The sequence below is a fragment of the Cellulomonas humilata genome, from assembly GCF_030814415.1.
GTDB classification, from domain to species: domain Bacteria; phylum Actinomycetota; class Actinomycetes; order Actinomycetales; family Cellulomonadaceae; genus Cellulomonas; species Cellulomonas humilata_A.
This window is the reverse complement of record NZ_JAUSVB010000002.1, coordinates 855537-913207: the sequence shown is the minus strand read 5'-3', so window position 1 is coordinate 913207 and position 57671 is coordinate 855537. Positions and strand designations below refer to the sequence as shown.

The 57671-nt window shown below is 72.8% G+C and carries 50 protein-coding genes (2 of these 50 cut by a window edge); 30 read left to right on the top strand and 20 right to left on the bottom strand.

Annotation, left to right across the window (positions count from 1 at the left end):
- A protein-coding gene (gene galE, locus J2X26_RS10205; RefSeq protein ID WP_307491943.1) for a UDP-glucose 4-epimerase GalE crosses the window boundary here: on the bottom strand, positions 1–139 show its start. 833 nt of this gene lie to the left of the window's left edge; 139 of the gene's 972 nt are visible here — the first part of the coding sequence; its start codon is at positions 137–139; its stop codon lies beyond the left edge, outside the window.
- A 95-nt stretch (positions 140–234) separates the two neighbouring features.
- Between galE and J2X26_RS10200 the strand changes: the two genes are divergently transcribed.
- Positions 235–1323: a carboxylate-amine ligase gene (locus J2X26_RS10200; RefSeq protein WP_307491941.1), complete on the top strand. Its 1089-nt coding sequence runs from the start codon at positions 235–237 to the stop codon at positions 1321–1323.
- Here J2X26_RS10200 and J2X26_RS10195 read toward each other — a convergent pair.
- Positions 1320–2549 carry an NAD(P)/FAD-dependent oxidoreductase gene (locus J2X26_RS10195; protein ID WP_307491939.1) on the bottom strand — a complete coding sequence of 410 codons (1230 nt, stop codon included), beginning with the start codon at positions 2547–2549 and terminating at the stop codon, positions 1320–1322. The genes J2X26_RS10200 and J2X26_RS10195 overlap by 4 nt on opposite strands.
- 145 nt (positions 2550–2694) lie before the next feature.
- Between J2X26_RS10195 and glgX the strand changes: the two genes are divergently transcribed.
- From glgX to treZ, 3 genes are read left to right on the top strand one after another with little or no spacing between them, the layout of a single operon-like run.
- Positions 2695–4947: a glycogen debranching protein GlgX gene (gene glgX, locus J2X26_RS10190; protein WP_307491938.1), complete on the top strand. Its 2253-nt coding sequence runs from the start codon at positions 2695–2697 to the stop codon at positions 4945–4947.
- On the top strand, positions 4944–7454 hold the full coding sequence (gene treY, locus J2X26_RS10185) for a malto-oligosyltrehalose synthase (protein WP_307491937.1): 2511 nt from the start codon (positions 4944–4946) through the stop codon (positions 7452–7454). Before glgX ends, treY begins: the two co-directional genes overlap by 4 nt.
- Positions 7455–7458: 4 nt before the next feature.
- The gene (gene treZ, locus J2X26_RS10180; RefSeq protein ID WP_307491935.1) at positions 7459–9246 is read left to right on the top strand and encodes a malto-oligosyltrehalose trehalohydrolase; all 1788 of its coding nucleotides are present in this window, start codon (positions 7459–7461) and stop codon (positions 9244–9246) included.
- 26 nt (positions 9247–9272) lie between these two features.
- Here the strand turns inward: treZ and zapE are convergent, their stop codons facing one another.
- Entirely contained in the window at positions 9273–10295 is a 1023-nt protein-coding gene (gene zapE / locus J2X26_RS10175; RefSeq protein ID WP_307491934.1) for a cell division protein ZapE, read from the bottom strand.
- A gap of 350 nt (positions 10296–10645) precedes the next feature.
- Between zapE and J2X26_RS10170 the strand changes: the two genes are divergently transcribed.
- Genes J2X26_RS10170 through J2X26_RS10135 form a run of 8 tightly spaced genes read left to right on the top strand, consistent with a single transcriptional unit; the run spans position 10646 to position 17968 of the window.
- Positions 10646–12304 carry a nitrite/sulfite reductase gene (locus tag J2X26_RS10170; RefSeq protein WP_307491933.1) on the top strand — a complete coding sequence of 553 codons (1659 nt, stop codon included), beginning with the start codon at positions 10646–10648 and terminating at the stop codon, positions 12302–12304.
- Positions 12301–12456 carry a hypothetical protein gene (locus tag J2X26_RS10165; protein ID WP_307491931.1) on the top strand — a complete coding sequence of 52 codons (156 nt, stop codon included), beginning with the start codon at positions 12301–12303 and terminating at the stop codon, positions 12454–12456. Before J2X26_RS10170 ends, J2X26_RS10165 begins: the two co-directional genes overlap by 4 nt.
- Positions 12456–13148 carry a phosphoadenylyl-sulfate reductase gene (locus J2X26_RS10160; protein WP_307491930.1) on the top strand — a complete coding sequence of 231 codons (693 nt, stop codon included), beginning with the start codon at positions 12456–12458 and terminating at the stop codon, positions 13146–13148. The genes J2X26_RS10165 and J2X26_RS10160 overlap by 1 nt, the downstream gene beginning before the upstream one ends.
- Entirely contained in the window at positions 13145–14050 is a 906-nt protein-coding gene (gene cysD, locus J2X26_RS10155; protein WP_307491928.1) for a sulfate adenylyltransferase subunit CysD, read from the top strand. Before J2X26_RS10160 ends, cysD begins: the two co-directional genes overlap by 4 nt.
- Entirely contained in the window at positions 14050–15489 is a 1440-nt protein-coding gene (locus tag J2X26_RS10150) for a sulfate adenylyltransferase subunit 1 (RefSeq protein WP_307491927.1), read from the top strand. The genes cysD and J2X26_RS10150 overlap by 1 nt, the downstream gene beginning before the upstream one ends.
- Positions 15486–16682, top strand: a complete 1197-nt coding sequence (gene cobA / locus J2X26_RS10145; protein ID WP_307491926.1) for a uroporphyrinogen-III C-methyltransferase — start codon at positions 15486–15488, stop codon at positions 16680–16682. Before J2X26_RS10150 ends, cobA begins: the two co-directional genes overlap by 4 nt.
- Positions 16683–16691: 9 nt before the next feature.
- A complete protein-coding gene (locus tag J2X26_RS10140) occupies positions 16692–17486 on the top strand; it encodes a dihydrofolate reductase family protein (RefSeq protein ID WP_307491925.1) in 795 nt (264 codons plus the stop codon).
- The gene (locus J2X26_RS10135) at positions 17483–17968 is read left to right on the top strand and encodes a hypothetical protein (RefSeq protein ID WP_307491923.1); all 486 of its coding nucleotides are present in this window, start codon (positions 17483–17485) and stop codon (positions 17966–17968) included. The genes J2X26_RS10140 and J2X26_RS10135 overlap by 4 nt, the downstream gene beginning before the upstream one ends.
- Positions 17969–18024: 56 nt before the next feature.
- On the opposite strand, the gene J2X26_RS10130 is transcribed toward J2X26_RS10135, so the two are convergent.
- Genes J2X26_RS10130 through J2X26_RS10115 form a run of 4 tightly spaced genes read right to left on the bottom strand, consistent with a single transcriptional unit; the run spans position 18025 to position 21588 of the window.
- Positions 18025–19260, bottom strand: coding sequence for an ABC transporter permease (locus J2X26_RS10130; protein ID WP_307491922.1), 1236 nt, complete (start codon positions 19258–19260; stop codon positions 18025–18027).
- The gene (locus tag J2X26_RS10125) at positions 19257–19949 is read right to left on the bottom strand and encodes an ABC transporter ATP-binding protein (RefSeq protein ID WP_307491920.1); all 693 of its coding nucleotides are present in this window, start codon (positions 19947–19949) and stop codon (positions 19257–19259) included. The genes J2X26_RS10130 and J2X26_RS10125 overlap by 4 nt, the downstream gene beginning before the upstream one ends.
- Positions 19946–20983, bottom strand: coding sequence for a peptidoglycan-binding protein (locus J2X26_RS10120; RefSeq protein ID WP_307491918.1), 1038 nt, complete (start codon positions 20981–20983; stop codon positions 19946–19948). The genes J2X26_RS10125 and J2X26_RS10120 overlap by 4 nt, the downstream gene beginning before the upstream one ends.
- Positions 20980–21588, bottom strand: a complete 609-nt coding sequence (locus J2X26_RS10115) for a hypothetical protein (RefSeq protein WP_307491917.1) — start codon at positions 21586–21588, stop codon at positions 20980–20982. Before J2X26_RS10115 ends, J2X26_RS10120 begins: the two co-directional genes overlap by 4 nt.
- 167 nt (positions 21589–21755) lie before the next feature.
- Here J2X26_RS10115 and J2X26_RS10110 point away from each other — a divergent pair, with 167 nt between their 5' ends.
- A complete protein-coding gene (locus J2X26_RS10110; RefSeq protein ID WP_307491915.1) occupies positions 21756–22415 on the top strand; it encodes a response regulator transcription factor in 660 nt (219 codons plus the stop codon).
- 4 nt (positions 22416–22419) lie between these two features.
- On the top strand, positions 22420–23547 hold the full coding sequence (locus tag J2X26_RS10105) for a sensor histidine kinase (RefSeq protein WP_307491914.1): 1128 nt from the start codon (positions 22420–22422) through the stop codon (positions 23545–23547).
- Positions 23548–23574: 27 nt separating this feature from the next.
- Here J2X26_RS10105 and J2X26_RS10100 read toward each other — a convergent pair whose 3' ends face one another.
- Positions 23575–24834: a carboxylate--amine ligase gene (locus J2X26_RS10100; protein ID WP_307491913.1), complete on the bottom strand. Its 1260-nt coding sequence runs from the start codon at positions 24832–24834 to the stop codon at positions 23575–23577.
- On the bottom strand, positions 24831–26285 hold the full coding sequence (gene gndA / locus J2X26_RS10095) for an NADP-dependent phosphogluconate dehydrogenase (protein ID WP_307491911.1): 1455 nt from the start codon (positions 26283–26285) through the stop codon (positions 24831–24833). The genes J2X26_RS10100 and gndA overlap by 4 nt, the downstream gene beginning before the upstream one ends.
- Before the next feature lie 254 nt (positions 26286–26539).
- Here gndA and J2X26_RS10090 point away from each other — a divergent pair, with 254 nt between their 5' ends.
- From J2X26_RS10090 to J2X26_RS10060, 7 genes are all read left to right on the top strand, one after another.
- Positions 26540–28792 (top strand): carbon starvation CstA family protein, encoded by a 2253-nt coding sequence (locus tag J2X26_RS10090; RefSeq protein WP_307491910.1) that lies wholly within the window; start codon positions 26540–26542, stop codon positions 28790–28792.
- The gene (locus J2X26_RS10085) at positions 28789–28998 is read left to right on the top strand and encodes a YbdD/YjiX family protein (protein WP_307491909.1); all 210 of its coding nucleotides are present in this window, start codon (positions 28789–28791) and stop codon (positions 28996–28998) included. Before J2X26_RS10090 ends, J2X26_RS10085 begins: the two co-directional genes overlap by 4 nt.
- Before the next feature lie 98 nt (positions 28999–29096).
- Positions 29097–29681 (top strand): DUF3000 domain-containing protein, encoded by a 585-nt coding sequence (locus J2X26_RS10080; protein ID WP_307491907.1) that lies wholly within the window; start codon positions 29097–29099, stop codon positions 29679–29681.
- A gap of 71 nt (positions 29682–29752) precedes the next feature.
- On the top strand, positions 29753–30268 hold the full coding sequence (locus tag J2X26_RS10075; RefSeq protein ID WP_307491905.1) for a response regulator transcription factor: 516 nt from the start codon (positions 29753–29755) through the stop codon (positions 30266–30268).
- 91 nt (positions 30269–30359) lie between these two features.
- Positions 30360–31652 (top strand): HRDC domain-containing protein, encoded by a 1293-nt coding sequence (locus tag J2X26_RS10070; RefSeq protein ID WP_439897834.1) that lies wholly within the window; start codon positions 30360–30362, stop codon positions 31650–31652.
- A 121-nt stretch (positions 31653–31773) separates the two neighbouring features.
- Entirely contained in the window at positions 31774–33018 is a 1245-nt protein-coding gene (locus J2X26_RS10065; protein ID WP_307491904.1) for a thiolase family protein, read from the top strand.
- Positions 33015–35120, top strand: coding sequence for a 3-hydroxyacyl-CoA dehydrogenase NAD-binding domain-containing protein (locus tag J2X26_RS10060; RefSeq protein WP_307491902.1), 2106 nt, complete (start codon positions 33015–33017; stop codon positions 35118–35120). The genes J2X26_RS10065 and J2X26_RS10060 overlap by 4 nt, the downstream gene beginning before the upstream one ends.
- Here J2X26_RS10060 and pflA read toward each other — a convergent pair.
- The 3 genes from pflA to dxs form a co-directional block, all read right to left on the bottom strand.
- Positions 35117–35989 (bottom strand): pyruvate formate-lyase-activating protein, encoded by an 873-nt coding sequence (gene pflA, locus J2X26_RS10055; protein WP_307491901.1) that lies wholly within the window; start codon positions 35987–35989, stop codon positions 35117–35119. The two genes, J2X26_RS10060 and pflA, sit on opposite strands and share 4 nt — an antisense overlap.
- Positions 35986–38259 (bottom strand): formate C-acetyltransferase, encoded by a 2274-nt coding sequence (gene pflB / locus J2X26_RS10050; RefSeq protein WP_307491899.1) that lies wholly within the window; start codon positions 38257–38259, stop codon positions 35986–35988. Before pflB ends, pflA begins: the two co-directional genes overlap by 4 nt.
- 141 nt (positions 38260–38400) lie before the next feature.
- On the bottom strand, positions 38401–40284 hold the full coding sequence (dxs, locus tag J2X26_RS10045; protein WP_307491898.1) for a 1-deoxy-D-xylulose-5-phosphate synthase: 1884 nt from the start codon (positions 40282–40284) through the stop codon (positions 38401–38403).
- A gap of 178 nt (positions 40285–40462) precedes the next feature.
- Between dxs and J2X26_RS10040 the strand changes: the two genes are divergently transcribed.
- The 7 genes from J2X26_RS10040 (at position 40463) to J2X26_RS10010 (ending at position 46952) form a co-directional block, all read left to right on the top strand.
- Positions 40463–41917 (top strand): GuaB1 family IMP dehydrogenase-related protein, encoded by a 1455-nt coding sequence (locus J2X26_RS10040; RefSeq protein ID WP_307491896.1) that lies wholly within the window; start codon positions 40463–40465, stop codon positions 41915–41917.
- Between the two features lie 5 nt (positions 41918–41922).
- A complete protein-coding gene (locus J2X26_RS10035; RefSeq protein ID WP_307491894.1) occupies positions 41923–42615 on the top strand; it encodes a type 1 glutamine amidotransferase in 693 nt (230 codons plus the stop codon).
- Complete coding sequence (locus J2X26_RS10030) at positions 42612–43298, top strand: NUDIX hydrolase (RefSeq protein WP_307491893.1); 687 nt, start codon at positions 42612–42614, stop codon at positions 43296–43298. Before J2X26_RS10035 ends, J2X26_RS10030 begins: the two co-directional genes overlap by 4 nt.
- A gap of 1 nt (position 43299) precedes the next feature.
- Positions 43300–44169, top strand: a complete 870-nt coding sequence (locus J2X26_RS10025) for an aminoglycoside phosphotransferase family protein (RefSeq protein WP_307491892.1) — start codon at positions 43300–43302, stop codon at positions 44167–44169.
- Positions 44170–44189: 20 nt separating this feature from the next.
- Positions 44190–44624, top strand: coding sequence for a DUF1801 domain-containing protein (locus tag J2X26_RS10020; RefSeq protein ID WP_307491891.1), 435 nt, complete (start codon positions 44190–44192; stop codon positions 44622–44624).
- A 29-nt stretch (positions 44625–44653) separates the two neighbouring features.
- Entirely contained in the window at positions 44654–45556 is a 903-nt protein-coding gene (locus J2X26_RS10015; protein WP_307491890.1) for an arginase family protein, read from the top strand.
- 79 nt (positions 45557–45635) lie between these two features.
- Entirely contained in the window at positions 45636–46952 is a 1317-nt protein-coding gene (locus J2X26_RS10010) for a hypothetical protein (RefSeq protein WP_307491889.1), read from the top strand.
- Here J2X26_RS10010 and J2X26_RS10005 read toward each other — a convergent pair.
- The 8 genes from J2X26_RS10005 to J2X26_RS09970 form a co-directional block, all read right to left on the bottom strand.
- Entirely contained in the window at positions 46949–47614 is a 666-nt protein-coding gene (locus J2X26_RS10005) for a hypothetical protein (protein ID WP_307491888.1), read from the bottom strand. The genes J2X26_RS10010 and J2X26_RS10005 overlap by 4 nt on opposite strands.
- The gene (locus J2X26_RS10000) at positions 47611–48237 is read right to left on the bottom strand and encodes a hypothetical protein (RefSeq protein ID WP_307491886.1); all 627 of its coding nucleotides are present in this window, start codon (positions 48235–48237) and stop codon (positions 47611–47613) included. Before J2X26_RS10000 ends, J2X26_RS10005 begins: the two co-directional genes overlap by 4 nt.
- A complete protein-coding gene (locus J2X26_RS09995; protein ID WP_307491885.1) occupies positions 48234–48920 on the bottom strand; it encodes a hypothetical protein in 687 nt (228 codons plus the stop codon). Before J2X26_RS09995 ends, J2X26_RS10000 begins: the two co-directional genes overlap by 4 nt.
- Before the next feature lie 231 nt (positions 48921–49151).
- Complete coding sequence (locus J2X26_RS09990) at positions 49152–49871, bottom strand: HEAT repeat domain-containing protein (protein WP_307491884.1); 720 nt, start codon at positions 49869–49871, stop codon at positions 49152–49154.
- Between the two features lie 107 nt (positions 49872–49978).
- The gene (gene acnA, locus J2X26_RS09985; RefSeq protein ID WP_307491882.1) at positions 49979–52723 is read right to left on the bottom strand and encodes an aconitate hydratase AcnA; all 2745 of its coding nucleotides are present in this window, start codon (positions 52721–52723) and stop codon (positions 49979–49981) included.
- Between the two features lie 201 nt (positions 52724–52924).
- Positions 52925–53095, bottom strand: a complete 171-nt coding sequence (locus J2X26_RS09980) for a hypothetical protein (protein WP_055913928.1) — start codon at positions 53093–53095, stop codon at positions 52925–52927.
- 80 nt (positions 53096–53175) lie between these two features.
- Positions 53176–54444, bottom strand: coding sequence for a class I SAM-dependent RNA methyltransferase (locus tag J2X26_RS09975; protein WP_307491879.1), 1269 nt, complete (start codon positions 54442–54444; stop codon positions 53176–53178).
- A complete protein-coding gene (locus J2X26_RS09970) occupies positions 54434–56437 on the bottom strand; it encodes an APC family permease (protein WP_307491878.1) in 2004 nt (667 codons plus the stop codon). Before J2X26_RS09970 ends, J2X26_RS09975 begins: the two co-directional genes overlap by 11 nt.
- A 101-nt stretch (positions 56438–56538) precedes the next feature.
- Here J2X26_RS09970 and J2X26_RS09965 point away from each other — a divergent pair, with 101 nt between their 5' ends.
- Positions 56539–57189, top strand: coding sequence for a potassium channel family protein (locus tag J2X26_RS09965; protein WP_307492249.1), 651 nt, complete (start codon positions 56539–56541; stop codon positions 57187–57189).
- Positions 57186–57671 carry the 5' portion of a potassium channel family protein gene (locus J2X26_RS09960; protein WP_307491876.1) on the top strand. 189 nt of this gene lie beyond the right edge of the window, so the window shows 486 of its 675 coding nt (coding positions 1–486); its start codon is at positions 57186–57188; its stop codon lies beyond the right edge, outside the window. The genes J2X26_RS09965 and J2X26_RS09960 overlap by 4 nt, the downstream gene beginning before the upstream one ends.

The following is a 57671-nucleotide window of genomic DNA, read 5'->3' as shown; positions in this document are numbered from 1 at the left end:
CGAGGGGCGCTCCGCCCACGCGGTCGGCGAAGCCGGTGCTCAGGTCGTCGACGACGACCACCTCACGCCCGGCGGACTGCAGCAGGCGCACCACATGGGCCCCGATGTACCCGGCTCCCCCGGTCACGAGCACAGTCACACGCTGGACCCTAGCCGGTCGGCACACGCGCTCGCCCCTGGCGCTCGACCACCCGTCGCCGCGCGCGGCGATGCCCACGCCCCCACACTGATCCGATGCGGACCCTGGGTGTCGAGGAGGAGTTCCTGCTGGTCACCCCCGAGGGGAGACCGCAGCCGGTGGCGACGACAGTGCTCCGCCACGCGTCCGCCGTGGCGCCCTCACCCACCGACGAGCCGGGCGGCGACCTGGAGAAGGAGTTCAAGCAGGAGCAGATCGAGACGTCGACGCCCCCGCGTGCCGACCTCGCCGAGCTGGTGGCGGAGATCCGCGCCGGCCGCGCCCGGACCGACGCGGTCGCCCGCCAGGCCGGTGCGCGGATCGCCGCGCTGGCCACGGCGCCGCAGGCCGTCGAGTCCACGGTGCTGCCGGACCGGCGTGCGTACGCCATCCGGGCCGAGTTCGCGCAGACTGCCCGCGACCAGCTCACCTGCGGCTGCCACGTGCACGTCTCCATCGCCGACGAGGACGAGGGCGTGCGCATCCTCGACCACCTGAGGCCGTGGAACGCGGTGCTGCTCGCCCTGTCCGGCAACAGCCCGTCCTGGCAGGGCACTAGCACCGGGTACGCGTCCTACCGCTCGCAGGTGTGGGGTCGCTGGCCGACGGCGGGTCCGACCGCCCCCTTCGGCAACGCGTCCGGCTACCGCGCGGTCATCGACGACCTCCTGCGCACCGGGGCGATCCTCGACGAGGGGATGGTCTACTTCGACGCCCGCCTCTCGTCGCGGTACCCGACGGTCGAGGTCCGCGTCGCCGACGTGTGCCTGGACGCCGACGACGCCGCTCTGCAGGCTGCGCTCGTGCGCGGGATCGCGGAGACGGCGACGGGCGAGCCGGTGGCGGAGCCGCGCACCGAGCTGCTGCGGGCGGCGACCTGGCGGGCCGCCCGGTCCGGCCTCACGGGCGACCTGGTCAGTCCGCTGACCGGGACGCCGCTGCCTGCCGCAGACGTCATCGCCCAGCTGGTCGACCACGTGCGGCCGGCCCTGACCGAGGCCGGGGACCTGGAGTGGGTGGAGCGGCAGCTGGCCACGGTCCTGCGCCGCGGCAACGGCGCGATCCAGCAGCTCGGGTGGCGGGCCGAGGGCGCGGACGACGACGAGGTCGTGCGCCGCGCGGTGGACCGGACGCTCGCCCGCTAGAGCAGCTCCGCCAGGGGCACGTCCGGGTCGGCCAACCGGTCGTGGTCGATCACCGCACGCGACCGGATGAGCGCCTGCACGTCGTCCACGACGTCCCACACGTTGACGTTCATCGCGGCCAGCACCCGTCCCTCGCGCCGCCAGAACGCGATGAGCTCCCGGCCCTGGAGGTCGCCGCGCACGACCACCTCGTCGTACCCGTGGGACCCCACGTAGCCGACGTACTCCATACCCAGGTCGAACTGGTCGGTGAAGAAGTACGGGAGCTTGTCGTAGGGCTCGTCGGCGCCGACGACCGTCGCCGCCGCGGTCGCCGGCTGGTTCAGCGCGTTGGCCCAGTGCTCGACGCGCAGGTGGGTGCCCAGGAACGGGTGGTGCGCACGGGCGATGTCGCCGACGGCCAGCACGTGCGGGTTCGACGAGCGCAGGTGGGCGTCGACCACCACCCCGTCCTCCACGTGCAGCCCGGCGGCCTTCGCAAGGTCGACACGGGGAGCGGCCCCGATCCCGACGACGACCAGGTCGGCGTCGATCAGCGTGCCGTCGGCCAGCTCGACCGCGCCCACGTGCGTGCCGTCACCCGCGGCGACGATCTCGGAGATCTCGGTCCGCGTCCGCAGGTCGACCCCGTTCTCGCGGTGCAGGTCCGCGAACATCGCGGCGAGCTCCGGGCCGAGGACCGCCAGCAGCGGCAGCGGGTCGCGCACCAGGACGCTCACCTCGCAACCGGCCGCACGGGCGGCAGCGGTGACCTCGAGACCGATCCACCCGCCGCCGACGACCACGACGCGCGTGCCAGGCCTCAGCAGCGCGCGCAGGCGGTCGCTGTCGTCGAGGGTCCGCAGGTGGACGACACCGTCGAGGCCGGCGCCGGGCACGTCGAGCCGGCGCGGCTCCGAGCCGGTCGCGAGGACGAGGTGGTCCCAGCCCGTCCGGGTCCCGGAGCCGTCGACCACGTCACGTGCGCCCAGGTCGATCGACCGGACCGTCGTCCCCAGGCGGAGGTCGACGTCGTGGGCGCCGTACCAGTCCGCGGGGTGCACGAACGCGCCGTCGCGCTCGTCGCTGCCCTGGAGGTAGCCCTTCGACAGCGGTGGGCGCTCGTACGGGCGCTCGGTCTCGGTGCCGAGCAGGACGATCCCCCCGTCGTATCCCCGCTCCCGCAGCCCCTCGACGGTCTTCGCACCCGCCAGCCCGCCACCCACGACCACGACCTGACCGCTCACGTCACTCCCCTGCCTCGTCGGACCGCCGACGGCAAGCGCACCAGGTCGCGGGCCCGGGCGCAATGGGGTCGGTGTGGCGAAGTCCACCCAAGTCATGGGCTCGCACCCCGCGCCGGATGGGCGGTCGACTGGCACCCTGGGGGCCATGCAGATGTGGCCGGGACGCCCCTACCCCCTGGGCGCCACCTATGACGGGACCGGGACGAACTTCGCCCTGTTCTCCGAGGTGGCCGAACGAGTCGAGCTCTGCCTGATCGCCGACGACGGCACCGAGACCCGGACGAACCTGACCGAGGTCGACGCGTTCGTGTGGCACGGGTACCTGCCCGCCATCACGCCCGGGCAGCGCTACGGCTACCGGGTTCACGGTCCGTACGACCCGGCACAGGGTGACCGCTGCAACCCGAACAAGCTGCTCCTCGACCCGTACGCCAAGGCGATCGACGGGCAGATCGACGGCGACCCGTCGCTGTACTCGTACGACTTCGCCGACCCGGAGAAGCGCAACGACGACGACTCGGCCGCGCACACGATGACCTCGGTGGTCATCAACCCGTACTTCGACTGGGGCCACGACCGGCCTCCGCAGCACGAGTACCACGAGTCGGTCATCTACGAGGCGCACGTGCGCGGCCTGACGATGCAGCACCCCGCCGTGCCGGAGGAGCTGCGCGGCACGTACGCCGGGCTCGCCCACCCCGCGGTCATCGAGCACCTCACGTCGCTCGGCGTGACGGCGGTCGAGCTGATGCCCGTGCACCAGTTCGTCAACGACCCGTCGCTCGTCGAGAAGGGGCTGTCGAACTACTGGGGCTACAACACCATCGGGTTCTTCGCGCCGCACAACGGCTACGCCGCGTTCCAGCACGCCGGCCAGCAGGTGCAGGAGTTCAAGGCGATGGTCAAGGAGCTGCACGCCGCCGACATCGAGGTCATCCTCGACGTGGTCTACAACCACACGGCCGAGGGCAACCACCTGGGCCCCACGCTGAGCTTCCGCGGCCTCGACAACGCCAACTATTACCGGCTGGTCGACGACGACCAGGCGCACTACTTCGACACGACCGGCACCGGCAACTCGCTGCTCATGCGGTCGCCGCACGTGCTCCAGCTGATCATGGACTCGCTGCGGTACTGGGTCCTGGAGATGCACGTCGACGGCTTCCGGTTCGACCTGGCCGCCACGCTCGCCCGCCAGTTCCACGAGGTCGACCGCCTGTCGGCGTTCTTCGACCTGGTGCACCAGGACCCGGTCGTCTCCCAGGTCAAGCTCATCGCCGAGCCGTGGGACGTCGGCGACGGCGGGTACCAGGTGGGCGGGTTCCCGCCGTTGTGGTCCGAGTGGAACGGCAAGTACCGCGACACGGTCCGCGACTTCTGGCGCGGCGAGCCGTCGACGCTCGGGGAGTTCGCCAGCCGCCTGTCGGGCTCGTCGGACCTCTACGAGCACACGGGCCGACGGCCGATCGCGAGCGTCAACTTCGTCACCGCGCACGACGGCTTCACGCTGAACGACCTCGTGTCCTACAACGAGAAGCACAACGACGCCAACGGCGAGGGCAACAAGGACGGCGAGAGCCACAACCGGTCCTGGAACTGCGGGGTCGAGGGTCCGACGGACGACGCGTCCGTGAACACGTTGCGCGCACGGCAACGACGGAACTTCCTCACCACCCTGCTGCTCTCGCAGGGCGTCCCGATGCTCGCCCACGGTGACGAGCTGGGTCGCACCCAGCAGGGCAACAACAACGTGTACTGCCAGGACGGCCCGATCTCGTGGATCGACTGGACGCTGGACCAGGACGAGACCGACCTGCTCGAGTTCACGCGACGCCTGGTGCGGCTGCGGCAGGACCACCCCGTGTTCCGACGCCGTCGGTTCTTCGCGGGCGAGCCCGACCTCGAGGACGAGTCCGACCTCCTCGACCTGGCCTGGCTCGCGCCGGACGGGCACCACATGCGCGAGGAGGCCTGGGCGGCCGACCACGCGCGGGCCGTCATGGTGTTCCTCAACGGTGACGCGATCGCCGAGCCGGACCTGCGGGGCCAGGAGATCGTCGACGACAGCTTCCTGGTGCTGTTCAACGGCCAGCCCGACGCGGCCTCGTTCACCCTCCCGCCGAGCCGGTTCGGGGACGTCTGGACTGCGGTCGTGGACACGGACTCGCAGATCGAGGCCGGCAGCACGGTCGCGGCGGGCTCGACCCTCCAGCTCCGCGAGAAGTCGATCATCGTGTTCACCCGGCCGTCGATCCTGCCGTCCCCGACGTCGTCGGGCATCGGCGCGGTCGCGGCGGCGGCGAGCGAGGCGGCCAAGCAGGTGAAGGGCCGTGGGCACGGGGAAGCGGCCGACGAGAAGCCGAAGCGGCGGACCACCAAGCCGCGCCCCAGCGCATGAGCGAACCGCGTCCCACGCCCACCCGCCGGCTGCCGACGGCGGGCAAGCCCGTGCCGGGCTCGACCTACCGGTTGCAGCTGGGTGCGGACCTGACGCTCGACGACGCGGTGCAGCGCGTCCCGTACCTCGCGTCGCTCGGTGTCACGCACGTGTACCTGTCGCCGATCCTGAGGGCCGCGCCCGGGTCGACGCACGGGTACGACGTGGTCGACCACGACGAGATCGCTCCTGAGCTGGGCGGGCTGCCCGCACTGCGCCGGCTGGCGGCGGCGGCGCGCGAGGCGGGCCTCGGGCTGGTGCTCGACATCGTGCCCAACCACATGGCTGTCCCCACGCCCGTCTGGCACAACCGCGCGCTGTGGTCGGTGCTGGCCGAGGGGGCCGACTCGCCGTACGCGGACTGGTTCGACGTGGACTGGTCCGCGGGCGACGGGGCCGTCCTGATGCCGGTGCTCGGCGACCGCATCGGTGCCGTGCTGGGTCGCGACGAGCTGGCTCTGGACGAGGTCGACATCCCCGGCGAGGGCACCCGGACCGTCCTGCGCTACCACGACCACGTGTTCCCGGTCCGCCCGGGCACGGAGTCGCTGTCCCTGGCGGAGCTGGTCGAGCGGCAGCACTACCGGCTCGCGTACTGGCGTGTGGCCGACGAGGAGCTCAACTACCGGCGGTTCTTCGACGTCGGCACGCTGCTCGCGGTCCGCGTCGAGGACCCTGCCGTGTTCGACGCGACGCACGCGCTGGTCCTGTCGCTGCTCGCGGACGGCACGATCGACGGCCTGCGTATCGACCACCCGGACGGCCTCGCCGACCCCGCCGGCTACCTGGCCCGGCTGCGCGAGGCGAGCGGCGGTGCGTGGGTGGTCGTCGAGAAGATCCTCGAGGGCACCGAGACACTCCCGCCCGACTGGGAGACCGCGGGCAGCACCGGGTACGAGGCGCTGTGGCGGATCCAGGAGACCTTCGTCGACCCGGGCGGCGCCGCGGTGCTCGGTGCCGTCATGCACCGGCTCACGGGCGACACCTCGGACGCGTTCGCGGCGATGGCCGAGCAGGCCAAGCGGGAGATCGTCGACGGTCCTCTGTACGCGGAGGTGCACCGGTTGACCTCGCTCGCGGCCGACATCTGCCGCGACGACCTCCGCCTGCGCGACCACACCTGGCGCGCGCTGGAGGACTGCCTGATCGAGCTGCTCGTGGCGTTCGACCGCTACCGCGCCTACGTCGTGCCCGGCGAGCCCGTGCACCCGGAGTCTCTGGAGGTCATGCAGGCAGCCGCCGCCCACGCCCGCGCGCGGCTGTCCGTGGAGCGCAGCGCGACGATGGACGTCATCGTCGACCTCCTGCTCGGCCGCGAGGTCGGCAGTGCCGGTCGCACGCGGGGGGCGCGCCGCGACGAGCTCGTCGTGCGGTTCCAGCAGACCTGCGGCGCCGTCATGGCCAAGGGCGTCGAGGACACCGCGTTCTACCGCTGGACCCACCTGACGGGCCTCTGCGAGGTCGGCGGCGCGCCCGAGCAGTTCGCGCTCACGCCGACCGACCTGTCGGCGTGGGCGGCACAGATGCAGGTCTCGGCCCCGCTGGGCATGACGACCCTGTCCACCCACGACACGAAGCGAGGCGAGGACACGCGGGCACGGCTCGGGGTCCTCAGCGAGCTCCCGCGCGAGTGGTCGGCGCTCGTCGACGCCCTGCGCGCCGCCTCGGCCCCGTACCGCAGCGCGCTGCTCGACGGCCGCACGGAGTACCTGCTCTGGCAGACGCTGGCGGGCACGTGGACCGACGACGGGCCGATCGCCGAGGACCGGCTGGTGGAGTACCTGACGAAGGCGATCCGCGAGTCGAAGAGCCGGACCACGTGGACGGCTCCCGACGAGCCGTACGAGGGCGCGGTGCTCGATGCCGCACGACAGGCACTGGTGGACCCCACGGTCGCCGAGCTGTTCTCCGGCTGGGAGCTGCGCACCCGGGCGGCGGTCAGAGCGGCGACCCTCGGCACCAAGCTCGTCCAGCTGACCCTGCCCGGCATCCCCGACGTCTACCAGGGCACCGAGGTGCCGAACCCTGTCCTCGTCGACCCCGACAACCGGCGTCCGGTCCCCCTGGAGCCGTTGGTCGCCCGCCTGGCCCGGCTCGACGACGGCGCCGGTCCGCGCGATCTCGCCGACGAGAAGCTGCTGGTCACCTCGCGGGCGCTGCGGCTGCGCAGGTCGCTGCCGGAGGCGTTCGTCGGTCCCGACAGCGGGTTCCTGCCGCTGGCCCACTCGTCCGGGCACTCGCTCACCTACGCGCGGACCGTCGCCGGCCACGCGCGCGTGGCGGTCGTCGCCACCCGGCTGGCGGCCGCCGTCGACCGGCTCGGGGGCTGGGCCGACCACACGGTCGCGCTCCCCGACGGCGACTGGCACGACGTGCTCACCGACCGCCCCGTGACGGGAGGGGTCGTCGACGTCGGACCGCTGCTGGACCGGCTGCCCGTCGCCCTGCTCGTCCGGGCGGAGGGCTGAGGCGGTGCTCCCCCGCGTCTGGGCACCGACCGCCGCGCGCGTCGACGTGGTCGTCGGCGACGAGCACCGACCGCTGAGAGCCGACGGACAGTGGTGGGTGGGCGACGCCGACCTCCCGCACGGGACCGACTACGCCTTCTCGGTCGACGGCGGACCGCCGCGACCCGACCCGCGCAGCGCGTGGCAGCCGCACGGCGTGCACGGCGCCAGCCGCGTCTACGACCCCGCGACGTATCCGTGGTCCGACGACGGCTGGTCCGGGGTCGACGTCCGCGGGCACGTGACGTACGAGTTGCACGTCGGCACGTTCAGCGACGAGGGCACGCTGACCTCCGCCATCGAGCACCTCGACGAGCTGGTCTCGCTGGGCGTCGACCTGGTCGAGCTCATGCCGATCGCCCCGTTCAGCGGCGTGCACGGCTGGGGCTACGACGGCGTCGCGACGTTCGCGGTGCACGAGCCCTACGGCGGGCCTGCCGGCCTGCAGGCGTTCGTCGACGCCGCCCACGCCCGCGGCCTGGGGGTCTGCCTGGACGTCGTGCACAACCATCTGGGCCCGTCGGGCAACTACCTCGGCGACTTCGGCCCGTACTTCACGGACGCGCACCAGACGCCGTGGGGTTCGGCGATCAACCTGGACGGGCCGGGATCCGACGAGGTCCGCCGCTGGGTGTGCGACAGCGCGCTGCGCTGGTTCCGGGACTTCCACGTGGACGCCCTGCGCCTGGACGCCGTGCACGCGCTCATCGACCTGTCCGACCGGCACGTCCTGTCGCAGCTGTCCGACGAGGTCGCGTCCCTGGCCCACACGCTGCAGCGCCCGCTGTCGCTCGTCGCCGAGTCGGACCTTAACGACCCCGTCTCGATCACCCCGACGGCCGACGGCGGCTGGGGCATGACCGCGCAGTGGGACGACGACGTGCACCACGCCATCCACGCGCTGGTCACGGGCGAACGGCACGGCTACTACGGTGACTTCGGCTCCCCCGAGGTGCTCCACAAGGCACTGACCAGCGTGTTCGTGCACGACGGCGAGCTGTCGACGTTCCGCGGACGCCGCTGGGGCCGTCCGGTGCCGCCGGGGACGGACGGCCACCGGTTCGTCGTCGCGGCGTCCACGCACGACCAGGTGGGCAACCGGGCGCTCGGCGACCGCCCGTCGGCCCGGCTCGACCCCGGCCGGGTCGCCGCGGAGGCCGCGGTCGTCCTGCTCGCCCCCTTCAGCCCGATGCTCTTCATGGGCGAGGAGTGGGGCACCCGCACCCCCTGGCAGTTCTTCACCGACCACCCCGAGCCCGACCTGGCTGCCGCCGTCCGCGACGGTCGGCGCCGCGAGTTCGGCGGCCACGGGTGGGACGTCCTGTACGGCGGCGACATCGAGGTGCCCGACCCGCAGGACCCCGCCACGTTCCGCGCCAGCATCCTCGACCGCACCGAGCTCCATGACCCGTCGCACCCCGAGCACGCGCGCCTGCGCGACTGGTACCGGACCCTCATCGCCCTGCGCCGCACCGTCCCTGACCTCGCGTCCGGCGACCTGTCCGCCACGGACCTGGTGTGGGGCGGCGCGTCGGAGCGCGACCAGGACGACGTGCCGTGGGACGGCTGGCTGGTGCTCCACCGCGGCTCGGCGCGCGTGGTCATCAACCTGTCGGGCGAGGAGGCCGCCGTCCCGGTGCACACCGAGGGTCCGGTCGACGTGGTGGCCGCGTGGGACGGCGCCTCCGTCGAACCGACGCCCGGCGGCGCGCTCGTCGTGACGCCCCCGCGCTCGGTCGTCGTCCTGGCCTGAGCCCCGCCCGGCCGCGAGCTCGGTGGTCAGCCGACGAGCGCGGCTCCGTCGGCGGCGAGCGAGCCCAGGCGGGACAGCGCCCGGTAGTACTTCTTGCGGTAGCCGCCGGCGAGCATCTCGGGCGAGAACAGCTCCCGCTCCCCCGCGCCACCGAGCAGCACGGGCACGTCCCGGTCGTAGAGCCGGTCGACCAGAACGACGAGCCGCAGCGCCACGTCCTGCGTCGGGACGGCGTGCACCCCGGTCATGGCCACGAGGCCGACACCGTCGAGCAGGGCGCCGTAGCGGCTGGGGTGGACGGTCGCGAGGTGCGCGAGCAGGTCGCCGAAGTCGTCCAGCGTCGCGTCGGTCCGTCGCTCCGCAGCGGCGCGGACCTCGTCGTCGTCGAGACCGTCGGCATCGGTCACGACCGACCGGTGCCGGTAGTCGTCGCCGTCGACGCGCAGGACCTCGAACCGGGCGGCGAGCGCCTGGATCTCGCGCAGGAAGTCCTCGGCCGCGAACCGGCCCTCGCCCAGCGAGCCGGGCAGGGTGTTGGACGTGGCGGCGAGGGCGACCCCCCGGTCGGCGAGCTCGCGCAGCAGGCGGGACATGAGGACGGTGTCGCCCGGGTCGTCCAGCTCGAACTCGTCGATGCAGACAAGGCGACGGGTGGCGAGGGCCTCGACGGTCGGCAGGAAGCCGAGGGCGCCGACGAGGTTGGTGTACTCCACGAACGTGCCGTAGGCGGCGTCCTCGACCCCGACCGCATGCGCCAGCGACGTGAGCAGGTGGGTCTTGCCGACGCCGAACCCGCCGTCGAGGTAGACCGCGACGGGAGTCGTCTTCCCGCGCCTCCAGAACGACTTCTGCCCACCGTTGCGGATCTGCTCGGCGGCGGCCGACAGCCGGGTCACCGCGGCGGCCTGCGACGGGTGGGCAGGGTCGGGACGGTAGGTCGCGAAGGACTCGTCGGCGAAGTGTCGTGGCGGGACGAGCTCGGCCAGGAGGCGGTCCGGCGGCACGACGGGTCGACGCTGGGTCAGGCTGGGGACGCCCGGATTGGTCACGGTCGAGCAGCCTACGTCGGGCTCCCGGGAGACTCGAATCGCGACCGGATCGGTCGTCTTTTACCGCGTCATGGACGCTCGTCCCACATGTCGACCGGAACATCTCATGATCCGGACGCCCTCTCCCGCGTTCGGCGCACGCATGACAACCTCTTCTGGTGATCGCCCCCGGGTTCCGCCTCTCGTGTCGGTGCATGTGCACCGTCGCCGCGGACCTGTGCGTGTGCTGCTGTCCGCGGAGCAACTGACCCCGCCCCTCGTCCCCCCGGGCGCGCGGTCTGCGTCCCGAGAACCGCTCCCCCAGCGGTGGGTGCAGGCGCACGTCCATGTTCTCCCGGAGATACCGCCCTATGGCGCAGACCAGGATCGCCCCGCCCGCTGCACGTGCTGAGGGCCAGTGGGCGTTCGACCAGAAGGAACCGCTGAACGGCAACGAGCTGTTCAAGCAGCAGGACGACGCGCTCAACGTCCGGCAGCGGATCGAGGACGTCTACTCCCGCGAGGGCTTCGCGAGCATCGCACCGGAGGACCTGCGTGGACGTATGCGCTGGTGGGGGCTCTACACGCAGCGCAAGCCCGGCATCGACGGCGGCAAGACCGCGACGCTGGAGCCGCACGAGCTGGACGACGAGTACTTCATGCTCCGGGTGCGGTGCGACGGCGGCGCGCTGAGCCTGCAGCAGCTGCGCACCGTCGCGGACATCTCCGTCGAGTTCGGCCGCGGCACCGCGGACGTCACCGACCGGCAGAACATCCAGCTGCACTGGATCCGCGTCGAGGACGTCCCGGAGATCTGGCGCCGGCTCGAGGCCGTCGGGCTGAGCACCCAGGAGGCGTGCGGCGACTGCCCGCGCGTCGTCCTCGGGTCCCCCGTCGCCGGCGTCGCCGCGGACGAGATCATCGACGGCACCCCGGCCGTGCGCGCGATCGTCGACAACTACATCGGCGACCCGCGATTCTCGAACCTCCCCCGCAAGTTCAAGACCGCGATCAGCGGCTCGCCGCACCACGACGTCGCGCACGAGATCAACGACGTCGCGTTCGTCGGCGTGGTGCACCCCACGCTCGGCCCGGGCTTCGACGTGTGGGTGGGTGGCGGCCTGTCCACCAACCCGAAGCTCGGCGTCCGCCTCGGTGCGTTCGTCACGCTCGAACAGATCCCGGACGTGTGGGTCGGCGTCGTGAGCATCTTCCGCGACTACGGCTACCGCCGGCTGCGCACGCGTGCGCGCCTGAAGTTCCTGGTCGCCGACTGGGGGCCCGAGCTGTTCCGGCAGGTGCTGGAGGGCGAGTACCTCGGCTTCGCGCTGGAGGACGGCCCCGAGCCTCCCCCGCCGCCCGGCGGTCGTCGCGACCACGTCGGCGTGCACCCGCAGAACGACGGGAGGTTCTACGTCGGCATGGCGCCGACGGTCGGTCGCATCTCGGGCGAGCTGCTGCAGCAGCTGGCCGACCTTGTCGAGGCCGCCGGGTCCGACAAGGTCCGGCTGACGGTCGAGCAGAAGATCGTCGTGCTCGACGTCGCGCCGGAGAAGGTGGACCCGCTGGTCGAGCAGCTCGAGGCTCTGGGGCTCCCGGTCCGGTCCGCGAGCACGTTCCGCCGCGGCACCATGGCGTGCACCGGGATCGAGTTCTGCAAGCTCGCGATCGTCGAGACCAAGGCCCGCGCCACGCACGTGATCGGCGAGCTGGAGAAGCGCCTGCCGACCTTCGACCAGCCGATCACCATCAACCTCAACGGCTGCCCCAACTCGTGCGCCCGCATCCAGACGGCCGACATCGGCCTCAAGGGTGCGCTGGCTGGTGGCGAGGACGGCTACCAGGTGCACCTCGGCGGCGGTCTCGGCCTGACCAGCGGGCTCGGGAAGACGCTGCGCGGTCTGCGCGTCCCGGCCGAGGAGCTCCCCGACTACATCGAGCGCGTCACGCGCAGGTTCGACGAGCAGCGCCTCGAGGGCGAGCTGTTCGCGCAGTGGGCCCAGCGGGCGGACGAGGAGGACCTGCGATGAGCGGAACGTCTGGCGAGCGCGCGGTCCCCTACTACTGCCCGTTCTGCGCGAGCGAGGACCTGTGGCCGGCCGGCGAGACCCACGGCCAGTGGGAGTGCCGCTCGTGCACTCGTGCGTTCTCCCTGAAGTTCGTCGGGCTGGTGGCGCGCTGATGACCACCACCACGGACCTGCAGGAGCTCGCGGAGCAGGCCGGCCGCGACCTCGAGGGCGCCCACCCCGCCGAGATCCTGCGGTGGGCTGCGCAGACGTTCGGCACCGACCTGGTCCTCGCGTCCTCGATGGGCGACGAGGTGCTCGTGCACATCGCCGCCGAGGCCGTGCCGGGGATCGACGTGATCTTCCTCGACACCGGCTACCACTTCGCCGAGACGCTGGGCACCCGCGACTACTACGCCGACTTCACGAACATCTCGCTCCGCACGATCCTGCCCCTGCGCACGGTCGCGGAGCAGGACGCGGAGCACGGCGAGAAGCTCCACGACCGGGACCCGAACCTGTGCTGCGCCCTGCGCAAGGTCGAGCCGCTCGAGCGCGGCCTCGCGCCGTACACGGCGTGGGTCACCGGCATGCGCCGCGAGGACGCCCCGACGCGCACCGACATCACCGTCGTCGGCTGGGACGCCAAGCGCGGCAAGGTCAAGCTCAACCCCCTGGCCGCGTGGACGCAGGACGACGTGGACGCCTACGTCGAGGAGCACCACGTGGTGCTCAACCCCCTGCGCCAGGCGGGCTACGCGTCCATTGGGTGCGCCCCCTGCACGCGCGCCGTCGCCCCTGGTGAGGACCCGCGCGCGGGTCGCTGGTCCGGTACCTCCAAGATCGAATGCGGGTTGCACACATGAGCGCCGTCTCCACCCTCACGCAGCTGGACGCCCTGGAGTCCGAGGGCATCCACGTCATGCGCGAGGTGGCCGGCGAGTTCGAGCGTCCGGTGCTGCTGTTCAGCGGCGGCAAGGACTCGATCGTCATGCTGCACCTGGCCCGCAAGGCGTTCTGGCCGTCTCCGGTGCCCTTCGCGCTGATGCACGTCGACACGGGTCACAACTTCCCCGAGGTCATCGAGTACCGCGACCGCGTCGTGGCCGAGCACGGGCTGCGGCTCGTCGTGGCCAGCGTGCAGGACGCCATCGACGACGGCCGCGTGGCCGAGCGCGCCGACGGCTCCCGCAACCCCCTGCAGACCGTCCCGCTGCTCGACGGCATCACGGCGAACAAGTTCGACGCGGTGTTCGGCGGCGGTCGTCGCGACGAGGAGAAGGCCCGCGCCAAGGAGCGGGTGTTCTCGCTGCGCGACGAGTTCGGCCAGTGGGACCCGCGCCGCCAGCGCCCCGAGCTGTGGGACCTCTACAACGGTCGCCACAAGCCGGGTGAGCACGTGCGCGTCTTCCCGCTGTCCAACTGGACCGAGCTGGACGTCTGGCGCTACATCGAGCGCGAGCAGATCGAGCTCCCGGCGATCTACTACTCCCACCAGCGCGAGGTCTTCCTGCGCGACGGCATGTGGCTGGCACCCGGCGGCTGGGGTGGCCCGCGCGCCGGCGAGACGCTCGAGGTCCGCACGGTCCGCTACCGCACGGTCGGCGACATGAGCTGCACCGGCGCCGTCGAGTCCACCGCCTCGACGATCCCCGAGGTCATCACCGAGGTCGGGGCCAGCCGGCTCACGGAGCGGGGCGCCACCCGCGCCGACGACCGCGCGTCGGAGGCCGCCATGGAGGACCGCAAGCGCGAGGGGTACTTCTGATGGGCGCCCCCACCGTCCAGCTGGAAACGACCGAGGAGACGCACCACGTGACCGAGCACGCGACGCGGGACCTCCTGCGCCTGGCCACGGCCGGATCCGTCGACGACGGCAAGAGCACCCTGATCGGCCGGCTCCTGTACGACACCAAGTCGGTGCTGGCCGACCAGCTCAGCGCCGTCGAGGCGGCCACGCTGGCCCGCGGCGGCGGCGAGGTCGACCTGGCGCTGCTCACCGACGGTCTGCGGGCCGAGCGCGAGCAGGGCATCACGATCGACGTGGCCTACCGCTACTTCTCGACCGCGACGCGCGCGTTCGTGCTTGCCGACACCCCGGGGCACGTGCAGTACACGCGCAACATGGTGACCGGGGCGTCCACCGCGGAGCTCGCGATCGTGCTCGTCGACGCCCGCAAGGGGGTGCTCGAGCAGACCCGTCGGCACGCCACGATCACCGCGCTCCTGCGCGTCCCGCACGTCGTGCTGGCGGTGAACAAGATGGACCTGGTCGACTTCGACGAGGCCACGTTCCGCGCGATCGCCGACGAGTTCACGGGCTACGCGCTCAGCCTCGGCATCCCGGACGTCACCGCGGTCCCGCTGTCGGCGCTCGCCGGCGACAACGTGGTGGACCGCTCCGCGCGGACGCCCTGGTACGACGGACCGACGCTGCTGGAGCACCTCGAGTCGGTGCCGGTGGGCCGCGACGCGCTGTCCGAGCCGTTCCGGTTCCCCGTGCAGGTGGTCATCCGCCCGCGCACCGCCGAGCACCCCGACTACCGCGGCTACGCCGGCCGGGTCGCGTCCGGTGTGGTCTCCGTCGGCGACGAGGTCACCGTGCTGCCGTCGGGCAAGCGGAGCACGGTCGTCGGCATCGACACGTTCGACGGGCCGCTGACCGAGGCGCACGCGCCGCAGTCGGTGACGCTCCGGCTCGCCGACGACGTCGACGTGGCTCGCGGAGACGTCCTCGTCCCGACCGCCGCGACCGTCGACATCGGCTCCGACCTGGAGGGCACCGTCTGCTGGCTGGCCGAGAAGCGCAGCGTGCTGGGCGCGCGCCTGCTGGTCCGGGTCGGTACCCGCACGGTCCGTGCGCTGCTGCGCGAGGTCAACGCCCGGCTCGACGTCGACACCCTCACGGTCGAGGCCTGGGACGGCGTCGACACCCTGCACGCGGTCGACGCCACCGACACGTCGTCGGACATCCCACCGCGCGCACTCACCCTCAACGCGATCGGTCGGGTCAAGATCCGGCTGGCCGAGCCGATCGTGCTCGACGAGTACGCCACGCACCGCCGGACCGGCGGGTTCCTGCTGGTCGACCCCGCGGACGGCACCACGCTGGCCGCCGGGATGATCGGCGCCACCCTGCTCGACCGGCTCGCACCGACGTCGACCGCCCAGGACGACGACGACTGGTTCGCCGGGGCGGGGATATGACCGCCCCGCAGCACGCGCTGTTCCTCGACGTCTCCGGGCGTCGCGTCGTCGTCGTCGGCGGCGGCCCGGTCGCCGCCCGGCGCGCCGCCCGGCTGGTCGGGGACGGCGCGGACGTGCTCGTCGTGGCGCCCGCGCTGTGCGAGGACCTCGCGGACCACGTCGCCGCGGGCCGCGTGACGTGGCGGGCACGCGACTACCTGACCACCGACCTCGACGGCGCCTGGCTGGTCCACACGGCGACGGGCGACCGCGCGGTCGACGACGCGGTCGCCGCCGACGCCGAGGCCGTCCGGCTGTGGTGCGTGCGGGCCGACGACGCGAGCGCGTCGAGCGCCTGGACACCCGCCGTGGCGCGGTCCGGTGACGTGACGGTGGCGGTCGGCACAGGTGGCGACCCTCGCCGAGCGGTCGCGCTGCGCAACGCGGTCGCGCTGCTGCTCGACACCGGCGGGCTCCCCCTGCGCCACCACCGGCCGAGCACCGGCCGCGTGACCCTCGTCGGTGGCGGCCCGGGCGACCCCGGTCTCATCACCACGCGCGGTCGCCGCGCGCTCGCGGAGGCCGACGTCGTCGTCGTCGACCGTCTCGCGCCCCGCGCCCTGCTGGCGGAGCTCGACCCCGCGGTCGAGATCATCGAGGCGGGCAAGTCACCCCACGCCCACACCCTGACGCAGACCGAGATCAACGCCGTGCTCGTCGAGCGCGCCCGCGCCGGCCACCGGGTGGTCCGGCTCAAGGGTGGCGACTCGTTCGTGCTCGGCCGCGGCGGCGAGGAGGTCCTGGCCTGCGTGTCGGCCGGCGTCCCCGTCGAGGTCGTCCCGGGAGTCACCAGCGCGCTCGCCGTGCCCGCGTCCGCCGGCATCCCCGTCACGCATCGCGGCCTCGCCCGCCAGCTCACCATCCTGTCGGCGCACGATACGGCCCCCGACTGGGCGGTGCTCGCGCGCCTCGAAGGCACGCTGGTGTTGCTCATGGGTGTCGCGCAGCTGCCGTCGCACACTCGCGCGCTCCTGGCGCATGGCAAAGACCCGGGCACCCCGGTCGCGATCGTGGAGAACGGCACGCTGCCCGGGCAGCGCACCACCGTCGGCACCCTCGCGGACATCGCGGACCTCGCGCGGGAGCGTGGCGTCGGCAACCCGGCCGTCGTCGTGATCGGCGACGTCGCTGCCCTGGCGGACGTCCTGGCCTAGGTTGGCGACGTGCCTGACCTGCCCGCGCTCGACGTCCTGCTCCCCGCCGACGCGTCGGCGCGTCTGCTCGCGCCACGGTCCGACGAGGCCGAGCTGATCGCCCTGTTCGCGGACGGCCCCATGACCGGGGTGCATGTCCGCGCCAACATGGTCAGCACGGTCGACGGCGCGGCGACGGGTGCCAACCGGCTGAGCGGCTCGATCAACGGGCCGGCGGACTTCCGCGTCTTCCGCGTGCTGCGCGCGCTGGCGGACGTGGTCCTGGTCGGCGCCGGCACGGTCCGGGCGGAGCGCTACACGCCGCTCGAGGTCCCCGCCGAGCTCCGGGCGGCGCGCGCGGCGCTCGGTCGTCCCGACGCGCTCGAGCTCGCGGTCGTCACGGCCAGCGGCGAGCTGCCGGACTCCCTGCTCGATACCGACCGACCCCCGCTCGTCCTCACCACCGCCTCGGCCCCGTCGCTCGACGCGCTCCGCGCACGTCTCGGCGACGACCGGGTGGTCGTCGCGGACGGTGGCACACCCGGCGCCGTCGACCCCCGCACGGTCATCACGGCGCTCGCCGACCGCGGGCTGGTGCACGTCCTGGCCGAGGGTGGTCCGACCCTGCTGGCCCAGCTGGTGGACGCCGACCTGGTCGACGAGCTCTGCCTGACGTGGAGCCCGCAGCTGGTCGGCGGACCCGCCGGTCGCGTGACCGACCTGCCCACGTGGTTCGCGCCGGCACGCGCGCTGACCCTGACGCACCTCCTGCATGCGGACGGCGTGCTGCTGGGGCGCTGGCAGGTGGCTAGGCTCGGCGCGTGACCGACACGATCATCGTCCTCACGGAGGACACCCTCGCCAGCGCCGACGTCGAGAAGCTGCTCGCCCTGCACGAGGGCGAGACGTACGCATACCGCGTGCTCGTCCCGGCGGACACGGACCGCCCCCTCGTCTCGACGATCATCGACAACCTCAGCCTCGGCGAGCTCAAGGAAGCCTGGCACCGCGCGCTCGGCAAGGAGCCGTCGTCGCACGAGGCGAAGGCGACCGCCGACGAACAGCTGGCCGGCAGCATCGCGGCGTTCGTCGCCGCCGGGCGGGAGGCCACCGGCTCGGTGGTCGACGACGACCCGCTGCCCGCCCTGAAGGCCGCCGTCGCCGACGGTGACGTGGTCGAGGTGGCCGTGGTCACCTACCCGCACGCGGTCGAGGACACCTTCCACCGCGACTGGGCCTCCCGGGCGCGCGAGGAGCTCCAGGTCCCCGTCCTGCACCTGTACGCAGGCACCAGCGAGCTCGGCTGACGGACGACGACGGGCGGCACACCCTCCGGGGGTGTGCCGCCCGTCGTTGCGTCACCTCAGACCGACCGCAGCGCCTCCGTCGGCGGCACGCGCGCCGCGCGCAGTGCCGGGTAGAGGCCGACGACCGACCCCACGGCGAGCGAGCAAGCCAGGCCTGCGAGCACCGGCAGCCACGGGACCGTGACGGCCCACCCCTGGCCGGTGGCGAACACCCAGGTCACGGCAACACCGAGCACGACGCCGGCCACCCCGCCGAGCAGCGACAGCAGCACCGACTCGATGAAGAACTGGCTGCCGATAGAGCTCCGCGGCGCGCCGAGCGCCCGCCGCACGCCGATCTCGCGGCGCCGCTCCAGCACCGACACGACCATCACGTTGGCGATGCCCACGCCGCCGACGAGCAGCGCGACACCCCCGAGGCCGAGCGCGAGGAGCGTGAACGACCGGTCGGCGACGGCCCCGGCGGCGAGAGCGTCGGACGGACGGGACACCCGGACCTCGTCGGGGGCGGCGGGGTTGGCCGTGCGACCCAGCACCGCCCGGGTAGCGACGACCTGGTCCGGCTCGACGCGCACGTACACGGCGGACGGCGGGAGGTCGTCGTCCACCAGCGTGTGCGCGACGGTCGTCCCGACCAGCGCGGTCTCGTCGAGCTCGGGAGCGAGGACCACCGGGTCGAGGATCCCGACGACCGTGAACGGGCGGCCCCCGAGCGACACGTCGACGCCGTCGGCGAGCGGACCGATGCCGAGCCGTCGTGCGGCCGTCGCCCCGAGCACGACTGCCGGGTAACGCTGCGTCGCCGCGTCGAGCCACCGCCCCTCCCGGACCGTCGCGGCCACCGCGTCCAGCAGGTCGAGGTCGGCCGCGCCCACGGAGATGCCACTGGTCTGGCTCTCGGGGACCCTGTCGGACCGGCGCACGGTGACGTCGACGGCCCGGACGGCCGAGGCCGCGGTGACGGTGGGGATGCGGGCGATCATCACGACCGACACGTCGGGCAGCGTGCCCTCGTCGCCGAGGAGCCCCTGCCCCGGAGCGACCGTGAGCAGGTTGGTGCCGAGCGCGTCGAGCTGGGCGCGCAGGTCGGCGCGCGACGACTCCGACAGCCCGAGCACTCCGACCAGTGCGGTGATCCCGATCGCGATGCCCAGGGCGGACAGGGCGGTGCGGCCCGGGCGGACCGTGAGGCCCCGCGCACTGAGCCGGAGGAGGTCGGCGAGCGACATGCGGCGGACGACCGGCGTCTCGGCACGGACGACCGGCGGCAGCCCGACCTCCGTGCGGGTCATGCCGCCACCCCCGGGCACGTGTCGTGCTCGACGCGACCGTCGCGCATCGAGACCACCCGCGGGAGCCGGCCGGCGACGCGTTCGTCGTGCGTGACGATGACGATCGTGGCGCCGTCGGCGTGCAGCGAGTCGAACAGCTCGAGCACCGCCGCCCCGGAGGCCTGGTCGAGGTTCCCGGTCGGCTCGTCCGCCAGCAGGATCTGCGGCGCGTGCACGAGCGCCCGGGCCACGGCGACGCGCTGGCACTCCCCGCCCGACAGCTCCGTCGGGGTGTGCCGGACGCGGTCGCCGAGCCCCACCCGGTCCAGGGCCGCCCGCGCCCGGCGCAGCCGTTCAGGCCGGCGGACGCCCTGGTAGAGCAGCCCGTCGGCCACGTTCTCGAGCGCCGACCGGCCGTCCAGCAGGAAGAACTGCTGGAACACGAAGCCGAGACGCACGGCCCGGACCCGGGACAGCGCGGCGTCGGACAGCACGGTCACGTCGTCGCCGACCAGCCGCACCCGGCCCGCCGTCGGCCGGTCGAGCGCGCCCATGACGTGCAGCAACGTCGACTTGCCCGATCCCGACGGCCCGACGACCGCCATGTAGTCGCCCGCCTCGACCGCGAGGTCGATGCCGTGCAGCACGGTCAGTGCCGACGCGCCGCTGCTGTACGTCTTCGTCACGTCGACGAGGTCGAGGACGCTCACGGGCTCACCACCACCTCGTCGCCCACGGCGACGTCGTCGCCGGAGACCTCGACGGACGTCCCGGCGAACGCACCGGTCGTCACCGTGACGTACTGCGAGGTGCCGTCCGCGAGCACCTTCTGCACGCCGTAGCCACCGTCGGCCAGCGCGACCAGGGCCGTCACCGGCACCACGAGCACGTCGGTCGCGACGGTCTGGTCCAGACCGACCTCGACGGGAGCGCCCTCCACCAGCCCGTCGACGAGGGCGTCGGTCGGAGTGATCGTGACCCGGAGCTGCGGCTGCTCGTCGACGGTGACGACCGCCGTCGCCGTGACCGTGCCGGCCGTCGCCGTCCCGTCGGGCAGCGTCAGGGACGCGGTCGCGCCGACCGGTGCCAGAGCGGCCTGGCTGGTCCGCAGTGCGACGGTGATGAGGCGCTGCGTCGCGCCGACAGAGAGCACCGGCGCGCCGGGCTCGATGAGCGCGCCGAGGTCGGCCAGGTGCTCGTCGATGCGGACGTCCTGCGGCGTGAACATCACGTCGCCGAGCCGGACCGTGCCCGTCGCCGCGACGCCCAGGGACTTCTGCCACCGCCTGACGACGGCGCTCGTGACCGATGTCCAGTCCTCGTCGACCGTGAGGTCCAGTCCGGCGGTGTGCCCGAGATCCGTGAGCGCCTGCTCGAGCTGGCGGACGTCGATGCCGTCGTCGGACGCGGGGCCGAGGTCACGCCACGCCGGGGAAGCCCCCGGTAGGCGGACGACCGGCCGGGCGTCGACGGCGTACACGGGCCGTCCGTTCGCGACCGTGGACCCGACGGGGGCGAGCCATGTCAGCGTGCCGGGCACACGTGCGGCGACGGCGGTCGCCGTGCCGTGGCCGACCTCGCCGCTCGCCGTCGTGGTCGACACGAGGTCGGTCCGTGCGACCGTGCGGGTGGTGAACGCGGCAGGCGTCGCGGACGGATCGGCCGCGCCCGACGGAGCACTGCACGCGGCCAGCGACACGACGAGCACGACGGCCAGGCCGGCGATGCGGCGTGACGTCGTCACCTCTCCTGCCCGTCGCTCGAGCCGTCTGGCGCCTCGACGCCCGCCTCGACGAGGCACTCCTGCATGTCCCCCTGGAACTGGGGGTCGTCCGGTGCGGGGGCGCCTGCGCCGGCCTCCGCGCCGCGCCGGAACTCCGACTCCACGCGTCCGCCGTCGAACGTCGGGTCGGGCATGTCCCAGCCGCGGTCGCGCATGCACTGGGCGTGGTCGAGGAACGACTGCTTCTGCTCCGCGGTCAGGGGTTCGGAGCCCGCACCCGACTCGGCCATCCGTTGCCACGGCTCGCAGGCGTCATCCGCAGCCTCGGCCTGCCCGGGCGTGATGCCCTCGGCGTCCCCTAGCCGATAGTGACCGTCGGTCGAGTCGGGCACGTCCACGCCGTGGTCGCGCATGCACTGCGCCCAGGCGAGCATCGCGTCCTCGGGGGCGAGGACGGTCGAGGACGGTGACGGTGCCCCGGACGTCGCTCCGCCCGCGCCGGGCAGCAGGGGGCCCTGCGTCGGCGTGCACGCGGCGACCGCGCCGAGCAGGCACACGGCCGCGAGGGCCGACACGACGCGCTGGCGTCGGCCGGCGGGCGGTGGGGTGGGAGGTAGGGGGCTCATGGTGGTTCTCCTCGTCGTGGTCGGGCTGACCGCCCCAGCCCATCGCGCCGCCGGTTCGGCCGGCGTTGGGTCCTGACCCGTCGTGGGCTCCCGCCCTTACGCTGGCTGAACACGGCAGGACCGATGCTGCGCGGACCGCCCACGTGCGGCCGGGACGGAGGTGTGCGGTGCGGGTGCTCGTGGCCGAGGACGAAGAGGTGATGGCCGACGCCCTGGCCCGGGGCCTGCGCCGAGCCGGCTACGCCGCCGACGTCGCCATGGACGGCGGCACGGCCCTCGAGCTCGCGACCCTCAACCCGTACGACGTGGTGCTGCTCGACCGCGACCTGCCGGTGCTGCACGGGGACGACGTGTGCCGCGCGCTCCTTGCGTCCGGGTCGCCCGCCAGGATCCTCATGCTCACCGCCGCCGGCGGGCTGCAGGAGAAGGTCGACGGGTTCGGGCTCGGCGCCGACGACTACCTGGCCAAGCCGTTCGCGTTCGCGGAGCTGCTCGCCCGCGTGCAGGCCCTGGCCCGCCGCACCGCGCCTGCGCAACCACCCGTCCTCGAGGCGGCCGGCCTCCGGGTGGACGTCGCACGGCGTGCCGTGACGCGCGACCACCGGCCGGTCGACCTGACGCTCAAGGAGTACGGCGTCCTCGTCGAGCTGATCCGGGCCGCCGGCGCCGTGGTGTCCGCCGAGGAGCTCCTGGCACGGGTGTGGGACGAGAACGCCGACCCGTTCACCAACGCCGTCCGGGTCACGATGGTCGGGCTGCGCCGGAAGCTCGGCGACCCCCCGCTCGTGGAGACGCTCCGCGGCGCGGGGTATCGAGTGATGGCGTGATCGCGTGAGGCGGTCGCTGAGCGTCCGCTGGCGGCTCACCATCGCGTACACCGTCATCATCGCGGTGTCCGGCGCAGTGCTGCTCACCCTCGTCTACGGGCTGGTCACGCGGGGCGAGGTGCAGTCCGGCAGCGCGACGACGCAGCGGACACCGGGAGCGGACGCCGAGGCCCCACCGCCCGAGCGCGTGGTCACGGGGCCCGACGACGACGACTCGGACGAGACCGCTCAGCTCGCGCAGAGCTCGTGGTTCGCCCTGGCCTTCGTCACGGTCGTGTCCGTGGGCATCGGCTGGCTCGTCGCGGGCCGCCTCCTCGCCCCCGTGCACACGATCACCGCCCGTGCGCGGCGCATCTCCGCCGACTCTCTCGACGAACGCATCGCCCTGGGCGGCCCACGCGACGAGCTGCGCGCGCTCGCCGACACGTTCGACGAGCTGCTCGGCCGGGTGCAGAGCACGGTGACCTCGGAGCGACGCCTCGTGGCCACCATGTCCCACGAGCTGCGCACGCCGCTGGCCAACCAGCAGGCCGCGCTCGACGTCGCGCTCGCCGACCCCGACGCGGGGGCAGGCGAGCTGCGCGCCGCCGCGACGACCGCGCTCGACCAGAGCCGGCGGGCGGCCCGCACCATCGACGCCCTGCTGGTGCTCGCCCGCGCACAGTCAGGCGAGGCGACCGGCCCGCCCAGCGCGGTGGATCTGCGGGCCGCGGTCGCCGACGCCATCGAGCAGGTCCGCACGCCCGACGACGGGCTCGCCTGGGACGTCCACCTCGTGGCCACGACGGTGCCCGGCGAGCCCGACCTGCTGGCCCGCGCCGTCGCGAACCTGGTGGACAACGCCGCGCACCACAACGTGCCGGGCGGTCGCGTCAGGGTCGCGCTGACCGTCGAGCCGGGCACCGCCCGGGTGACCGTCGAGAACACCGGCCCCGTCGTGCCGCCGGAGGCCGCCGCGGACCTCGTGCTCCCGTTCCGACGCGCCGCGGCCGACCGGACCGCGGCCGTCAGCGGCGTCGGGCTGGGGCTCACGGTGGTCCGGGCAGTCGCCGACCACCACGGAGGCGTGCTCGTCCTGACGCCGCGAACCGATGGCGGTCTCGTCACCGAGCTGAGGCTGCCGACGCAGTGACCGGCGCTCGGTGCGCCGGTCACTGCCTCAGAACCCCGTCGAGGTCACTTCCGGGTAGTACCGGCGGAACTTGCGGACCTGGTTGACCAGCGCCATCCAGACGTACAGACGTCGGCGGGGCGACAGGTCACCGCGGTACGAAAGCGGGTGCGCGACCGCCTTCGCCTTCATCAGCCGCCGCACCCGCGCGGCCAGCTGCGGGTCGCGCACGTACCGGAGCAGCAGCCGGTGCGGGACGACCGCGTAGAGGATCTCCTTGTCGACGACCACGGGCGGGACCGACCGGCCCTCGACGGCGTCCTCGACCACGAACCGCATCGGGTTGGCCCCCGCCGCGGTCACGTAGTAGTTGTTCCGGCCGATGCGCGGGTTGACCTCGAAGAACCGGAACTGGCCCGTCCGCGGGTCGACCTTCACGTCGAAGTTGGCGAACCCCCGGTACCCGGTCGACGCGAGGAACGTCCGCGCCTGCGCGAGCATCGGGTCGTCGCGGTACGTGATCATCGCTGCCGGGTTCCCGAGCCCGGACGGCGTGTGCTCCTCGAGCAGCACGTGCGCCGAGGCGAGCAGGGTGATCTCGCCGCGGGTGTCCACGTACGCGGTGATCGACCGCATCTGCGTGTCGTCGCCCGGCACGAGCTCCTGCACGACGAACCGGCCGCGGTACCCCGCCGTCCGCAACGCGTCCCAGAGCCACGCGAGCTCCTCGGGCGTCGCGATCTCGAAGACCTTCTTCTTGCCGTCGAACTCGACGTCCTGGTAGTCGGCGCTGCTGGCCGCCTTCGCGATCAGCGGGTACTCCAGGTCGACCTCGACGGCCTCCCACGGCTCGGCGGAGCCGAACTCCTGCACGAGCGTCCGCGGCACCGAGATGCCGAGGTCGTCGCAGATCTGCGCGAAGGTGGCCTTGTCCGAGATCTGGTCGAGCAGGTGCTCGGACAGGAACGGGACCACGTAGTACTGCTCGAGCAGCGCGCGGTGCTGGACGACCACGCGGACCAGCCAGTCCGAGTTGGCCATGAGCAGCAGCCGTCGGTCGGGCATCGACTGCGCGACCGCCACGAGCCGGTCCACCAGCTGGCGGGGGTCGTGGCCGTCGTCGACGATCTCGTGCCGGACGATGCGCGAGTGGGCGACGGGCCCGAGGGCAGCACCGGCGACGACGACCGACGTGACGCCGTAGGCCTCGTGGAACGAGCGGGCCAGGGCGTACACGCCGATGTCGGCGCCCAGGATGACGGGCTGCAGCGGCCCGGAGGCCGCTGCAGCCGAGGATCCGTCGCTCACGCGGTCTGCTCGGAGCGGTCGCCCGACCAGGTGGTGTGGAAGGTGCCGTCCTTGTCGGTGCGGCGGTAGGTGTGCGCGCCGAAGAAGTCGCGCTGCGCCTGGATCAGGGCGGCGGGCAGGCGCTCGGCGCGGACACCGTCGTAGTACGCGAGCGACGACGAGAACGCCGGGGTGGGCACGCCGTGCAGCGCGGCACCCGCGACGATCCGACGCCACGCCTCGACGCCGTTGCCGACCGCACCGGTGAAGTACTCGTCGGCGAGCAGCAGCGGCAGGTGCGCGTCGCGCTCGTACGCCTCGGTGATGCGGTCGAGGAAGCGCGCGCGGATGATGCAGCCGCCCCGCCAGATGCGGGCCATGGCGCCGCGGTCGATGTCCCAGCCGAACTCCGCGCTGGCGGCCGCGATCTGGTCGAAGCCCTGCGAGTAGGCGACGACCTTGGACGCGTACAGCGCGAGCCGGACGTCCTCGATGAAGGCGTCACGGTCGGTGACGTCCCACGCGGTGGTGTGGGCCTGCAGGACGCCGACCGCGGCCGAGCGCTGCGGCACCGAGCCGGACAGCGCACGGGCGAACGTGGCCTCCGCGATGCCGGTGATCGGCACCCCGAGGTCGAGACCGTTCTGCACGGTCCAGCGTCCGGTGCCCTTCTGCTCCGCCTGGTCGAGCACGATGTCGACGAACGCCGACCCCGTCTCGGCGTCGACGTGCTGCAGGACGTCCGCGGTGATCTCGATGAGGAACGACTCGAGGTCGCCCGTGTTCCAGTCGGCGAAGATCTGCCCGATCTCCGCCGCCGAGGCACCCAGCCCCTGGCGCAGCAGGTCGTACGCCTCCGCGATGAGCTGCATGTCGGCGTACTCGATGCCGTTGTGCACCATCTTCACGAAGTGGCCGGCACCGTCGGGCCCCACGTACGTGCAGCACGGCACGCCGTCGACCTTGGCCGAGATCTTCTCGAGGATCGGGCCGAGCGACTCGTAGGACTCCTTGGTGCCGCCGGGCATGATCGACGGGCCGAGCAGCGCGCCCTCCTCGCCGCCAGAGACGCCCGAGCCCACGAAGTGCAGGCCCTTCTCGCGCAGCGCGGCCTCGCGCCGGATCGTGTCGGGGAAGTGCGCGTTGCCGGCGTCCACGACGATGTCGCCCTCCTCCAGGAAGGGCACCAGCTCGTCGATGACGGCGTCGGTCGGGCCGCCGGCCTTGACCATGACGACGACCTTGCGGGGCCGCGCGAGCGACGCGACGAAGTCCTCGACCGACTCCGACGGGACGAACACGCCCTCGTCACCGTGGTCCGCGACGAGCGACTCGGTCTTGGCGTACGAGCGGTTGTGGATCGCCACGGTGAAGCCGTTGCGTGCAAAGTTCCGGGCGAGGTTGCGGCCCATCACCGCCAACCCCGTGACGCCGATCTGCGCGGTTCCGGTGGCGGTTCCTGAGGCGACCATGCGGGAGAGCTCCTTCGATCGACGGCCCGGCTCGTTCGCGTCCGCGACGGCGCCCGGCACGTGGGGGGCACGTGCGGGCGCAGGTCGGGCAGGGCGACGTCCGGGGGTTCTGGGTGCGCGATCAGCCTAGTCCGGTGCGCACAGGCGAGGGTGGGCGTGCCGGACCGCGAGACGGACGCCGTGTGGTCCCGGTTGCGGGGCTGTGCGCCGCGCGTAGCGTCGATCTCTCGACGACGACGCCGAAGGGGGCAGCCATGGTCGCGCGCACGCAGACCGAGCCGATCCGGACCGACCCGGACCTCCCACCGGTCGCCGTCCTGGAACAGGGGCCGATGCCCGCGTCGCGTCGCGTGCTGTTCACCGTGATCGCCCTGATCGGCGCCGTCGCGTGGTCGGTGGTCGCGCTGGCTCGCGGCGAGCAGATCAACGCCGTGTGGATCGTGTTCGCCGCCGTCTGCACGTACGTGATCGCGTACCGGTTCTACTCGCGGCTCGTCGAGGCGAAGATCGTGCGCCCGCGCAACGACCGCGCGACGCCGGCCGAGCTGCACGACAACGCCAAGGACTTCATGCCCACCGACCGGCGGGTGCTGTTCGGGCACCACTTCGCCGCGATCGCGGGTGCGGGGCCGCTCGTCGGCCCGGTGCTGGCGGCGCAGATGGGCTACCTGCCGGGCACCATCTGGATCGTCGTCGGCTGCGTCCTCGGCGGCGCCGTCCAGGACTACCTGGTCCTGTCGATCTCGGTCCGACGCCGTGGGCGCAGCCTCGGTCAGATGGCGCGCGACGAGCTCGGGCGGTTCGGGGGCGTCGCCGCGCTGGTCGCCGTGTTCGTCATCATGATCATCATCATCGCGGTCCTGGCGCTCGTGGTGGTCAACGCCCTGGCAGAGAGCCCGTGGGGCGTGTTCTCCATCGCGATGACGATCCCGATCGCACTGTTCATGGGCGTGTACCTGCGGTTCCTGCGTCCCGGGCGGGTCTCGGAGGTCACGGTCATCGGCGTGGCGCTGCTCCTGCTCGCGATCGTCTCCGGCGGCTGGGTCGCCGAGACGGCGTGGGGGCAGGACTGGTTCACGCTGAGCCCGGTCGCGCTCGCCTGGTGGCTGGCCGCCTACGGCTTCGCGGCGTCCGTGCTGCCGGTGTGGCTGCTCCTCGCCCCGCGGGACTACCTGTCGACCTTCATGAAGGTCGGGGTGATCATCCTGCTCGCCGTCGGCATCGTGGTCGCGCGGCCGGAGGTGCAGGCGCCCGCCGTGTCGTCGTTCGCGCTCCGCGGCGACGGCCCCGTGTTCGCAGGCACGCTGTTCCCGTTCCTGTTCATCACGATCGCGTGCGGGGCGCTCTCCGGGTTCCACTCGCTCATCGCGTCGGGGACCACCCCGAAGCTGCTGGAGAAGGAGAGCCAGGCGCGGCCCATCGGGTACGGCGCGATGCTCACCGAGTCGTTCGTCGCCGTGATGGCTCTGATCACCGCGGTGATCATCGACCAGCACCTCTACTTCGCGATGAACGCCCCAGCGGGCGCGACGGGCGGCACGCCCGAGACGGCGGCCGAGTACGTCAATGGTCTCGGCCTCAGCGGGCCGCCCATCACGGCCGGGGAGATCGAGCGCGCCGCCGAGGTGGTCGGCGAGGAGTCGGTCGTCTCCCGGACCGGCGGTGCGCCGACGCTCGCGTTCGGCATGTCGCAGGTGCTCAGCTCCGTCTTCGGCGGCACCGGGCTCGCCGCGTTCTGGTACCACTTCGCGATCATGTTCGAGGCGCTGTTCATCCTCACGACGGTCGACGCGGGCACACGCGTCGCGCGGTTCATGCTCTCCGACAGCCTCGGCAACATCGGCGGCCCTCTGCGCAGGTTCCGCGACCCGTCGTGGCGCGTCGGTGCCTGGATCTGCTCGATCGTGGTCGTCGTCCTCTGGGGCGCGATCCTGCTGATGGGGGTCACCGACCCGCTCGGCGGGATCAACACCCTCTTCCCCCTCTTCGGGATCGCGAACCAGCTGCTCGCCGCCGTCGCGCTCACCGTCGTGACGGTCGTCGTCGTCAAGAAGAAGCTCTACCGCTGGGTGTGGATCCCCGCCGTCCCTCTCGTGTGGGACCTGGCGGTGACGATGACCGCGTCGTTCCAGAAGATCTTCTCCAGCGAGCCGCGCATCGGGTACTGGGCGCAGCACCGGGCGTTCCAGGACGCCAAGGCCGCCGGCGAGGAGACCTTCGGTGTCGCCACGTCTCCCGAGGCGATGGACGCGGTGATCCGCAACACCGCCATCCAGGGGACGTTGTCGATCATCTTCGCCGTCCTGGTGCTGATCGTCGCGGCCGTCGGCGTCGTCGTGATGGTGCGGTCGGTACGCGCCGGCGGGCTGCCCACCTCGGAGGAGCCGGACGAGCCCTCGCGCATCTTCGCGCCGCGCGGGATGATCCCCACGGCCGCCGAGCGCGAGGTCCAGGCGCTCTGGGATGCGCGAGAGCGCGAGCGCACGGTGACGGGAGCGGGAACGTGAACGCACGTCGTGCCCTGCATGCGCTCACCCGGACCGGCCGTGCCGTGCGGTGGTACACGGCCGCGCTCCTCGGCGAGCACGACTACGCGCGCTACGTCGCGCACGTCGCACGGGTGCACCCCGGCACCGACCCCGGCTCGGAGGCGGCGTACTGGCGCGCACGTCACGCGGACCAGGACGCCCACCCGGGGGCCCGGTGCTGCTGAGCGAGCGGCGCCCGACGCCGCGAACATGCGCGCGAACGCGCTGCGCGAGCGGCGTGCCGGACACGCGTACAGACTCCCCCAGCCGTACGCTCCAGGGCGTGACACCCGCTGGTCCAGAGGACGTCCCCGCCGAGTTCGTCAACGCGCTGCGCTCGTTGCGCCGGGTGACCGTCCGCCCCGAGGTCGTTCTCGACGAGGTACCGGGTCCGGCCCGCATCGCCCCCTTCTCCGCTGCGCTGACCGCGGAGGTGCGCACGGCCCGACGGTCCGTCGCCGCCGCCGAGCTCGCGTCCGGTCGGTTCGTCGTCCTGTACGACCCCGCGGGGCAGGAGGCCTGGGAGGGCCGGTTCCGGCTGGTCACGCTCGTGCGGGCGACGCTCGAGGCCGAGGTCGGCGCGGATCCCATGCTCGCGGAGGTGGCCTGGACCTGGTTCACCGACGCGCTGGAGGGCTCGGGTCTCGACGCGCACGCCGCCGGTGGGACGGTCACCCGGGTGCTGTCCCAGAGCTTCGGCGCCCTGGAGCGTCGCTCCGAGCAGACCGAGCTGGAGATCCGCGCCTCGTGGACCGCAGCGGACGAGGATCTCGGCCGCCACCTCCAGGCCTGGGGGACCCTGTTGTGCACCGCAGCAGGACTCGAACCACTGCCCGACGGCGTCATCGCCTTCGGGCCAAGGCGCTGATCGCAGGCTCGGGGGGGCCACCACACAGGATCCGGCTCAAGTCGACGGGTCACGATGCCGATGACTGGCACGTGACCATCGAGCCTCTGCGACGCGACCTGGCCCCGGCCCGACGGCCTGAGCTCAGGCCCGCCGTGCCCGGCACGCGCACCCCGCCGCCGTCCGCGCAGCAGATGTGCGTCGTCGTGACCGAGGTCGCCGACGGAGACGGCGCTCCCCTGGTGCGGAACCTGCGCCGCCGCGGCGCCCCGCGCGTCGTGGTGCTCACCCGCCGCGCCAGCCGTCCCGAGCTCGGCATCCTGCTCCAGGGCGGGCTCCGCGGCGTCGTCGCCGGTTCGACCGCACCGAGCCTGCAGCGCGCCGCCGTCGCCGCCGCTCCCCCGCCGCCGCTGCCCGACCTGACCGCGCGGGAGATCAGCGTCCTCAAGCTCGTCGCCGACGGGCGGACCAACCGCCTCATCGGTGAGGACCTCGGACTGTCGGCCCTCACCGTGAAGAGCCACCTGGCCCGGATCTCACGCAAGCTCGGCACGGGCGACCGCGCGGAGCTCGTCGCCATCTCCATCCGCGGCGGCGTGCTCGCCTGACCTGCGTGTACAGGCGCGGTCGGACCGGAAGTACCTCGGCGCCCGCGCGGCCTGCACAGAAGCGTCGGCGTCGTCGCTTACCGTGGTCCTCATGCGACCTGAGGTGACCGCCGGCGCCCCTTCCGTGGGCCCTGTGCCGCCTCCGACCCCGGATCCCGAGGTCGACGTCGAGCTCCCCCAGATCACCATGCTCACCGAGCCGGCCGAGGGCATCCCACCCGTCGTGGAGACGCCCGAGGCCCTCGCCGCGGTCGTCGCCGCGTTCGGAGCGGGCACCGGACCGGTCGCCGTCGACGCCGAGCGCGCCTCCGGCTACCGCTACGGCCAGCGGACCTACCTGGTGCAGCTGCGGCGCGAGGGTGCCGGCACGGCCCTCATCGACCCCATCGCGGTGCCCGACCTCTCGGCGCTGTCCGCCGCGCTGGTCGGCGTCGAGTGGGTCCTGCACGCCGCGTCGCAGGACCTGCCCGGGCTTGCCGAGCAGGGACTGAAGCCGAGCCGGGTGTTCGACACCGAGCTCGGCGCACGGCTGCTGGGGCTGGACCGGGTGGGACTGGCCGCCGTCGTGGCCGACGCCCTCGGGCTGGGACTGGCCAAGGAGCACTCGGCGGTCGACTGGTCCACCCGCCCGCTGCCGTCCGAGTGGCTGCGGTACGCCGCGCTCGACGTCGAGGTGCTCGTGGAGCTGCGCGAGGTGCTGGCCGAACGCCTCGCCGTCGCGGGCAAGGCCGAGTGGGCCGCGCAGGAGTTCGAGGCCGTCCGCACCGCACCGCTGCCGCCACCCCGGGTCGAGCCGTGGCGGCGCGTCTCCGGTCTGCACGCGATCCGCGACGCGCGTCGCCTGGCGGTCGTCCGCGAGCTCTGGCTCACGCGCGACCAGAACGCGCGCACCCGCGACATCTCCCCCGGCCGCGTCCTGCCCGACCACGCGATCGTCGCCGCGGCGCAGGCCCTCCCGCGCTCGGTGCCGGAGCTGACGGCGCTCCCGGCGTTCGCCGGCAAGGGCACGCGCCGTCGGGCTGCGCTCTGGCAGGCGGCGGTCGACCGCGGCCTGGCGACACCGGACGCCGACCTCCCGTCGGTGCGCGGGCCCAAGAGCGACGCCCCGCCGCCGCCGCGCGCGTGGGCCGAGAAGGACCCGGCGGCCGCCGCACGCCTCGTCGCGGCGCGCGAGGTGGTCACCGACCTCTCGACGACCCACGTGGTGCCGGCGGAGAACCTGCTGCAGCCCGACCTGCTGCGCCGGCTGTGCTGGACGCCGCCTGCGGTGCTCGACGCCGAGGGGATCTCCGGGTTCCTGCGCTCGGGCGGCGCCCGACCGTGGCAGATCGAGCTGGTCGCGCAGCGCCTCGCGGACGCGTTCGAGGCCCTCCCGCAGTCCTGACGCCAGTGTTACTCTGGAGTAACTTATGGCTGGCCCTGCCCGGGAGACCCGGGTAGCGTCGGCCGTCGCGGGCCCGCTCTCGCGTGCTCGTCGGACACCGCCGTCCCGCCCTGGAGGCTCGATGCCCACCGCATCTCCCCGCCCCGCAGCACTGGTCCGCCGCGTCGTCTTCGTCGACGGGGTCCGCACCCCGTTCGGTCGCGCGCGCAAGGACGGGCTGTACGCCCACACCCGCGCCGACGACCTGTCGGTCAAGACGATCCGCGAGCTGCTGCGCCGCCACCCCGAGCTCCCGCCGGAGCGCATCGACGAGGTCGCCATCGCGGCGACCACCCAGCAGGGCGACCAGGGCCTGACCCTCGGCCGCACGGTCGGCGTGCTGGCCGGACTCCCCCGGTCCGTGCCCGGCTACGCGATCGACCGCATGTGCGCCGGCGCGATGACCGCCGTGACGAACACGGCGGCCGCGATCGGCTTCGGTGCGCAGGACGTGGCCCTGGCCGGCGGCGTCGAGCACATGGGGCACCACCCGATGGGCTTCGACGCCGACCCGAACCCCCGGTTCCTGTCCGAGCGGCTCGTCGCCAACGACGCCCTGAACATGGGCGTCACGGCCGAGAACCTGCACGACAAGTTCCCCGCACTGACGCGGGAGCGGGCCGACGCGTACGGCGTCGCCAGCCAGGACAAGTACGCCGCGGCGCTGGCCGCCGGAAAGATCGACCCCGACCTGGTCCCCGTCGCGCTGCGCGACCCGGAGAACGGCTGGGGCCTGGCCACTGCCGACGAGCCTCCGCGCCCCGGCACCACCGTCGAGGCGATCCAGAAGCTGTCCACGCCGTTCCGCGCGGGTGGCCGCGTGACCGCCGGCACCGCCGCTCCGCTGACCGACGGCGCCGCGTCCTGCCTGCTCGCCGCCGAGGAGACCGCCGCCGAGCTGGGCCTGCCCACGCGCATGCGCATGGTCTCCTTCGCGTACGCCGGCGTCGAGCCCGAGATCATGGGCATCGGCCCGGTCCCGGCCACCGTCAAGGCGCTCGACCGCGCAGGCCTGTCCATCGAGGACATCGGCCTGTTCGAGATCAACGAGGCGTTCGCGGTCCAGGTGCTGTCGTTCCTCGACGCGTTCGGGATCGCCGACGACGACCCCCGCGTCAACCAGTACGGCGGCGCGATCGCCGTGGGTCACCCGCTGGCCTCGTCGGGCGTGCGCCTGATGACGCAGCTGGCCCGCCAGTTCGAGGAGAACCCGGACGTCCGGTTCGGCCTGACCACGATGTGCGTGGGCCTGGGCCAGGGCGGGACCGTCATCTGGGAGAACCCGCACCACGCCGACTACGAGCCCTTTGAGGGGGACAGCAAGTGAGCACCGAGACTCCTCGCGCGGAGCGCGTCAGCCACGCCATCGCCCGCGACGTCACCCTGCCCGGCGGCGCGGGCACGCTGGTGCTCGTCACCATCGACAACGGCCTCGACCACACCAAGCCGACGACGCTCGGCCCGCTCGGCATCGCCGAGCTGACCGCCACGCTCACCGCCGTCCAGGCGCGCGTCGCGGCCGGCGAGGTCGCCGCCGTCGCCGTCACCGGCAAGCCGTACTACCTGGCTGCCGGTGCGGACCTCACGCAGATCGGGACCGTCCCCGGGCGCGAGGGAGCGCTCGGGCTCGGTCAGGGCGGCCACCAGGCCTACGAGCTGCTGCACTCCATGGGCGTCCCGACGTTCGCGTTCGTCAACGGTGTCGCCCTGGGCGGCGGCCTCGAGCTGGCGCTGAACTGCGACTACCGCACCGTGGCGTCCGACGTCCGCGCCCTCGCGCTCCCGGAGACCGGCCTGGGCCTGGTGCCCGGCTGGGGCGGCGCCTACATCGTGCCGCGGCTCGTCGGGATCGAGAAGGCGCTGGACGTCATCCTCACGCGGCCCGCGGCGAACAAGCCGTTCGCCGCGGTAGAGGCCACGACGATCGGCCTCATGGACGTCGTCCTCGACCCGGCCGACTTCCTCGAGGAGTCCATCCGCTGGGCTGCCCGCGTGGTGACCGGCGAGGTCGTCGTCCCGCGTCGTGAGCTCGACAGCGCCGAGGTCTGGGACGGCGTCGTCGCGGCGGCACGTCAGCGCCTCGACGCGGTCATCAACCGCTCGCGGCCGGCGCCGTACCGCGCGCTCGACCTGGTCGCCGCCGCTCGCACCGCGTCGCGTGAGGAGGCCTTCGCGGCCGAGGACGAGGCGCTCGCCGACCTGATCATGAGCGACGAGATGCGCGCCTCCGTGTACGCGTTCGGGCTCGTGTCCGGCGGCAAGAAGCCCGTCGGCGCCCCGGACCGGTCGCTCGCGCAGCCCGTCACCCGGGTCGGCATCGTCGGCGCCGGGCTCATGGCGGCGCAGATCGCGATGCTGTTCGCGCAGCGCCTCGGCGTCCCGGTCGTCATGCGCGACCTGGACCAGGAGCGCGTCGACAAGGGCCTCGCCGCGGTGCGGTCCTCCGTCGAGCGCCTCACGTCGACGGGCCGCATGAGCGAGTCGGCCGCCTCGCGGCTGATCGGCTCGATCCAGGGCACCACCGACCTCGCCGAGTTCGCGACCTGCGACCTCGTCATCGAGGCGGTCACCGAGATCCTGGACCTGAAGAAGAAGGTGTTCGCGGAGCTGGAGACCGTCATCTCCCCGACGACGATCCTCGCGACGAACACCTCCGCGCTGTCGGTGACCGCGATGGCGGCCGACCTGCAGCACCCCGAGCGGGTCGTCGGGCTGCACTTCTTCAACCCCGTGGCCGCGATGCCGCTGGTGGAGGTCGTGCAGGCCGAGCGAACGTCTCTCGAGGCGCTGGCCACCGGGTTCGCCGTCGCGGCCAAGCTGCGCAAGACGGCCGTCCTCGTCGCCGACCGGCCGGGCTTCGTCGTCAACCGGCTGCTCGTCCTGCTGCTCGGCGTGATCGTCGACGCCGTCGAGAAGGGCACGCCCGTCGAGGTCGCCGACCGCGCGCTGCGGCCGCTCGGCCTGCCCATGCCGCCGTTCGAGCTGTTCGACCTCGTCGGTCCCGCCGTCGGTCTGCACGTCCTGACGTCGCTGCGCGAGGAGCTGGGCGACCGGTTCCCGCGCTCCCCCGGCCTCGAGAAGCTCGTCGCCGAGGGCACGACGGTGGTCCTGCCCGCGAAGGCGAAGGGTCTGCCCAAGCCGGTCGACCCCGCCATCCAGGCGGCGTTCAGCGAGACGTCGGGCACCCCGCTCGACGAGGCCGGTGTGCTCGACAGCGTGCTCACCGCCCTCACCGTCGAGGTCGGGCACATGCTCGAGGAGGGCGTCGTCGCCACCCCGCAGCAGATCGACCTGTGCATGATCCTGGGCGCCGGCTGGGGCTTCCACCTCGGTGGGCTCACGCCGTACCTGGACCGCACCGGCTACTCCGAGCGCGTGCTCGGCCGCCGGATCCTGCCTGACGGCGTCGCGAACGTCCCCGCCGTCTAGAAGACGCTCAGCCCCCGGTCCCGGAACGTCGCGCGCACACGCTCGACGAGCTCCGGGGTCGGGGGTTGCGTGTCCTCCAGCTCGTACCGCATCCCCAGCTCGTCCCACTTGTCGCGGCCCATCTGGTGGAACGGCAGCACCTCGACGCGCTCGACGACGTCGCCGAGGGCGACGATGTGGTCCGCGACCGCCTCGACGTTCTCCGGCGCGTCGGTCAGGCCGGGGACCAGGACGAACCGCACCCAGGTGCGCGTACCGCTCTCGCGCAGCCGCTGCCCGAAGTCCAGCGTCGGCTGCAGCGCCCGCCCGGTGACACGGCGGTAGGTGTCGGGCAGCCCGGACTTGATGTCCAGGAGCACGAGGTCGATGTCCGCCAGCGTCTCGTCGGAGCACTGGCTGCCCAGGAACCCGGACGTGTCCACCGTGGTGTGCACGCCCATGGCCTTCGCCCCGCGCAGGAGCCGCGCGACGAACGCCGGCTGCATCAGGGGCTCACCGCCCGAGATCGTCAGCCCGCCACCGGTCGCGGCGAACACCGTCCGGTACCGGGCGACCCGCGCCAGGATCTCGTCGGCCGTCACGTCGGTCCCGCGCCGCATCTGCATGGTGTCGGGGTTGTGGCAGTACAGGCACTGCAGGGGGCAACCGGCCAGGAACACCGTCAGCCGCGTGCCCGGCCCGTCGACCGCGGTGACCAGCTCCCAGGAGTGCACCGACCCGAGGTTCCCCGCGCGCACGGCAGCCATGCGCGCGGAGTGGTCGAGCTCGACCGACGAGAGACCGGCCGTGCCGGACCTCGCTCGGGGAAGACCCAGGTGCACGGTCGGCCACGGAGCCACGTCGTGCACCTGGGTGGTCGTGGTGGTCATACCGAGCCGTGGAACGTCCGCGAGAGGACGTCGAGCTGCTGCTCGCGGGTGAGCCGCACGAAGTTCACGGCGTAGCCAGACACCCGGATGGTCAGCTGCGGGTAGTCCTCGGGGTGCTCCATGGCGTCCTCGAGGGTCTCGCGGTTCAGCACGTTGATGTTCAGGTGGTAGCCCGACGACATCATGTACGCGTCCAGCAGACCGACCAGGTTGGTCACCTGCTCGTCGCGCGTGCGCCCGAGGCCCGTCGGTACCACCGACGACGTCAGGGAGATTCCGTCCATGGCCTCGGCGTAGGGGATCTTCGCGACCGACAGTGCGGAGGCAAGCATCCCGTGCGAGTCCCGGCCGTTCATCGGGTTGGCCCCCGGCGCGAACGGCTGACCGGCGCGACGCCCGTCGGGCGTGGAGCCCGTGGACTTCCCGTAGACCACGTTCGAGGTGATGGTCAGCACGGACTGGGTGTGGATCGAGTCGCGGTACGTGGGGGTGCGACGGATCTTGGCCATGAAGGTCTCGACCAGCCAGACTGCGATGTCGTCGGCCCGGTCGTCGTCGTTCCCGTACGTGGGGAACTCGCCGTCCACCGTGTACTCGGTGACCAGGCCGTCGGCGTTCCGCACCGGGCGGACGCCGGCGTGCTTGATGGCCGAGAGCGAGTCGGTGACGACGGACAGCCCGGCGATCCCGCACGCCATCGTCCGCAGCACCTCGCGGTCGTGCAGCGCCATCTCGAGGCGCTCGTACGCGTACTTGTCGTGCATGAAGTGCACGCAGTTGAGCGCGTCGACGTAGGTCTGCGCGAGCCAGTCGAGCATCACGTGGAGCTTGGCCACGACGTCGTCGTAGTCGAGGACGTCACCGACGACGGCCGGCGCGGCGGGAGCCACCTGCTTGCCGGTCAGCTCGTCACGGCCGCCGTTGATCGCGTACAGCAGGGCCTTGGCCAGGTTGACCCGGGCGCCGAAGAACTGCATCTGCTTGCCGACGCGCATGGGCGACACGCAGCAGGCGATCGCCGCGTCGTCCCCCCACGACTCACGGATGAGGTCGTCCGACTCGTACTGCAGGGCCGACGTGTCGATCGAGACCTGCGTGCAGAACCGCTTGAACCCGTCGGGCAGCCGCTCGGTCCAGAACACCGTGAGGTTCGGCTCGGGGGCCGGGCCCAGGTTGTAGAGGGTCTGCAGGTACCGGAAGGAGTTCTTGGTGACCAGCGTCCGGCCGTCCTCCCCCATCCCGCCGATCGACTCGGTCACCCAGGTCGGGTCGCCGGAGAACAGCTCGTCGTACTCGGGGGTGCGCAGGAACCGCACGATACGGAGCTTGATCACCAGGTCGTCGACCAGCTCCTGCGCGTCCTGCTCGGTCAGCCGGCCCGCGGCGAGGTCGCGCTGCAGGTACACGTCGAGGAACGTCGAGGTACGGCCCAGCGACATCGCCGCACCGTTCTGCTCCTTCACGGCGCCCAGGTAGGCGAAGTACAGCCACTGGACGGCTTCCTTCGCGGTCGTCGCCGGACCGGAGATGTCGTACCCGTACGACGCGGCCATGGTCTTGAGCTCGCCCAGCGCGCGGATCTGCTCGGCGTTCTCCTCGCGGTCGCGGATGACGTGCTCCGACGAGCGCTCGCGGTCCAGCTCGGCGCGGTCCTTGCGCTTGCCGGCGATCAGCGCGTCGACCCCGTACAGGGCGACGCGACGGTAGTCGCCGATGATCCGCCCGCGCCCGTAGGCGTCCGGCAGGCCCGTGATGAGGTGCGCCGAGCGCGCTGCGCGCACGTCCGGCGGGTAGACGTCGAAGACGCCGTCGTTGTGGGTCTTGCGGTACTTGGTGAAGATCTCGCCGACGATCGGGTCGGGCGCGAACCCGTAGGTCTCCAGCGCCTTCTCGACCATCCGGTAGCCACCGTTGGGCATGATCGCGCGCTTGAGGGGCGCGTCCGTCTGCAGACCCACGATCAGCTCGTTGTGGCGGTCGATGTAGCCGGGCTCGTGCGACGTGATCGTGGACGGCGTGTGCGGGTCGACGTCGTGGACGCCGCGCGCGCGCTCGGCCGGGAACATCGCGGTCAGCCGCGCCCACATCGCGGTCGTACGCGGGGTGGGACCGGCGAGGAAGGAGGCGTCGCCGGTGTACGGCGTGTAGTTGCGCTGGATGAAGTCCCGCACATCGATCTCGTCCGTCCAGGACCCTCTGGCGAAGCCACGCCACGCCGGCTGCATCGCGGGCTCGGTGGGGACGTTCCGGGACAGGGTGCTGGTGGACATCTGCGTGCTCCTCCGACGGTGGTCGATGCACTCGACGCTACGGAGGAATTGATCCCATGTCTCGGGACGAAAGGCCCTAAGTCTGGGAGGGACGGCGAGACGTGAGTCACCGCCCCACGGCCGGGACGACAGGTCCAGATCTCAGGGGGTACGGCCCAGCGCCGCCAAGACGTCCCGAGCGATGTCGCCCGGAGCGAGCCGGAGCTCGGTCACCAGCTGCTCGCGGGTGGCGTGGTCGAGGAACGCGCGCGGGATGCCGACGGCCTGCACAGGCGTCGAGATGCCCGCCTCACGCGCCCGCTGCGCCACCAGCGACCCGCGGCCGCCGTCGACGACGCCGTCCTCGATGGTGACCACGTGGTCGTGGTCCCCCACCAGCTTGGTGAGCGCTGCGGACACCGGCATGACCCACCGCGGGTCGACGACGGTCACCCGCAGGCCGTGCGCGGCGAGCAGGTCAGCGGTCTCGAGCGCGGTCGGCGCCATCGCGCCGTACCCGACGACGAGCACGTGCTGCGCGTCGGCCGGGCCGTCGTGCCGGGCGAGGACGTCGACACCGTCGAGGTGGTCGATCGCAGGGACGGGGTCGACCAGCGCGCCCTTCGGATAGCGGATCACGGTGGGCGCGTCCTCGACGTCGACCGCGGTGCGCAGCGCGTCGCGCAGGGTCTCCTCGTCGCGCGGTGCCGCGAGCCGCAGACCCGGGACGACGCCGAGCATCGCCATGTCCCACATGCCGTTGTGGCTCGCACCGTCGGATCCCGTGAGCCCCGCGCGGTCCAGCACGAACGTGACGCCGGCCTTGTGCAGCGCGACGTCCATGAGCACCTGGTCGAAGGCACGGTTGAGGAACGTGGCGTACACCGCGACGACAGGGTGCAGTCCCCCGAAGGCCATCCCCGCCGCGGACGTCGCCGCGTGCTGCTCCGCGATGCCGACGTCGAACACCCGCGTGGGGAACTCCGCCGCGAACGGCGCCAGGCCGACGGGCTGGAGCATCGCCGCGGTGATGGCGACGACGTCGGGACGGCGCCGGCCGATGCGCACCAGCTCGTCGGCGAAGACGCTGGTCCACTCGAACCGCGAGGGTGCGACGGGCAGGCCGGTCTCGGGGTGGATCTTGCCGACCGCGTGGAACCGGTCCGCGACGTCCTGCTCGGCCGGGACGTACCCACGGCCCTTCTCGGTGATGACGTGCACGATGACCGGCCCGCCGAACGCCTTCGCGCTGCGCAGCGCACGCTCGACCGCGCGCACGTCGTGCCCGTCGACCGGGCCGACGTACTTGATGCCGAGGTCCTCGAACATGCCCTGCGGTACCAGGACGTCCTTGATGCCCTTCTTCATGCCGTGCAGCGCGTCGTAGGTCGCCCGGCCGGGTGCACCGGACCGGCGCAACGTGCGCTTGCCCCAGGACAGCACGTTCTCGTAGCCCTGGGTGGTACGCAGGGTGTCCAGGTGGTGCGCCAGGCCGCCGATCGTGGGTGCGTAGGAGCGGCCGTTGTCGTTGACCACGATGACGAGCCGGCGGTCCTGCCCGGCGGCGATGTTGTTGAGCGCCTCCCAGGCCATCCCGCCGGTCAGCGCGCCGTCGCCGATCACCGCGACGACGTGCCGGTCGCCCCGGCCCTGCAGCTCGTTGGCCTTGGCGATGCCGTCGGCCCAGCTCAGCGCGGTCGAGGCGTGCGAGTTCTCGACGACGTCGTGCTCGGACTCCGCCCGGCTGGGGTACCCCGACAGGCCGCCCTTGCTGCGCAGCTGCGAGAAGTCGCGGCGGCCCGTGAGGAGCTTGTGCACGTACGCCTGGTGGCCCGTGTCGAACACCATGGTGTCCAGCGGCGACTCGAACACCCGGTGCATCGCGATGGTCAGCTCGACGACGCCGAGGTTGGGTCCGAGGTGACCACCGGTGCGGGAGACCTGCTCGACCAGGAACGTGCGGATCTCGGCGGCGAGGTCATCGGCCTGGTGCGAGGTGAGCCGGCGCACGTCCTGCGGGGAGTTGATGCGCGTCAGCTGACCCATGGTGGTGCCTCCTCCTCCGGTGTACGGCGACGATGCCGCACCGTGCGGACGCCGAAAGCTTGTCCACACTGTAGGCCGACCCGGACCGGCTCACGCGCTGACGCAGGTCAGAGGCGTGTGGAGGCCCCGTGAAGACGAGCCGGGGAGCGACTACCATGGACAGGAAAGGGGGAAACCCATGCGCTTCCTGCCCGGCCACGCGGCCACCTCCGACCTCACCTACGGAGACGTCTTCCTCGTCCCGTCGCGTTCCGAGGTCACCTCCCGCTTCGACGTCGACCTCACGGCCGTCGACGGCACCGGGACCACCATCCCCATCGTCGTCGCCAACATGACGGCCGTCGCCGGCCGCCGGATGGCCGAGACGGTCGCCCGCCGCGGCGGCATCACCGTCCTGCCTCAGGACGTGCCGACCGACGTGGTCGCCGAGGTCGTCTCGTCCGTCAAGGCGCGACACACGGTCATCGAGTCCGCCGTGGTCGTCAGCCCGCACGACACGGTCCACACAGCCCTGACCCTGATCGGAAAGCGCGCGCACGGTGCCGCGGTCGTCGTCGACGGCGGGAAGCCGGTCGGCGTCGTGACCGAGGCCGACTGCCAGGGCGTCGACCGGTTCACCCAGGTCGAGCAGGTCATGAGCGCCCACCCGACGACCGTCGATCTCGCGATCGTCGAGCAGGGTGGCCTGCGCGGCCTGGAGGCGGCGTTCGAGAAGCTGCACGGCTCGCGCCGCAAGTTCTCCCCCGTCGTCCGCGACGGTGAGCTGGTCGGCGTCCTCACCCAGGTGGGCGCGCTGCGCTCGTCGATCTACCAGCCGGCCCTCGACGCGGACGGGCGCCTGCGCGTCGCGGCCGCGGTCGGCATCAACGGCGACGTCAAGCAGAAGGCTCTCGAGCTGCTCGAGGCCGGCGTCGACGTGCTCGTCGTCGACACCGCGCACGGGCACCAGCGCAAGATGCTCGACGCGCTCGGCGCCGTCCGCTCGCTTGACCCGCAGGTTCCGGTCGTCGCGGGCAACGTGGTCACCGCCGAGGGGACGCGTGACCTCATCGCCGCGGGCGCGGACATCGTCAAGGTCGGCGTCGGACCCGGTGCCATGTGCACCACGCGCATGATGACCGCCGTCGGCCGTCCGCAGTTCTCCGCGGTGCTCGAGTGCGCCGCCGAGGCACGCCGGCTGGGCAAGCACGTGTGGGCCGACGGAGGCGTCCGCCACCCGCGCGACGTCGCTCTGGCGCTGGCCGCCGGTGCGTCGCAGGTCATGGTCGGCTCCTGGTTCGCGGGCACGCACGAGTCGCCCGGCGACCTGCACGAGGACGGCAACGGCCGCCTCTACAAGGAGAGCTTCGGGATGGCCTCCGCGCGCGCCGTCGCGGCCCGCACCCGCGGCGGCTCGGCGTTCGACCGGGCGCGCAAGGCGCTGTACGAGGAGGGCATCTCGTCCTCCCGGATGTACCTGGACCCCCGTCGCCCCGGTGTCGAGGACCTCATCGACCACATCACGGCGGGCGTCCGCTCCGCCGCGACCTACGTCGGCGCGACGTCCCTCGACGAGCTCCACGAGCGCGCCGTGGTCGGCATCCAGTCGGCGGCCGGCTACGAGGAGGGGCGCCCGCTGCCCGACGGGTGGTGACGGGCATGCGTCCCGTCCTGGTGGTGATGCACGCACCGCACGAGGGCCCGGGCCTGATCGCGCGCGGCCTCGACGCACCCATCCGCGTGCGCACGGTCCTCGACCTCGACGACGCCCGCCTCCCGGGTCTCGACGAGGTGTCCGGCGTGGTCGTCATGGGTGGGCCGATGGACGCGGACGACGTGCCGGGTCATCCGGGTCTGGCGGCGGAGCGCGCGCTGCTGGCGACCGCGGTGGACGCCGACGTGCCCGTGCTGGGGGTCTGCCTCGGGATGCAGATCCTCGCCCTCGCGCTCGGCTCCCGGCTGCACCTGCGCGCTGCCACCGAGATCGGCTTCGCGCCGGTCGACGTCGTCGCGGAGGACCTGATGCTGGGTGCGCTCGGCGAGCGGCCCACCGTGCTGCACTGGCACTCCGACACGGTGGACCTGCCGAGCGGCGCCACGCTCCTGGCCTCGACGGCCGCGACCCCGGTGCAGGCCTTCCGCGCGGGCAGCGCGCTGGGTCTGCAGTTCCACCCCGAGCTCGACGCCGGGATGCTCGACCTGTGGCTCTCGACGCCGGACATGGTCGGCGACCTGTCCCCGGAGGAGATCGACGAGATCCGCACGGCCGGCGCCGAGCACCTCCCCGGTCTGGCCCCCGCCGCGACGAAGATGTTCGCCGCGTTCGGAGAGCTCGTACGGGCTCGCGGATGACAGACCTGACGCCGGAGGTGCGTGGGGCGCGCGCCGAGCTCCTCGACCTGTGCGCGCGCGGCCTCGACTGGGGCGTGGACCCGGTCCGGGTGCTGGAGGACCCGTCCACGGCCCGGCCGGCCGCGGTGCTGGTCCTGTTCGGTGCGCTCGACGCGACCCCGTCGCGCACCGAGGACCCGCTGGTGGCCCGCGATCTCGACGTGCTCCTCCAACGGCGCTCCCAGGCCCTCGGCCACCATGCCGGGCAGATCGCCTTCCCGGGGGGCCGGCTGGAGCCCTCCGACGCGGGCCCGCGCGAGGCCGCGGTGCGCGAGGCGGTCGAGGAGGTCGGGCTCGAGGCGAAGGGCGTCGAAGTGCTCGGCACCCTGCCGCCGTTGCCCGTGCCGGTGAGCAACCACCTGGTCACGCCGGTCCCGGCCTGGTGGACACGTCCGTCGCAGGTCGCGGCGGTGGACCATGCCGAGACCGTAGACGTGTTCCGCGTGCCGGTGGCGGACCTCCTGGAGCCGGCCAACCGGGCGAGCGTCGAGCACTCGCGCTGGGGTCGGACAGTCCGCACCCCGGCGTTCCTCGTCGACGGCGTGCTGGTCTGGGGATTCACGGGCATCGTGCTGGCCAGGATGTTCGACGCCCTCGGCTGGGCGGTGCCGTACGACGTGCACCGCGTCGTGCAGGCCCGCTGACGTGGTGCACCCCCTCCTGGAGATCGAGGTGTCCGAGGACCTCGTCCGCACCCTCCTGCGCGAGCAGCACCCCGATCTCGCCGACCTGCCCCTGGCCTGGGCGGGCACCGGGTGGGACAACGCCCTGTGGCGCGTCGGCGACCAGCTGACCGCCCGGTTCCCCGTCCGGGCGGTCGCCGCTCCGATGGTGGAGCACGAGCAGCGATGGCTGCCCGTCCTGGCCCCCCGTCTCCCGGTCGACGTGCCGACGCCAGTCCGGGTCGGCGTGCCGTCGTCGACCTACCCGTGGACGTGGAGCGTCGTCCCGTGGTTCGACGCCGTCGCTGCCCACCACACCCCGGTGGCGAGCCGCTCCGCGTGGGCGTCGCAGCTGGCGGAGGTGTTCGTCGCCCTGCACCGTCCGGCCCCGGACGACGCCCCGGTGAACGCGTTCCGCGGCGTGCCGATCGCCCCGCGCGAGGAGCCGCTGCGCGAGCGGCTCGAACGCCTCGCCCTGCCCGACGCGGACCGCATCCTCGAGCGCTGGCGCGACCTCGCGGCGACCCCCGCGTGGGACGGGCCGGCGCTGTGGCTGCACGGCGACCCGCACCCTGCCAACCTCCTGGTGCACGACGGCCGGCTGCGCGCGGTCATCGACTTCGGCGACGTGACCTCCGGCGACCCCGCCTCCGACCTGTCGACCGCCTGGCTCACGTTCGACGCGGACGGGCGCGCGGGGTTCCGGGACCGGCTGGGGCCCGATGACGCGACCTGGCGGCGCGCGCAGGCGTGGGCGCTGCACATGGCCGTCGTGCTCCAGATGCATCCCGTCGACCACCCCGCCCTCGCGGAGATCGGGCGGCACGGGATCGCGCAGGCGCTCGCCGACTGACTCGGCGGGATACTGGCGCGATGGCACCCGAGCCCAACAAGACCCAGCCCACCGACGCCGACGTCGACGCGTTCCTCGCCGCCGTGGACCATCCCGTGCGTCGCCGGGACGCGCTCCGCCTGGTCGAGCTGATGACTCGCGTGACGGGCGAGCAGCCGCGGCTGTGGGGACCGAGCATCGTCGGCTTCGGCACCTACCACTACGCGTACTCGTCGGGCCGGCAGGGCGACGCGATCGCCGCGGGGTTCTCGCCGCGCAAGGCCGCGACGACGGTGTACCTCTCCGACGGGGTCGAGGCGCACGCCGACCTGCTCGCGGGCCTCGGTCCGCACACGAGCTCGGTGAGCTGCGTATACATCAAGGATCTCGACAAGGTCGACCTCGGTGTCCTCGAGGAGGCCGTCCGCCGCTCGTACGCCACGGTGACCGCGGAGGGCTTCGGCGACGTCGGGTGAATGTCGGCGCCCGCACCTAGCCTGACCGGATGCCGCACCGACCCCTGGGCGTCCTCGGGGTGCCGTCGAGCGCCGCCGCCCACGCCCCCGGCCTCGACCGCTCCCCCGCCGCACTGCGCGCCGCCGGGCTCGTCCGAGCACTCGAACGCACCGGCCGTCGCGTCGTCGACCACGGCGACACGGCGTCGGCACGGTGGCGTCCCGACCCGCCCGAGCGCACCAACCCGCACGACGTCGCACGGGTCGCGGTCGTCCTGCAGGAGGCGCGGGAGGCGCTGGGTACGGTCCTGTCCGCCGGCCACGTCCCGGTGGTGCTCGGCGGCGAGTGCACGGTGACCCTCGCGGTCGTCGCGGCGTCCGCCGACGCGGGGCTCGACCTCGGGCTGGTCTACGTCGACGGCGGGCAGGACCTCCAGCTCCCGGCGGACCACCCCGAGGAGCCGATCGCGGACTCCATGGGGGTGGCGCACCTGCTCGACCTCCCGGGTGCACACGACGGCCTCGCGGGACTCGGGCCGCGACGCCCGCTCCTGACGGCCGACCGCCTGTGCTTCGTGGGCTACGCCGACGACGAGGAGGACGTGCACGGCCTCGTCCCGTCCGCACGGATCCCCGCCGCGACGGTGCTCGACGACCCGACCGCGGCCGCGCGACAGGCCCTCGCCGCCGTGGGCACGGCCGCCGATGGTTTCCTCGTGCACCTCGACGTCGACGTCCTCGACATGTTCGCGCTGCCCCTCGCGGACATCCCGCAGTACGGCCGCGGACTGACGCCGCCGGTCCTGCGGGACCTCCTCGCGGGTCTCGTGGCCGATCCCCGCTGGTCCGGACTCGTCGTCACCGAGGCGAACCCGGACCGCGACGACGAGCACGGGACCTGGATGGTCGCCCTCGTCGACCTGCTCGGGTCCGCCCTCGCACCCGCCCGGTGACGGGGCCGGACCACCCTGGTCAGGGCGACATCCTGGTCACGCACCCCGCGATCGCGCTCGGCACGCCATGATGTCCGCCGTGAGCGACGCCACGACCACCACCCCCGCACCGCGCGACGGCCTGCGCACCTGGCTGCACGACCTCGGCGCCGTCGTGGCCCAGGGCGCGCGGCTGTGGGCGCGCTCGTGGCCGGTGCTGCTGGTCATCGCGCTGCTCGCCGTGGCCGGACGGCACGCCGCCGGATGGGCCGCCGTCAACGCGTCGACAGTCAACAACACGCTCGGCTGGGCGGTGCTCGTGCTCGCGCCGCTGAGCATGGTGGCGGGGATCGTCGCCATGCTGCACGTGCTGCGCCGAGACCTGCCCGCGCTCGCGGCCATCGGCCGTACCCGCGGCCCCGACGACGCAGCATCCGGGCACGAGCGCGGCCTGATCGACGTGCTGGCCTCGGTGTTCGTGCCGTTCCTCGCGCTGTACGCGTCGTACGGGCTGCTCGAGGAGGACCGGTCCCGGTTCCTCAACACGGCCGCGTACCGGGAGTTCATGGAGAACGGGTTCTCGCTCACGGGGGACGGACCGGACGGTGCGTTCGTCGATCTCGCCACCGGCTGGGTCCTCGTCGCGGTGGTCGTGGTGGCGGTCGTGCTCCGCTGGCTGCTGGGTCGGTGGGAGGGGCGCAGCCACCGACGCGCGCTCGCGTTCGCCGGCGCCTACGTCGAGGCCTTCTGGCTGCTCGCCGTGGCCGCGTTCGCGACGCAGCTGCTCGACGAGGCCTGGGCGTGGGCCGAGAGCCGGCGCGCCGTGGCGATCGTCCTCGACTGGTGGCTCACGCTGCTCGACACGCTCGGTCCTCTGGCCGGCCCGGTCGACGCGGTCGTCGACACGGTCGCCGGCGTGCTGGGCAACCTGGACGACCTCGTCGTCATCCCCCTCGCGTGGCTCACCGTCGGGGCGGTCGTCTACGGCCACAAGCTGGCAGCGCCGCCGAAGCGTGAGCCGCGCCTACGTCCGGCGGCGTGGCAGCGGCTCCCGGCGCCCGTTCGGCGGTGGACCACCGAGGCGGTCGCGCCCGTGGTGGGCGACGTGCGCGGACGCTTCACGGCGCTCACCGACGGGCTGCGCAGGCTCGCCGTCGCCGGCCTCGGTCCGATGCTCGTGTTCGCGCTCGCGTTCCTCGTCGCGACGCGGCTCGAGGAGGCGATCCAGCTGCTGGTGCGGGCGGTGAGCGGGCCGCGGGACGTCGACACGTGGCTCGCGTTCGCGCCGATGATCTCGTCCGTCGCGACCGCCGTCGGGCTGACGGTGACGATGGCGCTGCTTGCGGCCGGTGTGGACCGGATCCTCGCGGGCCAGGCCGCGGTCGCGGCCCAGGAGCCGGTGGCGGCGGAGGCCTAGCTGGGCTGGCTCGGCACCTCGAGGAGCGCGTACTGCGGCTTCTGCCACCAGAGCACCACGTCGGCGACGTCGACCCCCTCCGGAACCACGACCACCGGCGAGACCGACCACGTGGCCGGGCGAGGCGGGTCGTCCGGGTCGGTGAGCACGTCGTCCAGATCGCCCAGCGACGGCCACGGCCCGGGCGTGTCCTCCGGGACGCACGGCACCACGGGTTGCAGCGCACCCCACGCGTTGGACACGTAGTCGTAGCGCGTCCCTGCGGCGTCCCGCACGGCGAGCGAGCACCCGGTGAGCACGACGTCGGGGTCCGCCCCCAAGGTCAGGTCCACCTGCACCGCTCGGGTGCCGGCCGGAAGCTCCAAGTCGTCCGGCAGGGTGGTCGCGTCGCCGACGTGGTCCAGGTGCACCTCCACGTCGATCGGCAGGGTGCCGCCGGTACCCGTCTGGACACGCTGGTGGAAGTCGAGCGTCGTTCCCGCCTCCGCCGACGTCGGCACGCGCAGGTCCTGCTCCCACCACAGCGTCCGGACCCGGTCACCCGCCGCGACGAGCGCCAGCGCGAGGACGACGGGCAGCGCGGCCAGGGCCCAGCGGTTGCGGCGCCACCAGCCCGTCTCGGACGGCTCGGCAGCGGTCGGTGGTGCGGTCTGGGTGCTCACGGCTGCTCCGGCGGCTCGTCGGACCACGCGCCGGCGACGACGGGCGAGTCGTCCGCCGCCCACGCGTCCGCGTCGGCCTGCGTGAGGCCCAGGTCGATGTCGGCGACGTCGTCGCGGCGCTGGTCCTTCTGCTCCAGCCCGATGCGCAGGTGCGCGCCCGCCAGGGCCTCGGGCGGGACCTCGACGCGCAGCGTCGCGTACCGGGGTACCCCTGGCTGCGCCGTACCCGGGAGGAACCCCGAGCGTCCGCCCGTGGACACGGTGTAGGTGCGTCCGTCGCCGCCGAGCAGCTCCGCGAACCCGAACGTGCGCGGCTGCCCGACGGCCTCGATCGTCACCGGGACGGTCAGCCACACGCCGGGCGTGGACAGCAGCGAACCGTCGTCGGCGTCGAGGACGGTCGAGCCGGAGGGCTCGCCCGCCGTGAGCCGTGCGTACCGGAGCTCGACGGGCTCACCGACGACGGTCGGCCGGAGGAACGACGCCTGCACGCGCTCGTCCACCGGGAACGCCGTCACGACGACGTGGCCGACCGCCAGGGCCGCCAGCACGGCGGCGCCCGCTCCGAGCGTCTGCGCGGTGGGTCGGCGCACGCGAGGGGTAGGCGCCGCGGGGGTGCTCACGACTCTGCCTCCTCGTCGGCGTCCGACCGTGCCTCACGGACGTCGAGAGCGGCCCGCAGCGTCGTCGTCGGGTCCCACCACGTCTCCGTCGGGTCGAGGCTGCCGCTGCGCCAGGTGTGCTGCTGCAGCAGCACGGTGGCGCTCGTGGGCGGCGCGACCGACCCGTCCTGCTCGAAGAGGAAGGCAGCCTCGTACGAGAGGCCCGGCTGCACGGGGCTGAGCGACGAGCCGTCCTCCAGCAGGGCGATCGAGGTCGCCCGCACGCCGGGGACCAGGGCGCGGGGCTCCTGCACGAGGCCCTCCACGTCGGCGAGGGTGAGCGCGTCCTGCAGCGTGACTCCCAGGACGCCGGCGTCGCTCGTGTTGCGCACCGTCGCGACGACGCCGACCCAGCGGTTGCCGTCGTCGGACAGGTACTGCCCCGGCAGGTCGGTCGTCCACACGACGCGGTGCACGGTCAGCTCGAACGGCGCGACCGCCACCGGGACGTCGACCGCCAGCTTCTCCGGACCGTCCTCTGCCTGCTCCCGCAGCCCTCCGAACGCGGCCGTGACCGCGAGGAGCACGATCGCGCCGCCGATCCCGATGCGCCGCAGCGGCTGGTCGAGGGCACGACGGGCCACCAGGCTGCCGCTGGCCCGGGCACGTGCGCGCAGGTCGGGCGGGGCGGCGGGTCCGGACACGCGCCCGAGTGTAGGGGCCCCAGGCTCGTGCTCGGCGGCGCCGCCCACGCGGCCGACGATGCCCGCCGCCGCCGCGAGCTGTTGGCGTCGTTGGGCCCGCACACGCGGGGCAAGGGGTGCCCGTACCTCAAGGACCTCGACGCGGTCGACTTCACGGTCCTCGAGGAGGTCGTTCGGCGCTCCCCCAGCGCCGTGACCGCCGGGGTGGTCGACGAACGGCTCTCCTGGCGGTCACGCCACCGGCATCCGCTTCTTCTTCCGGTTCTCGCGCACCACCCACGCGACGTCAGGGTCGGACGAGCGGGTCAGCGCGTCGAACGCCGTCAGGCCGCGCGCGGGGTCCGCGGCGATCGCGACGCTCCAGCAGTACCCGAGCGCCTGCCGCAACGTCCGCAGGTCGGCCGCGCGCCGGTCCCCTGCGGGCCGCGCGGCGAGGAAGTCCGTCGCGGCCGCGCACGCGGCGAGCGCGACGCCGAGCGTCTGCTCGTCGTGGAGCAGCCGCGGCTCGCACAGGGACGCGATGGCCGCGCGCCGCACCAGCGGCGGGCCGTCCGCCGCCCAGCCGGCCATCGTCGTGCGCAGGAGCGCCGGGTCGGCGTCCCCGACCAGCTGCCAGGCCATGGCGACCCCCTCGCGCACGCGCCACGAGTCGTCGGCCGCCCGCTCCCGCAGCTGTGCGACCACCGTCGCCTGCGCGCCCGCCGACATCGCGGCGAGCAGGCGAGGCGCCATGGCGACGGTGCCGCACATTCGCCGGTACTCGTCGGGGTCCGCCAGCAGCGCGTCCACCAGTGCCGGTGCGCGCGTGCCCCACACGTGTGCGAAAGCCGCGACCAGCTCGAGGTTCGCCCGCGGGCCGGGCAGCGCGCTGTGGGCGTCGAGGTAGGGCGGCACCGCCGAGGCGTCGAGTCCCTCCAGCGCGGCGGCGTGCTGAGCTGTGCGGGTGGTCACCCCGCCATCCCACACCCCGCCGGCCCGCGCCGGGAAGGTGAGCACCTGCACGGACGCCGCGAGCCCGGCCCCACGTCGGGGACCGGGCTCGTCGGGCGTCCGGCTCGTCAGGCCTTGACCAGCGAGCGCAGCACGTACTGCAGGATCCCGCCGTTGCGGTAGTAGTCCGCCTCGCCGGGGGTGTCGATGCGCAGCACCGCGTCGAACGCGACGACCGTGCCGTCGGTCTTCGTCGCCGTCACGGCCAGGGTGCGTGGCGTGGTCCCCTCGTTGAGCGCGGTCACGCCCGTGATGTCGAACGTCTCGGTGCCGTCCAGGCCGAGCGAGTCGGCCGACTCCCCCTCCGGGAACTGCAGCGGGAGCACACCCATCCCGATGAGGTTCGAGCGGTGGATCCGCTCGAAGCTCTCGGTGATGACCGCCTTGACGCCCAGCAGGCTGGTGCCCTTGGCGGCCCAGTCGCGCGACGAGCCGGAGCCGTACTCCTTGCCGCCGAGGACGACGAGCGGGATGCCCGCCTCCTGGTAGGCCTGCGAGGCGTCGTAGATCGACGACTGCTCACCGGTGAGCAGGTTCTTCGTGAACCCACCCTCGACGCCGGGGACCAGCTGGTTGCGCAGCCGGATGTTGGCGAACGTGCCGCGGATCATGACCTCGTGGTTGCCACGGCGCGAGCCGTAGGAGTTGAAGTCGCGACGACCCACACCGTGCTCGGCGAGGTAGAGGCCCGCCGGGCTGTCGGCCTTGATCGAGCCGGCCGGGCTGATGTGGTCGGTGGTCACCGAGTCGCCCAGCTTGGCCAGCACGCGCGCACCGTGGAAGTCGAGCACCGGGGACGGCGCGGCCTGCATGCCCTCGAAGTACGGGGGCTTGCGGACGTAGGTCGACTCGGGGTCCCACTCGAACGTGTCGCCCTCGGGCGTCGGAAGTGCGCGCCACCGGTCGTCCCCGGTGAACACGTCCGCGTAGTCCTTGGTGAACATCGCGCGGTCGATCGACGCGTCGATCGTGGTCTGCACCTCGTCGGGCGTCGGCCAGATGTCCCGCAGGAAGATGGGCTGACCGGCCTCGTCGCGGCCCAGCGGGTCCGACTCGAAGTCGAAGTCCATGGTCCCGGCCAGCGCGTACGCGATGACCAGCGGCGGGGAGGCCAGGTAGTTCATCTTGATGTCGGGGTTGATGCGCCCCTCGAAGTTGCGGTTGCCGGACAGGACCGCGGCGACGGCGAGGTCGTGCTCCTGCACGGTCTCCGAGACCTTCTCGTCGAGCGGGCCCGAGTTGCCGATGCAGGTGGCGCAGCCGTAGCCGACCAGGTGGAAGCCCAGCTTCTCGAGGTACGGCCACAGGCCGGCCTTCTCGTAGTAGTTGGTGACGACCTGCGACCCGGGCGCCATCGACGTCTTGACCCACGGCTTGGCGGTCAGGCCCTTCTCGACGGCCTTCTTGGCGACGAGCGCGGCGGCGATCATCACCGACGGGTTCGACGTGTTGGTGCAGCTCGTGATGGACGCGATCGCGACGGCACCGTGGAACAGGTCGAACGACCGGCCCTGCGTGTCCGTGGTCGGGTACACGCGGGTGGCCGACGACGTGATCGCGGGCGAGTCGGACGCCGGGAACGACTCCTCCTCGGCCTCGTCGACGCCGTTGGCAGCCTCGGGTGCGTACGTCGGCAGGTCGCGCTGGAACTGCTCCTTGGCGCGCGACAGCTCGATGCGGTCCTGGGGGCGCTTCGGGCCGGCGATCGACGGCACGACGGTGGACAGGTCGAGCTCGAGGTACTCGGAGAACACCGGCTGGACGTAGCTGTCCAGCGTCGGGTCCAGCCACATGCCCTGCTCCTTGGCGTACGCCTCGACGAGCGCGAGCTGCTCCTCGGAGCGACCGGTCAGGCGCAGGTAGTCGATCGTCACGGAGTCGATGGGGAAGATCGCCGCGGTCGAGCCGAACTCGGGGCTCATGTTGCCGATGGTCGCGCGGTTGGCCAGCGGCACCGCGGCGACGCCCTCGCCGTAGAACTCGACGAACTTGCCGACGACGCCGTGCTGGCGCAGCTTCTGCGTGATGGTGAGCACGATGTCGGTCGCGGTGACGCCCAGCGGGATGGTGCCGGTGAGCTTGAAGCCGACGACGCGCGGGATGAGCATCGACACGGGCTGGCCCAGCATCGCGGCCTCGGCCTCGATGCCGCCGACTCCCCAGCCCAGCACGCCCAGGCCGTTGACCATGGTGGTGTGCGAGTCGGTGCCGACGCAGGTGTCGGGGTAGGCCTTGCCGTCGCGCACCATCACGACGCGGGCCAGGTACTCGATGTTGACCTGGTGCACGATGCCGGTGCCGGGCGGGACGACCTTGAAGTCGTCGAACGCCGTCTGGCCCCAGCGCAGGAACTGGTAGCGCTCGAAGTTGCGCTCGTACTCCAGGGCGACGTTGCGCTCGAACGCGTCGGCTCGGCCGGCCACGTCGATCTGCACGGAGTGGTCGATGACCAGCTCGGCGGGAGCCAGCGGGTTGATGCGGCTGGCGTCACCACCCAGGTCGACGACGGCCTCACGCATGGTGGCCAGGTCGACGACACAGGGCACGCCGGTGAAGTCCTGCATGATCACGCGGGCGGGCGTGAACTGGATCTCGGTGTCGGGCTGGGCGTCCGGGTCCCACTCGGCGAGCGCGCGCACGTGGTCGGCCGTGATGTTGGCGCCGTCCTCGGTCCGCAGGAGGTTCTCGGCGAGCACCTTGAGGCTGAACGGCAGGCGCTCCACCCCCGGGACGGCCGAGAGCCGGTACACCTCGTACGAGGCGTCACCGACCTCGAGTGTTCCCTTCGAACCGAAGCTGTCGACGCTGCTCACGGGGGGCTCCTTCGCTGGCGAGTCTGCCGGTGGTGCTGCCGGGGATGGGTAGTCACCCGGACCGCTGGGCGGTGCGACCTCTCAGCCTAGGTGGCCGGGGTCGCGATTTATCTCGACATCAAGATACATGCTCGCGGGCCCCCGCGCACGCGCGTCCACGTCGGCGTGGCGCGCGTGCACGAGGGCCCGCGGGCGAGCCGCTCAGCTGCGCGCGGCCTGCTCCGCGTCGACGGCGTCCTGCGCCTTGCGCTCGGCCTCGATCGCGCGCTGGTGCGACCGCGGGTCGTAGTCGGGCGTCCCCTGCTTGTGCAGCTCCTGGGTGACCAGCCGCTTGGCCTCAGCCAGCCGGCTAACCGCGTCCTTCTCGCTCACCGTGCCGCTCCTCCCTGCCGGGCCCTGTCCGGTCCGGCGATACATCCACGCTAGTCCGGCACCCCTGCCCGCGCACGCAGTCAGCGCGTCAGGACGGCGACCGCCTCGAGGTGGTGCGTCATCGGGAACAGGTCGTACGCCTGGAGGTCCGCCAGCGCATAGCCGGCGTCGGCGAAGAGCGCGATGTCGCGGGCCAGCGCCGCCGGGTCGCACGCCACGTAGACCACACGCTCGGGGCGGAGCTCGGTGATCCCGGCGACGACCTTGCGTCCGGCGCCGGTCCGCGGCGGGTCGAGCACGACCGCGTCCGCGTGCACCACGTCCGAGTCGGCGTCGATCCGCCCGGTGAGCACCTGGGCGACGTCCCCCGCGTGCAGCTCGACGTTGCGACGGTCGTGCAGGTTGCGCCGGGCGTCCTTCACGGCCCGCGCGTCACCCTCGACCGAGACCACCTCACCGGTCTCCCCCACCGCGTCGGACAGCGGCGCGGTGAACAGGCCGGCACCCGAGTAGAGGTCGAGGACCGCGGCGCCGTCGACGTCGCCGAGCCCGGCCAGCACCGCCGCGACCAGCAGGTCCGGGGCCTCGCGGTGCACCTGCCAGAACCCGGCGCCCGCCACGCGGAAGTCGTACCCGACGTCCCCGTGCTGGACGTGCTCCTTGACCGCCGTGCGGGCGTTGGGCCGGCCGTCCATGCGTCCGCGACCGATGTCGAAGGGCGCACCGTCGACGAGCACGAGGGGGGCGTCGCCGCTGGACGGCGCGATCGCCTCGACGCGCGCGCCGCCCGACCAGCGGCGGCCGAACAGGTCGAGCGCCGCGATCGCCTCGTTGGCCAGCGGCATCGAGTCCAGCAGGTGGATGTCGTGCGAGCGGAAGCCGTGCATGCCCGCCCGGCCCTCGGCGTCGGTGACCAGGTCGATGCGCGTGCGCCAGCCGAGGCCGCCGCGCTCGTCGTCACCGGGTGCCGCCTGCACGGGGACGTCGAGGTCGAGCTTGGCCAGCCGTCGCAGCTGCTCGGCGAGCACCGCGGCCTTCCACGCCCGCTGAGCAGGCAGCGACACGTGCGCGAGCTCCCCCCCGCCCACGCCACCGGCGCCGGCAGCGGGCCACGCGGACTCGACGCGGTCCGGGGACGCCTCCAGCACCTCGACGGCGTCGGCGCGCCAGAACTTCGCGGTCTCTCCCGCGTCGGTCAGCCGCGCGCGGACGCGCTCGCCCGGGAGCGTGTGCCGGACGAAGATGACGCGACCCTCGTGACGTGCCACGCAGTGACCGCCATGGGCCACCGGGCCGATCTCGAGCTCGACGAGCTCGGCCGTGCTGTCGGAAGACGTCTCAGTAGCCACGCGGAACCGTACCCCGGACCGGTTCCTCGAGCCCGGTCTGCCCCTCGGAGGACGCCAGCTGCCACGGCACGGAGGCGACGACGACGCCCGGCGTGAACAGCAGCCGGCCCTTGAGCCGCAGCGCGGACTGGTTGTGCAGCAGGTGCTCCCACCAGTGCCCGACGACGTACTCGGGGATGTACACGACCACGAGGTCCCGCGGACTCTCACGGCGAATCGACCGCACGTAGGTCAGGACGGGCCGCGTGATCTCCCGGAAGGGTGAGTCGAGCACGCGCAGCGGGACCGGGATGGCCAGTGTCTCCCACTGCTCGCGCAAGGCGTCCACGTCCTCGGGGTCGACGCTGACGGTGACCGCCTCGAGGATCTGCGGCCGCGACGCGCGCGCGTAGGCCAGGGCGCGCATGGTGGGCCGGTGCAGGTGTGAGACGAGCACGATGGCGTGGACGCGGCTGGGCAGGGCACGGGCGGACTCCGTGTCGGTGCCCAGCGCCAGCTCCTCCCTCACCAGCGCGTAGTGGCGGTGGATCGACTGCATGATCACGTAGATGACCACCATCGCGAGGATCGCGATCCAGGCGCCGTGCGTGAACTTGGTGATGAGGACCACGACGAGCACCGTCGCGGTCATCGTCAGACCCACCGCGTTGATGATCCGCGACCGCTTCATCTGCGTGCGACGCGTGGGGTCAGGCTCGGTCCGCAGGTGCCTCGTCCAGTGCCGCACCATGCCGAGCTGGCTCACTGTGAACGACACGAAGACGCCGACGATGTAGAGCTGGATCAGTCGCGTGACCTCGGCGTCGAAGGCCCAGATGAGGACGATGGCGACGAGCGCCAGGGTGACGATGCCGTTGGAGTAGGCGAGGCGGTCACCGCGCGTGTGGAGCTGGCGTGGCAGGTAGCCGTCGCGCGCCAGGATCGAGCCCAGGACCGGGAACCCGTTGAACGCCGTGTTGGCGGCGAACACGAGGATCAGGCCCGTGACGACGGACACGAGCACGGCCACGAACGGCACGCTCTGGAACACCGCGCTCGACAGCTGGCTGATGACCGGGTGCTGCTCGTAGCCGGCACCCACCGGCTGGCCGTTCTCGAGCAGCTGGGTCTCGGGGTCGTCCGCGAACACGACGCCGGTCGCCCGGGCGAGCAGCAGGATCGACATGATCATGGTGATCGAAAGGAGGCCCAGCAGCGCGAGCGTCGTCGCAGCGTTCTTCGACTTGGGCTTCTTGAACGCCGGCACACCGTTGCTGATGGCCTCGACCCCGGTGAGCGCGGCGCAGCCGGACGAGAAGGCCCGCAGGATGAGGAAGAACCCGGCCAGCCCGGTGAGCCCTTGGTCGAATGCGGCGTCCGGCGCGAGCTCGAGGCCCGCGCTCTCCGCCATCGCGAGGTTGCCCGTGAGCATCTGGAGAGCGCCGATGACGGCGAGCGAACCGATCGCGAGCATGAAGAGGTAGACGGGAAGGGCAAACAGGCTCCCCGACTCCTTGACGCCGCGCAGGTTCACGACCGTGAGCAGCACGACGAGCCCGATGGCGAACACCGCCTCGTTCCCTCGCAGGGCGGGGATGGCCGTCGCGGCGTACTGGGCCCCCGAGGAGATCGACACCGCGACCGTCAGCACGTAGTCGACCAGCAGGGCGCTGGCCACGGTCACGCCGGCGTTCTTGCCCAGGTTCGTCGTCGCGACCTCGTAGTCGCCGCCGCCCGAGGGGTACGCGTGGACGTTCTGCCGGTAGGACGCGACCACGACGAGCATGACCACGACGACGGCCAGCCCGACCCACGGCGAGATGACGAGGGCCGCCATCCCCGCGAGCGAGAGCGTCAGCAGGATCTCGTCGGGCGCGTACGCCACCGACGAGAGCGCGTCCGACGCGAACACCGGCAGCGCGATGCGCTTCGGCAGGAGCGTGTGGCCGAGCCGGTCGCTGCGGACGGGACGTCCGAGCAACAGGCGTTTGGCGGCATCCGAGAGGTCCGACACGATCCGCAATGCTAGGCCCGCGCAGCCCCGCCCACACCACCCGTCCCGGCGCGCCGGGTGACGTGGACGGTATAGCGTGCCGCACTGTGCACTTCGTGATCATGGGATGCGGCCGGGTCGGTGCGACGCTGGCGAAGAGTCTCGAGGACAACGGGCACTCGGTGTCGGTCATCGACCAGAACCCCGAGGCCTTCCGGCGGCTCGACTCCGAGTTCGGCGGGAACAAGGTCACCGGGCTCGGGTTCGACCGCGACACCCTCAAGCAGGCGGGGATCGAGGAGGCGTTCGCGTTCGCCGCGGTGTCCGACGGCGACAACTCGAACATCCTCGCCGCCCGGGTGGTGCGCGAGACGTTCGGCATCGAGAACGTCGTCGCCCGCATCTACGACCCGCACCGGGCCGAGATCTACCAGCGGCTCGGCATCCCCACGGTCGCGACGGTGCGCTGGACCGCCCACCAGGTGCTCCGGCGCCTGCTGCCGATGGGTGCCACCGACGAGTTCCGCGACTCCTCCGGGCAGATCCAGCTCGCCCAGGTCGACGTGCACGAGGGCTGGGTCGGCCGGCCGCTGCGTGTGCTCGAGGACGCCACCGGCGCCCGGATCGCCTACCTCACCCGCTACGGCGACGGCCTCCTGCCGACGTCGACCACCGTCCTGCAGGAGAACGACACCGTGCACGTGCTCATGCGGGCGGACACCTCCGCCCTGGTCGAACGCATCCTCACCAGCGCACCGGCGGTGACCGAGTGAGGGTCGTCATCGCGGGCGCCGGCTCGGTCGGCCGCTCCATCGCGCGCGAGCTCCTCGGGCACGGGCACGAGGTGACCCTGATCGACCGGCAGCCGTCCGCAATGCGGGTCTCGCAGGTGGCGGAGGCGGACTGGCTGCTGGCGGACGCCTGCGAGCTGCCCACCCTGCGCCAGGTCAAGACCGAGGAGTGCGACGTCGTCGTGGCTGCGACGGGCGACGACAAGGCGAACCTCGTCATCTCGCTGCTGGCCAAGACCGAGTTCGGCGTACCCCGCACGGTCGCGCGCGTGAACAACCCGAAGAACGAGTGGATGTTCGACGAGGCGTGGGGCGTCGACGTCGCCGTCTCCACGCCCCGCATCATGACGGCGATGGTCGAGGAGGCCGTCACGGTCGGCGACCTCGTGCGCATCTTCACGTTCCACCAGTCCCGCGCCGACATCCTCGAGCTCACGCTCCCGGACGACTCACCGCTGGCCGGT

Coding starts and splice junctions, on each gene's coding strand:
- J2X26_RS10200 (WP_307491941.1), top strand. CDS start 235: ATGCGGACCCTGGGTGTCGAGGAGGAGTTCCTGCTGGTCACCCCCGAG.
- glgX (WP_307491938.1), top strand. CDS start 2,695: ATGCAGATGTGGCCGGGACGCCCCTACCCCCTGGGCGCCACCTATGAC.
- treY (WP_307491937.1), top strand. CDS start 4,944: ATGAGCGAACCGCGTCCCACGCCCACCCGCCGGCTGCCGACGGCGGGC.
- J2X26_RS10170 (WP_307491933.1), top strand. CDS start 10,646: ATGGCGCAGACCAGGATCGCCCCGCCCGCTGCACGTGCTGAGGGCCAG.
- J2X26_RS10165 (WP_307491931.1), top strand. CDS start 12,301: ATGAGCGGAACGTCTGGCGAGCGCGCGGTCCCCTACTACTGCCCGTTC.
- J2X26_RS10160 (WP_307491930.1), top strand. CDS start 12,456: ATGACCACCACCACGGACCTGCAGGAGCTCGCGGAGCAGGCCGGCCGC.
- cysD (WP_307491928.1), top strand. CDS start 13,145: ATGAGCGCCGTCTCCACCCTCACGCAGCTGGACGCCCTGGAGTCCGAG.
- J2X26_RS10150 (WP_307491927.1), top strand. CDS start 14,050: ATGGGCGCCCCCACCGTCCAGCTGGAAACGACCGAGGAGACGCACCAC.
- cobA (WP_307491926.1), top strand. CDS start 15,486: ATGACCGCCCCGCAGCACGCGCTGTTCCTCGACGTCTCCGGGCGTCGC.
- J2X26_RS10130 (WP_307491922.1), bottom strand. CDS start 19,260: ATGACCCGCACGGAGGTCGGGCTGCCGCCGGTCGTCCGTGCCGAGACG.
- J2X26_RS10115 (WP_307491917.1), bottom strand. CDS start 21,588: ATGAGCCCCCTACCTCCCACCCCACCGCCCGCCGGCCGACGCCAGCGC.
- gndA (WP_307491911.1), bottom strand. CDS start 26,285: ATGGTCGCCTCAGGAACCGCCACCGGAACCGCGCAGATCGGCGTCACG.
- J2X26_RS10090 (WP_307491910.1), top strand. CDS start 26,540: ATGGTCGCGCGCACGCAGACCGAGCCGATCCGGACCGACCCGGACCTC.
- J2X26_RS10070 (WP_439897834.1), top strand. CDS start 30,360: ATGCGACCTGAGGTGACCGCCGGCGCCCCTTCCGTGGGCCCTGTGCCG.
- J2X26_RS10065 (WP_307491904.1), top strand. CDS start 31,774: ATGCCCACCGCATCTCCCCGCCCCGCAGCACTGGTCCGCCGCGTCGTC.
- pflA (WP_307491901.1), bottom strand. CDS start 35,989: ATGACCACCACGACCACCCAGGTGCACGACGTGGCTCCGTGGCCGACC.
- pflB (WP_307491899.1), bottom strand. CDS start 38,259: ATGTCCACCAGCACCCTGTCCCGGAACGTCCCCACCGAGCCCGCGATG.
- dxs (WP_307491898.1), bottom strand. CDS start 40,284: ATGGGTCAGCTGACGCGCATCAACTCCCCGCAGGACGTGCGCCGGCTC.
- J2X26_RS10040 (WP_307491896.1), top strand. CDS start 40,463: ATGCGCTTCCTGCCCGGCCACGCGGCCACCTCCGACCTCACCTACGGA.
- J2X26_RS10035 (WP_307491894.1), top strand. CDS start 41,923: ATGCGTCCCGTCCTGGTGGTGATGCACGCACCGCACGAGGGCCCGGGC.
- J2X26_RS10030 (WP_307491893.1), top strand. CDS start 42,612: ATGACAGACCTGACGCCGGAGGTGCGTGGGGCGCGCGCCGAGCTCCTC.
- J2X26_RS10020 (WP_307491891.1), top strand. CDS start 44,190: ATGGCACCCGAGCCCAACAAGACCCAGCCCACCGACGCCGACGTCGAC.
- J2X26_RS10015 (WP_307491890.1), top strand. CDS start 44,654: ATGCCGCACCGACCCCTGGGCGTCCTCGGGGTGCCGTCGAGCGCCGCC.
- J2X26_RS09965 (WP_307492249.1), top strand. CDS start 56,539: ATGGGATGCGGCCGGGTCGGTGCGACGCTGGCGAAGAGTCTCGAGGAC.